The 49,977-nt window shown below is 32.6% G+C and carries 46 protein-coding genes, 1 other RNA gene and 1 pseudogene (1 of these 48 only partly in view); 23 read left to right on the top strand and 25 right to left on the bottom strand.

Annotated elements, in window-relative coordinates:
* Nucleotides 1-257: 257 nt before the first annotated feature.
* Entirely contained in the window at nt 258-845 is a 588-nt protein-coding gene (locus tag RT99_RS02520) for an RNA polymerase sigma factor (protein ID WP_042563152.1), read from the bottom strand.
* Between the two features lie 399 nt (nt 846-1,244).
* Between RT99_RS02520 and RT99_RS02515 the strand changes: the two genes are divergently transcribed.
* Nucleotides 1,245-2,717, top strand: a complete 1,473-nt coding sequence (locus RT99_RS02515) for a M28 family metallopeptidase (RefSeq protein ID WP_042563151.1) — start codon at nt 1,245-1,247, stop codon at nt 2,715-2,717.
* A gap of 50 nt (nt 2,718-2,767) precedes the next feature.
* Here the strand turns inward: RT99_RS02515 and RT99_RS02510 are convergent, their stop codons facing one another.
* Genes RT99_RS02510 through RT99_RS02495 form a run of 4 tightly spaced genes read right to left on the bottom strand, consistent with a single transcriptional unit; the run spans nt 2,768 to nt 4,812 of the window.
* Complete coding sequence (locus RT99_RS02510; protein ID WP_042563150.1) at nt 2,768-3,379, bottom strand: hypothetical protein; 612 nt, start codon at nt 3,377-3,379, stop codon at nt 2,768-2,770.
* Between the two features lie 18 nt (nt 3,380-3,397).
* The gene (locus RT99_RS02505; protein ID WP_042563149.1) at nt 3,398-3,913 is read right to left on the bottom strand and encodes a hypothetical protein; all 516 of its coding nucleotides are present in this window, start codon (nt 3,911-3,913) and stop codon (nt 3,398-3,400) included.
* Nucleotides 3,897-4,355 carry a hypothetical protein gene (locus RT99_RS02500; protein WP_042563148.1) on the bottom strand — a complete coding sequence of 153 codons (459 nt, stop codon included), beginning with the start codon at nt 4,353-4,355 and terminating at the stop codon, nt 3,897-3,899. The genes RT99_RS02505 and RT99_RS02500 overlap by 17 nt, the downstream gene beginning before the upstream one ends.
* A gap of 4 nt (nt 4,356-4,359) precedes the next feature.
* Nucleotides 4,360-4,812 carry a hypothetical protein gene (locus tag RT99_RS02495; protein ID WP_042563147.1) on the bottom strand — a complete coding sequence of 151 codons (453 nt, stop codon included), beginning with the start codon at nt 4,810-4,812 and terminating at the stop codon, nt 4,360-4,362.
* A 247-nt stretch (nt 4,813-5,059) separates the two neighbouring features.
* Between RT99_RS02495 and RT99_RS02485 the strand changes: the two genes are divergently transcribed.
* From RT99_RS02485 to katG, 8 genes are all read left to right on the top strand, one after another.
* The gene (locus RT99_RS02485; RefSeq protein ID WP_042563145.1) at nt 5,060-7,084 is read left to right on the top strand and encodes a sensor histidine kinase; all 2,025 of its coding nucleotides are present in this window, start codon (nt 5,060-5,062) and stop codon (nt 7,082-7,084) included.
* Entirely contained in the window at nt 7,081-7,824 is a 744-nt protein-coding gene (locus RT99_RS02480) for a LytTR family DNA-binding domain-containing protein (protein ID WP_207384877.1), read from the top strand. Before RT99_RS02485 ends, RT99_RS02480 begins: the two co-directional genes overlap by 4 nt.
* A 128-nt stretch (nt 7,825-7,952) precedes the next feature.
* Entirely contained in the window at nt 7,953-8,282 is a 330-nt protein-coding gene (locus RT99_RS02475) for a DUF4870 domain-containing protein (protein WP_042563144.1), read from the top strand.
* A gap of 505 nt (nt 8,283-8,787) precedes the next feature.
* Nucleotides 8,788-9,108 (top strand): hypothetical protein, encoded by a 321-nt coding sequence (locus RT99_RS02470; protein WP_242607162.1) that lies wholly within the window; start codon nt 8,788-8,790, stop codon nt 9,106-9,108.
* Nucleotides 9,109-9,208: 100 nt separating this feature from the next.
* The gene (locus tag RT99_RS02465; RefSeq protein ID WP_042563142.1) at nt 9,209-10,864 is read left to right on the top strand and encodes a peptidase domain-containing ABC transporter; all 1,656 of its coding nucleotides are present in this window, start codon (nt 9,209-9,211) and stop codon (nt 10,862-10,864) included.
* 2 nt (nt 10,865-10,866) lie between these two features.
* Nucleotides 10,867-12,219, top strand: a complete 1,353-nt coding sequence (locus RT99_RS02460; protein ID WP_042563141.1) for an HlyD family secretion protein — start codon at nt 10,867-10,869, stop codon at nt 12,217-12,219.
* Nucleotides 12,200-13,609, top strand: a complete 1,410-nt coding sequence (locus RT99_RS02455) for a TolC family protein (RefSeq protein ID WP_042563167.1) — start codon at nt 12,200-12,202, stop codon at nt 13,607-13,609. The genes RT99_RS02460 and RT99_RS02455 overlap by 20 nt, the downstream gene beginning before the upstream one ends.
* Before the next feature lie 244 nt (nt 13,610-13,853).
* The gene (katG, locus tag RT99_RS02450; protein WP_042563140.1) at nt 13,854-16,118 is read left to right on the top strand and encodes a catalase/peroxidase HPI; all 2,265 of its coding nucleotides are present in this window, start codon (nt 13,854-13,856) and stop codon (nt 16,116-16,118) included.
* Nucleotides 16,119-16,174: 56 nt separating this feature from the next.
* On the opposite strand, the gene RT99_RS02445 is transcribed toward katG, so the two are convergent.
* The 3 genes from RT99_RS02445 to RT99_RS02435 form a co-directional block, all read right to left on the bottom strand.
* Entirely contained in the window at nt 16,175-18,148 is a 1,974-nt protein-coding gene (locus RT99_RS02445; protein ID WP_052483512.1) for a sensor histidine kinase, read from the bottom strand.
* A 112-nt stretch (nt 18,149-18,260) separates the two neighbouring features.
* Nucleotides 18,261-18,464: a hypothetical protein gene (locus tag RT99_RS02440; protein WP_042563139.1), complete on the bottom strand. Its 204-nt coding sequence runs from the start codon at nt 18,462-18,464 to the stop codon at nt 18,261-18,263.
* 325 nt (nt 18,465-18,789) lie between these two features.
* Nucleotides 18,790-19,503 carry a LytTR family DNA-binding domain-containing protein gene (locus RT99_RS02435; protein WP_042563138.1) on the bottom strand — a complete coding sequence of 238 codons (714 nt, stop codon included), beginning with the start codon at nt 19,501-19,503 and terminating at the stop codon, nt 18,790-18,792.
* 96 nt (nt 19,504-19,599) lie between these two features.
* Here RT99_RS02435 and RT99_RS02430 point away from each other — a divergent pair, with 96 nt between their 5' ends.
* The 3 genes and pseudogenes from RT99_RS02430 to RT99_RS25895 all read left to right on the top strand — a co-directional run.
* Complete coding sequence (locus tag RT99_RS02430) at nt 19,600-20,256, top strand: response regulator transcription factor (RefSeq protein WP_042563137.1); 657 nt, start codon at nt 19,600-19,602, stop codon at nt 20,254-20,256.
* A gap of 203 nt (nt 20,257-20,459) precedes the next feature.
* Nucleotides 20,460-20,606 (top strand): TIGR04149 family rSAM-modified RiPP, encoded by a 147-nt coding sequence (locus RT99_RS24920; protein ID WP_082036907.1) that lies wholly within the window; start codon nt 20,460-20,462, stop codon nt 20,604-20,606.
* Between the two features lie 124 nt (nt 20,607-20,730).
* Nucleotides 20,731-20,863, top strand: a pseudogene (locus RT99_RS25895) (HlyD family secretion protein); the annotation flags it as partial.
* Nucleotides 20,864-20,979: 116 nt separating this feature from the next.
* Here RT99_RS25895 and RT99_RS02425 read toward each other — a convergent pair.
* From RT99_RS02425 to RT99_RS02420, 3 genes are all read right to left on the bottom strand, one after another.
* Nucleotides 20,980-21,597, bottom strand: a complete 618-nt coding sequence (locus RT99_RS02425; protein ID WP_042563136.1) for a hypothetical protein — start codon at nt 21,595-21,597, stop codon at nt 20,980-20,982.
* A gap of 248 nt (nt 21,598-21,845) precedes the next feature.
* Nucleotides 21,846-22,241: a transfer-messenger RNA gene (ssrA, locus tag RT99_RS24910) on the bottom strand.
* Nucleotides 22,242-22,307: 66 nt separating this feature from the next.
* Nucleotides 22,308-23,510 carry a serine hydrolase gene (locus tag RT99_RS02420; protein ID WP_042563135.1) on the bottom strand — a complete coding sequence of 401 codons (1,203 nt, stop codon included), beginning with the start codon at nt 23,508-23,510 and terminating at the stop codon, nt 22,308-22,310.
* 239 nt (nt 23,511-23,749) lie between these two features.
* On the opposite strand from RT99_RS02420, the gene RT99_RS02415 reads away from it, so the two are divergent.
* Entirely contained in the window at nt 23,750-24,952 is a 1,203-nt protein-coding gene (locus RT99_RS02415; protein ID WP_042563134.1) for an NAD(P)-dependent oxidoreductase, read from the top strand.
* A 148-nt stretch (nt 24,953-25,100) separates the two neighbouring features.
* On the opposite strand, the gene fumC is transcribed toward RT99_RS02415, so the two are convergent.
* The 3 genes from fumC to RT99_RS02395 form a co-directional block, all read right to left on the bottom strand.
* Complete coding sequence (fumC, locus tag RT99_RS02410) at nt 25,101-26,486, bottom strand: class II fumarate hydratase (protein WP_042563133.1); 1,386 nt, start codon at nt 26,484-26,486, stop codon at nt 25,101-25,103.
* A gap of 766 nt (nt 26,487-27,252) precedes the next feature.
* Nucleotides 27,253-29,706: an outer membrane beta-barrel family protein gene (locus RT99_RS02400; RefSeq protein ID WP_042563131.1), complete on the bottom strand. Its 2,454-nt coding sequence runs from the start codon at nt 29,704-29,706 to the stop codon at nt 27,253-27,255.
* A 95-nt stretch (nt 29,707-29,801) separates the two neighbouring features.
* Entirely contained in the window at nt 29,802-30,146 is a 345-nt protein-coding gene (locus tag RT99_RS02395; protein WP_042563130.1) for an arsenate reductase family protein, read from the bottom strand.
* Nucleotides 30,147-30,305: 159 nt separating this feature from the next.
* Between RT99_RS02395 and RT99_RS02390 the strand changes: the two genes are divergently transcribed.
* On the top strand, nt 30,306-31,238 hold the full coding sequence (locus tag RT99_RS02390) for a CPBP family intramembrane glutamic endopeptidase (protein ID WP_042563129.1): 933 nt from the start codon (nt 30,306-30,308) through the stop codon (nt 31,236-31,238).
* 7 nt (nt 31,239-31,245) lie between these two features.
* The gene (locus RT99_RS02385) at nt 31,246-32,286 is read left to right on the top strand and encodes an AMP-binding protein (RefSeq protein WP_042563128.1); all 1,041 of its coding nucleotides are present in this window, start codon (nt 31,246-31,248) and stop codon (nt 32,284-32,286) included.
* A gap of 448 nt (nt 32,287-32,734) precedes the next feature.
* On the opposite strand, the gene RT99_RS02380 is transcribed toward RT99_RS02385, so the two are convergent.
* The 3 genes from RT99_RS02380 to RT99_RS02370 form a co-directional block, all read right to left on the bottom strand.
* The gene (locus RT99_RS02380; RefSeq protein ID WP_042563127.1) at nt 32,735-33,949 is read right to left on the bottom strand and encodes an RsmB/NOP family class I SAM-dependent RNA methyltransferase; all 1,215 of its coding nucleotides are present in this window, start codon (nt 33,947-33,949) and stop codon (nt 32,735-32,737) included.
* A gap of 147 nt (nt 33,950-34,096) precedes the next feature.
* Nucleotides 34,097-36,061 (bottom strand): KUP/HAK/KT family potassium transporter, encoded by a 1,965-nt coding sequence (locus RT99_RS02375; protein WP_042563126.1) that lies wholly within the window; start codon nt 36,059-36,061, stop codon nt 34,097-34,099.
* Nucleotides 36,062-36,192: 131 nt separating this feature from the next.
* Nucleotides 36,193-37,479, bottom strand: a complete 1,287-nt coding sequence (locus RT99_RS02370) for a hypothetical protein (RefSeq protein WP_042563125.1) — start codon at nt 37,477-37,479, stop codon at nt 36,193-36,195.
* Nucleotides 37,480-37,600: 121 nt separating this feature from the next.
* Between RT99_RS02370 and RT99_RS02365 the strand changes: the two genes are divergently transcribed.
* A complete protein-coding gene (locus RT99_RS02365; RefSeq protein ID WP_042563124.1) occupies nt 37,601-38,662 on the top strand; it encodes an oxidoreductase in 1,062 nt (353 codons plus the stop codon).
* Between the two features lie 244 nt (nt 38,663-38,906).
* Here RT99_RS02365 and RT99_RS02360 read toward each other — a convergent pair whose 3' ends face one another.
* The 5 genes from RT99_RS02360 to RT99_RS25645 form a co-directional block, all read right to left on the bottom strand.
* A complete protein-coding gene (locus tag RT99_RS02360; protein WP_042563123.1) occupies nt 38,907-39,362 on the bottom strand; it encodes a hypothetical protein in 456 nt (151 codons plus the stop codon).
* 12 nt (nt 39,363-39,374) lie between these two features.
* Entirely contained in the window at nt 39,375-39,791 is a 417-nt protein-coding gene (locus tag RT99_RS02355; protein ID WP_042563122.1) for a hypothetical protein, read from the bottom strand.
* Nucleotides 39,792-39,824: 33 nt separating this feature from the next.
* Complete coding sequence (locus RT99_RS02350) at nt 39,825-40,367, bottom strand: RNA polymerase sigma factor (RefSeq protein WP_042563121.1); 543 nt, start codon at nt 40,365-40,367, stop codon at nt 39,825-39,827.
* A gap of 63 nt (nt 40,368-40,430) precedes the next feature.
* Nucleotides 40,431-41,582 carry an SRPBCC family protein gene (locus RT99_RS02345; protein ID WP_042563120.1) on the bottom strand — a complete coding sequence of 384 codons (1,152 nt, stop codon included), beginning with the start codon at nt 41,580-41,582 and terminating at the stop codon, nt 40,431-40,433.
* Nucleotides 41,583-41,773: 191 nt separating this feature from the next.
* Nucleotides 41,774-41,962: a hypothetical protein gene (locus tag RT99_RS25645; protein ID WP_042563119.1), complete on the bottom strand. Its 189-nt coding sequence runs from the start codon at nt 41,960-41,962 to the stop codon at nt 41,774-41,776.
* 82 nt (nt 41,963-42,044) lie between these two features.
* On the opposite strand from RT99_RS25645, the gene RT99_RS02335 reads away from it, so the two are divergent.
* Nucleotides 42,045-42,425: a nucleoside triphosphate pyrophosphohydrolase family protein gene (locus RT99_RS02335; RefSeq protein ID WP_042563118.1), complete on the top strand. Its 381-nt coding sequence runs from the start codon at nt 42,045-42,047 to the stop codon at nt 42,423-42,425.
* Nucleotides 42,426-42,740: 315 nt separating this feature from the next.
* Here the strand turns inward: RT99_RS02335 and RT99_RS02330 are convergent, their stop codons facing one another.
* Nucleotides 42,741-43,811: a branched-chain amino acid aminotransferase gene (locus RT99_RS02330; RefSeq protein WP_042563117.1), complete on the bottom strand. Its 1,071-nt coding sequence runs from the start codon at nt 43,809-43,811 to the stop codon at nt 42,741-42,743.
* Nucleotides 43,812-44,118: 307 nt separating this feature from the next.
* Here RT99_RS02330 and mnmD point away from each other — a divergent pair, with 307 nt between their 5' ends.
* Together mnmD and RT99_RS25640 are read left to right on the top strand one after the other, a co-directional pair.
* Nucleotides 44,119-44,784 (top strand): tRNA (5-methylaminomethyl-2-thiouridine)(34)-methyltransferase MnmD, encoded by a 666-nt coding sequence (gene mnmD, locus RT99_RS02325; RefSeq protein WP_042563116.1) that lies wholly within the window; start codon nt 44,119-44,121, stop codon nt 44,782-44,784.
* A 165-nt stretch (nt 44,785-44,949) separates the two neighbouring features.
* The gene (locus RT99_RS25640) at nt 44,950-45,147 is read left to right on the top strand and encodes a hypothetical protein (protein WP_042563115.1); all 198 of its coding nucleotides are present in this window, start codon (nt 44,950-44,952) and stop codon (nt 45,145-45,147) included.
* A gap of 32 nt (nt 45,148-45,179) precedes the next feature.
* Here the strand turns inward: RT99_RS25640 and RT99_RS02315 are convergent, their stop codons facing one another.
* Complete coding sequence (locus RT99_RS02315) at nt 45,180-46,124, bottom strand: LysR substrate-binding domain-containing protein (protein WP_042563114.1); 945 nt, start codon at nt 46,122-46,124, stop codon at nt 45,180-45,182.
* 109 nt (nt 46,125-46,233) lie between these two features.
* On the opposite strand from RT99_RS02315, the gene RT99_RS02310 reads away from it, so the two are divergent.
* From RT99_RS02310 to can, 4 genes are all read left to right on the top strand, one after another.
* Nucleotides 46,234-46,713: a Dps family protein gene (locus RT99_RS02310; RefSeq protein WP_042563113.1), complete on the top strand. Its 480-nt coding sequence runs from the start codon at nt 46,234-46,236 to the stop codon at nt 46,711-46,713.
* 239 nt (nt 46,714-46,952) lie between these two features.
* Complete coding sequence (locus RT99_RS02305) at nt 46,953-47,165, top strand: hypothetical protein (protein ID WP_242607161.1); 213 nt, start codon at nt 46,953-46,955, stop codon at nt 47,163-47,165.
* Between the two features lie 78 nt (nt 47,166-47,243).
* The gene (locus tag RT99_RS02300; RefSeq protein WP_042563111.1) at nt 47,244-48,893 is read left to right on the top strand and encodes a SulP family inorganic anion transporter; all 1,650 of its coding nucleotides are present in this window, start codon (nt 47,244-47,246) and stop codon (nt 48,891-48,893) included.
* Between the two features lie 126 nt (nt 48,894-49,019).
* The gene (gene can / locus RT99_RS02295) at nt 49,020-49,658 is read left to right on the top strand and encodes a carbonate dehydratase (protein WP_042563110.1); all 639 of its coding nucleotides are present in this window, start codon (nt 49,020-49,022) and stop codon (nt 49,656-49,658) included.
* A gap of 34 nt (nt 49,659-49,692) precedes the next feature.
* On the opposite strand, the gene RT99_RS02290 is transcribed toward can, so the two are convergent.
* Nucleotides 49,693-49,977, bottom strand: partial view of an LETM1-related biofilm-associated protein gene (locus RT99_RS02290; RefSeq protein WP_042563109.1) — the 3' end only. The gene runs 918 nt beyond the window's last position; the window shows 285 of its 1,203 coding nt (coding positions 919-1,203); its start codon lies beyond the right edge, outside the window; the stop codon is at nt 49,693-49,695.

Below are 49,977 nucleotides of genomic sequence, written 5' to 3'. Positions count from 1 at the left end.
AAAAAAAAAGGAAATTCCAATATTTAAATTCCAAAAAATGGAATCTTTAAATTTATAATCCCAATATTGAAATTTCGTTTCAGTGATAGGAAACTCTAAAAACTAACCCCTAAACATTGGAATTTTTCCCTTAAATTCTTGTTCTTTATTATAAAGACGATTGAAAAAGAGGGAGGGAGTAGTCGAAAGTGAAAAAAATGTAAAAAAATCGTAAAAAAATAATTTGCGAGTGTTTAAAGGTATTTTCCGAAGTAAATTCAGATACTTGAAAACAAAAATAAAGACATAAAAAGATTCATGTAAGGCGAAATTTTAAAACGGACAAATTTCAAAGCCTGAGACATGTGTTTTTTAACGGTTTCTGTAGAAATGCCTAAATTCTCTCCAATTTTCTGATGACTTAAACCTTCCATCTTCGCCATTTTGTAGATTTTTTGCTGCTGTGGCGGAAGCTGTTCAATAATCTGGTTTAAAATAACATTGTACTGGTCGTCTTTAATTGCCGTATCAGTATCATCAGCAGCAATATTTTTATAAGTTATATCAGAAGCCAGATTCGTTTCGCGGGCTATTTTTTTGATCATATCAAAAATATGATTGCGGGAAATAATGAAAAGATAATTTTCAAAATTCGTTATTTCGGCTGCCTTTTCCTGATTCTGCCAAATTTTTAAAAATACATCCTGAACAGCTTCTTCAGCCAGAACTTTTGATTTTGTTATTTTTAAAGCCGTACCGTAAACCAAATTTTTATAACGATTGTATAATTCCGTAAAAGCCAGTTCGCTTCCCTGAGATAACTCATGAAGAAGTTTATTTTCGTCAAAACTGGAATTTAAAGACATAATCAGAATGATTTATTCACTTTAGCAATATTATTAATTTTTTGGATACTCAAATATTCTTTATTTCCAATCCCCTCTATAAATGCTGAATTGTTAATTTATAAGCAAGAAATCTTTAATTTTTTTAAAAAACAGAATATTCTTTTGCATAAGATTCAAATATTTGTAAATCGCTGCTTGATGAATTGTAGGTTAAGTCTTGTTTTAATTGAGGATTAGCAAAGATTTAAATTGAAAATAAGTCATTTTTTGAAGAATCTTTAGAAATTAATTATAGAATTGATTTAATTGAAGGTGAAGGAATTGTAAACGATATTTTATCATTTTAAAAAGGGCTTAAAATCAAAAAAAATATTTTGTTATCATTTAATTACTAAGTTTGGATTTAAATTAAAACCCATGAGAAACAAAATTATACTACTTTTTATAGCTTACAGCGGAGTTGTTTTTGCACAGGCAATTAAAAAACCTCTGGTAAGTGCGATAACCATAAAGGATTTAAAAACAGATATGTACGAAATGGCCGGCGATCATTTTAACGGTCGTGAAGCCGGAACTTTAGACGAATTAAAAGTGTCGATGTGGCTGGCCAATAAAGCCAAAGAAGCCGGAATGTTACCAGCCGGAGATGACGGAACTTTTTTTCAGTTTTTTGATTTATACAGACATCAGGTTACCGCAAATACAACATTTAAAATAGGGCAAAAACAGTTCAAATTGTGGAGCGAAGTTTTAATAGCCGAAACTACCAATATCAAAGTCAATGCTCCCTTAATTTATTTAGGAACTTCATCAACTCAGGAAATTGACAAAATTGATATTAAAGGAAAAGCCGTTGTTTTATTAGCTTCGAAAGAAGGAATTCTAGATGAGATTTCGCTTTTTGACAGACGTTATCCCGGACTTGTAAAACAAAAATATTATGAATTTTTAATTCAGAAAGGAGCCGTTGCACTTATTATTGTAGCCGATGAATTGGGAGAAAAAAGCTGGTCGCAGGTTGAGCCGCAAATGACAAGAGGCGTTTACGGAATTCAGGGTTTTAGAGATAAAATTCCGGTGCCGCCAAGAATGCCTGTTTTTTGGCTGCACAATGATCAGTTAGATTTTCTAAAAAACTCAAAAGATAATTTATCTGCCGAAGTAGTTTCAGAAACCTACAAATATCCCTCTGTAAATGTGGTTGGAAAAATTGAAGGGACTGATGCTAAATTGAAAAATGAATATGTACTTTTTAGCGGTCATCAGGATCATGATGGCGTAAGACAAAAATACGGTCAGGATTCTATTTACAACGGTGCAGATGATAATGCAAGTACGTGTGTAGCGATGCTGGCAATGGCAAGAGCCTACAAAAAGCAACCCGCAAAAAGAACAGCTTTATTTGTTTTTCACGGAGCCGAAGAGCGTGGTTTATTAGGATCAAGCTGGTATGCAGAACATCCTACAGTTCCTGAAAAAGATATTGTTGCGGTTTTAAACGGAGACATGATTGGTCGAAATAATGTGAATCAGGCAGCGCTTTTAGGTTCAACTCCGCCACACGAAAATTCCTCAGATCTGGTTGCGATTGCGAAAAAAGCCAATGACGAAGGTCCGAAATTTGAATTGGATAAATTGTGGGACAAACCAGAACATCCGGAGTATTTTTTCTTCCGTTCAGACCATTTGCCATATGTACGCAAGGGAATTCCGGCTGTGTTTTTTACCAGTGTTTTGCACAGTCAATACCACACACCAATGGATGAATCTGAAAACATTGACTATACAAAACTCCACAAAATGACAGAATGGATGTACCGCACCGGATGGATTTTATCGAATGATGCAAACAGACCCAAACTTTTACCAAAGGCGGATTTGGAGCGATAATATATTTAGAAAAAAGGAGACTTTCTTAAATTAGAAAAGTCTCCTTTTTTTTATTTCTGATTTGAAATCTCCACTAAATATTCAAACTCCCTTTTTATTTCTTTTTCTGCTTCAAGCAAATAATCAGTCGAAAATGGCGCGCCGCAATCTTCGCTATCGAGTTGGTAAATCAATTTCTGATCTAAAAAATAATATCTGTTTACTGTTATTTCTGCTTTATTAAAGTCGAATACTTCGGTATCGTTATTACTTTTCATGGCAATAGAATCATAATACATGGGGCGATTGTATTGGTAGTATTTGTCAAAAACAAAAGATAATTTTTGATTTTCTAAATGGTAAACCGTTAGTTTTTGAAAAGTTTCACTCAAATAATGCGTGGTGATTTTTTCCAGTTTTCCGTTTTTGTAATAAAATTTTGCTTCTCCGCCTTCTGCCGTTTCCCACAAACTTTTGGTTTTTATAGTCCAGTTTTTTATGGAATTAATCCGTTTAGAATTTTTTAAAACCGGACTTAATTGCTTTTTTAAATCTTCATTTAAATAAATAGTATCCCGTTTAGAATTTTCAACCGCTTGATTTTTGCTTCTAAAAACCGAATTACAGCTCAGATTATAAATAGTAAAAAGGCTAAAAATCAAATATAAAAATAAGTTTTTCATTTGCTGTAAATATCAATATTATGCCAAAGGCTGAACGGCGTCGATTAGTTTGTGAATTTTAATCAAAATTTGTTCTTCATATTCCAGCTGTTTTTGTTCGCTTTTTTTTCCGGAACTAAAATTTTCGCTAATAAAATAACTCTTTACAAAATGACTTTTTTTGGCGCCTAAACTATAATGCCAGCTTCCCATGTACGAACTTACAAAAATTACAGCTTCTTCGAGTTTCATTATCTTTTTTTCTGAAAAAAACGGAATCGTTCTGTAAACAGCATTGCTTCGTATATCAAAAGTATAACGAATTTTGGCTCTTATTATAATATCATATAAACTGTGCAATACGCCATAAATCAATAATACAGCAATAGAATATCGCATTACTTCGCTTAGTATTTCACCCAATAATGCCAAAAGAATTCCCGCTGCAAAAATTCCTGCCAAAAACCACTGTGATACATTTTGTAGCGGTTTTACAGGCTGAAGAGAAAACCAGTTTAGATTTTCTTCAATTCCGTATTTATCTCGAATGTTCATTGAGCCTCATTATTTCGTCAATTTCATTTACCAGATTTTGCATCGATCTTTTTGTAAATCCTTGTGCAATCATGGCTGCTTTTTCTTCTCCGTTTTTTAAATAATAGACATTCAAACAGGTATTTGTCGTAATTAAATATTGTGTAATGCGCACCAATTCAAAGTTTAAAAAGTCTTTTAGCGGAATACGAACAACAGGATTTATTAATCCCACTTTTACCGTAATCTCATTTTTGTCCAAATCGATGACAACATGTTTCATCCAGATCGAAATAAAACAAAGAACCGCCAAAATGCCAAAAATCCAGACCATGATGATTTCATTTATCCAAATACCCACAATGGCAAAAGCCGCCATACCAAAACTCACAATCAATCCAAAAATGTATTGCTTTTTCATGATATACTGATTGCCGTTTTTTGTAAAATGTTGAAGTTCCATAACTTTATTCTATGTTGATGCCATCTATTACAAGTCCGCTGCAATTAAGAGATAAATAGGCACTCGAATAATCATTTGTAAACTGGTCTGTTAATGCATCTAAAGTTGCCTTTTTAAATTCAATTTTTCGCGCAGGCGTTTTTCCGTTAGTATCAGTCATCATAATTTGTCCGTCAAGCCCTTTTTTGTTTTTCGCAAAAGCAGTTAATAAATTAATATCATGGCGTTCTAAATCTATCGCGATATAATAATTTTTCTGAATAGAATCTTTGGCTGTAAGATTGGCCGATTTGCTAAAAGAAATACTGGAAGATCGAACCTGCACCGTGATCGGTTTATTTCCGTCTTTAACCATGATTTCAATTTTTACATGTTTATCATCAAGTTGTTGCCCATATGCAATTCCCGTTAAAAAACAGAAGAAGAGTAGCAGTAAAGAAAGTTTTTTCTTATTCATAATAGAATTCATTTTAAAATAATTAATTAGAACAAGATTACGCTATACACGAGCCATTAACAATTGGGAATTGGTAAATGGATGGTTTTGGTTTTTGTTTGGTTCATTCTGAAATATATTGCGAATCCTGTAGGTTTTTTATTTCTTTTAAGATGTTCTCATTTAGAGTTTTATGAATTTAAAATCGATACCGAAATGTTTGGTAAATCAAACACAATTTGTATTTTGCCGGTATTAATGATTATTTATGTATCAAATTTTTACTAGTATTTTAGATAAAAACAGCAAATTAAAGTTCCTTTTATACCTTTTGGTTTCGTTTTTATTTGCAATATCAATTCAGGCACAAAATATTTCTGCAGTTGAAAAAATGGCTGCAAAAGGATATGCCAAACGTTTTTCTGATACTGTTGCCTGTCTTAAAATTCAGCAGCAGGCGCTTCAATTGGCTATAAAAAATAAAAGCAAAGAAGATGAAATAATTTCATACGCCTACATGGCCATGACACAAAGGCGATTGCTGCATCTTAAAGAATTTTTGCACTATGCAGATACCGCTTATTTTTTGGCACAAAAAGTTAAAAACATAAGGGCTAAGGCACAAGCAGCTGCCGCAATGGGATCTTTAAAATCTTATATTGATGATAAACCTCAGGCACTGAATTATTTGTTAGATTCTTATAAATTATTTTCGAAGATAAATGCACACGATCAATGTGCAAAAATTGCTTCGGATATCTCTTATCTTTTTTCGCCTGCATCGCCAACAAAAGTCGAAAAGTATGCACGTGAAGCCATGAAACATGCCGAAAAATCTGGTGATCCCGAAAGCCAAATGTATGCGAGACTGGCTTTTGGAAGTTTTTTAACCGATAATATTGAAACCGAAGGAATAAAAGACTGGGAATCGACTTTAAATTTTTTTCAGGAAACGGTTTCCTTTGCTGAAAAAAATGAAGCTAAAATAGTCAGCAAAAGTAATATTGGCATAGCGTATATAAATCTGGCTGATCTGTATACAAAAGGGCCTCAGCCTATTAATGAAAAAGCTTTTTTGCAGAATCTGGAAAAAGCAACCGTTATTGCTAAAAAATATAATATCAAAATTATATACCGAAGCGCGATAGGTTTAAAGGGATTTTATTTTACGCAAAAAGGCGATTATATTAAAGCCGAACTTTTATTTATTGACGGTATCAAGTATCAAAAAAGTCTTCCTTATACGGATAATTATCTTTTGGCCACTTTTTATGATTGCTTAAAAGAAGTTTCGGTTAAGCGAAGAGATTTTGAAGCCTATTATGGTTACGATACGTTATTTACAAAATACAACCAGTTAAAGTACAAAGAATCAACGCAGTCAATTCTTCAAAATGCAGATGCGAGATATGAATCTGCAAAAAAAATAGAACGTATCAAACAGCTTGAACTTGAAAATGAACTCGAGCAGCAAAATAAATTATTAGGTTACGGAATTGCCGGCGTTTTGTTAATTGGACTCGTTTTTATGTTTCGTTCGTATCATTATCGTCAGCGGTATTATCAAAATCGGGAAGAATTTTTGCAGCAGGAACAAGCCAACAGCGAATTGAAAATGCAGTTAATGGAAAAAGAAACAATCGAAAATTTGTCGGCAAGATTATTTCTTGAACGACGATTGCTTCGCTCGCAAATGGATCCGCATTTTATTTTTAATGCTTTGGGAAATATCCAAAGTATGATCCTTCAAAAAGATACCGTTCCCGCCGTTTCGTATCTCAATAAATTTGCTAAACTTACCAGACAGGTTTTGGAGCAATCCAGAAAAGAAACCATATCGCTGAAAGAAGAAATAAATACCTTAAAAAATTATATCGAATTACAGCAGCTCCGTTTAAATAATGGGTTTGATTATGTAATTGAATGTGCCAATGAAGTAGAAAAGGACATTCTGATACCGCCATTATTGATTCAGCCTTTTATAGAAAATGCAGTCGAACACGGTTTAAAACCACAGGCAAATCATATAAGAGGACTGATCGAAATTTATTTTGCACTGGATGAAAACGGAAGCAATTTAATTTGCACTATTAAAGATAACGGAATAGGATTGGCGGCATCCAGGAAACTGAAAATTAATGATACGCACGAATCTCTTTCGACCACAATTACAGACGAAAGACTGGCAAAAATGAAAAAAGAAAACCCAAATGCCGGTTTTAAAGTTATAGAACGTGATAATGTTACAGACGGGCAGGGTTGTATCGTAATTTTAAATATTCCGACATTATGATTTATAAAGCGATAATTATTGAAGACGAAAACAGGCTGAGAGAAGCCTTATCGATTATGCTCGAAATGGTGGCCGGAGATTTGGTTCAGATAATTGGTTATGCAGAAAGTGTTGACGAGGCAAAAAAAATGATCGACAGACTAAAACCTGATCTCGTTTTTATGGATATTATGCTGAAGGACGGAACTGGTTTTGAGGTACTTCAGCAACTTACTTTTCAATCTTTTCATCTCATTTTTACAACCGCTTATGAGCAGCATGCCGTAAATGCTTTTAAGTATAGCGCCATAGATTATTTGCTCAAGCCCATTGATCCGCAGGAATTAAAAATGGCAATCGACCGAATTGCAGTTTTAAAAGAAAGAGTTCTTGAAAACCAGCAAATTAATGAGCTTCAAACTAATCTCTCTAAAACACCGGACAGGATTGTATTGCCCACGCAGGAAGCGATGTATGTGGTAAAATTAGATCACATTATCAGATGCGAAACTTCGGGTTCTTATACCACATTTTTTCTTGTAGATGGCAGAAAAATAATGGTTTCCAAACCGTTAAAGAATTACGAAGACATTCTGGTTCCGCCCTTGTTTTTTCGCGTTCATCAGTCGCATCTCATCAATATAAACGCCATTTTAAGTTATTCGCGAGAAGGAATGATACACATGAATGACAAATCTGCCGTGCCTGTTTCGAGAGGAAAAAAAGAGCAGTTTTTTAAATTAATGAAAGATGAATTATAATGATATAGCTCTTGACGGATTATACATTCAAGTGCTACAAATACCAATTAAAAGCTACCAGTAACAAAGTGTTTGCTTGAAGTTTCCGGTGTTGTATTTATTTTTGAACCATACAAATAAATAGAACAATGGATAAAAAAACATTATCAATCCTGAGCTACATCACCATTATTGGTTGGATTATAGCCTACGTAAAAAGCAAAGATTTAACGCCAAAAAGTGATTTGGTAACCTATCACCTTAAACAAGGCTTCGGAATTTTTCTGGTATCATTTGCTGTAAATATTGTGCTTTCTGTAATCGTATTTTCGATTACTTCACTTTATTTTCTGAATTATATTGGTTACGCTATTTTCATTTTATGGATTTTCGGAATCATAAATGCAGCCAACGAGCAAAAGAAACCTATTCCGGTTATCGGGAAAATTTTTGAGGATAAATTTGGTTTTATCAACTAAATCTAATCTCCCTTTTTAATTTTGGTTTTTGAATATTAAAACCAAATTCTGCTTCTTTTTTAACTTGTAGTTTTTATATGAAGTAAAGTTTTTTTGAAGGCAAAATCGCTGGAAATAAATTCGGAATTTAATTTGGAAAATCAAAAGAGAGATAATTTATAATTGTCTCTTTTTTTTTATAAATATGCTAATTAATAAAAAAATAACATAAAAAAAAGAATGTTTATATTGTTTAAGTATTTGTTAATCAGTTTATTGTTTGGATTTAATCAAATTCTAATGTTATTCTAATGTTGCGCTTTCAATTTAGTTTTAAATTGCGCACCCACGAAAAAATGGTAGGAAAATCAGCTTAAGATTGGTTTTTATACAAAATGAGAGCTGTTTTTTTGGGTTAAAAAGTAAATTTAGAAACGATAGAATGCTGAACAAAATTAAAAATAGTCTTTTATGCAAATGCCTTCAGGTGTTGCTAATTGGGTACTTTTTAATGAGCAGTATGAACATGTCTAATAGTCTGAGCCAAATCATTAAAGAAAATACAGAACAGGATTCTATTAAAGGAATGACCTGTAATTTTCTAAAAAAGATTTTTAAATGTGACGGTATTACCGAAGAAAAAAATGATTTTGAATCTAAAGATGCAAAGACTGCTAAAGTTGCAAAAGGTATTCCTTCATTAGATTATTTAATTCCTTTAAGTGCTTCATTGCCTGATTTATATATTAAAACAGGGGCCAAAGGAAAAAATTATATTAATAACCCGATTTTTACTTTCGGTTTTCATGGCAAAATTCATTTGCCTCCTCCTCAATTCACAGTATAAATACTCTCTTTTTTAAGGTTAGAAGCAATTCTAAAACCCTTTTTATGGCATTTGCCGTATATATTATCTATCTATTAATCTTGTATTTATATATAAATTCATGACACCATTTAAACGTTTTATTAATTTACTCAAACTAGATAAACGCGACGTATATCAAATTATTTTTTACGCTGCTTTTGCCGGTTTGGTCAACCTTTCGCTGCCGTTGGGAATTCAGGCTATTATAAATTTTATACAAAGCGGCCAGCTTAGTGTTTCCTGGATTGTACTTGTGTTTCTGGTTACTATCGGAGTTGGCTTTGGCGGAGTTCTCATTATTTTGCAGCTTCGAATTGTGGAGAATTTGCAACAGCGAATTTTTGTGCGATCCTCATTTGAATTTGCTTACAGAATGCCTTTAATCAAATTTAAGGAAATGTATTCTGAATATGCACCCGAAAAAGCAAACCGCTTTTTTGATACTTTAATGGTACAAAAAGGAACCGCAAAACTTTTATTAGACTTTTGTACCGCTTTTTTGCAGGTAGGTCTTGGGATTATATTATTGGTTTTATACCATTCTTTCTTTACCGTAATTGGGCTTTTCTTTATTGCCATTTTATATATCATTTTTAAATTTTCATACAGAGACGGTCTTGAAACCAGTCTTAACGAATCGAAGTTTAAATACAAAGTCGCGGCCTGGCTTCAGGAAATTGCGCGCAACCGTGAAAGCTTCCGCAAAAAAGGAAGTTTCGAATATGCTCTCGAAAGAAATGACAGTTACGTAAGTCAATACGTCAATTACCGCGAAAAGCATTTTCAGGTAATGAAAAAACAATACATTCAGCTTACTATTTTTAAAGTAATAGTTACGGCTGCCCTGTTGTCGATTGGTGGTTTTCTGGTAATTCACCATCAAATGAACATTGGGCAGTTTGTAGCTGCTGAAATTGTTATTGTGTTGCTAATCAATTCTGTAGAAAAAATAATCTTCGGTCTGGAATCTTTTTATGATGTGCTGACTTCTGTAGAGAAAATTGGTCAGGTAACAGATATGGAAATATCCTGTATTCCGAAAACAGCAACAGTAACCGAAACCGGAATTACAATCGAAACCGAAAGTATTGCCTATAATTATCCGGGTTATAATAAAAAATCACTCAAAAATATTAATCTGAAAATCGCTCAGGGCGAAAAAATAGTATTACGAGGAACAAACGGAGCCGGAAAAAGTACCTTATTACGTTTGCTTTCCGGTTTACTTGAACCAGAAAGCGGTGCTATGTATGTGACAGATAATTACATGAACCGTCTTGACGAAGATGCATACAGAGCGCAGGCCGGAACTTTCCTGCAGGGTGATACGCTTTTTGCCGGAACCATTAGAGAAAATATTCTTTTTGGAAATAAAACCATTAATAATGATGATTTAAAATGGGCTTTAGATAACGTTTGCCTTACTCCGTATATCAAAACTTTTCCAAACGGACTCGAAAATCAGATTCATCCGGGTGGGGGAGAACTTTCGGCGTCCGATATTCAAAAAATATTGTTGGCACGAAGCATTGTTCATAAACCAAATATATTGTTTCTCGAAGATCCTGTTGATAAAATGGACGAATTGACTTCGGGTAAAATCATTGATTTTTTACTTTCTGAAGAAAATAACTGGACGGTAATTGTGACTTCTAAAAATGATATTTGGATGGACAAATGCGACCGTATGATCACGATTGATGACGGAAAAATTATTAACGACATAAAGCTTTAATCATGCTCAATATATCTAAAGATAATAATATACTTATAACTCCGGGACAATACGCTTCTATTACCAGCGTTGCCCGCAGGCCACATTATAAAATTTTAAACAGAGTAATAGTTGGTTTTTTACTATTTGCTGTTGCCTGTCTTTTTCTACCTTGGACTCAGAACATTTCAGGGAGTGGTTCTGTTACAACTTTAAAACCGGATCAAAGACCTCAGACTGTACATAATGCCATTGCCGGAAGAATCGAAAAATGGTACGTTCAGGAAGGTGATTATGTAAAAAAAGGAGATACGATTTTGTTTATTTCTGAAACAAAAGAAGATTATTTAGATCCGAACTTGGTTGGAAATACAAAAGATCAGGTTGATGCCAAAAAAATGGCAGTAGAATCATATGGAGATAAAGTAAACTCACTTGATGTTCAGGCACAGTCGCTTAATACAGAAAGAGAATTAAAACTACAACAGGCTCAGAATAAAATAAAACAGGCACACTTAAAAATTAAAAGCGACAGTATGGATCTTGAGGCTGTAAAAACGCAATTAAGAATCGCTACTACTCAATTTAATCGTTCAACAGCACTTAACAAAGAAGGTTTAAAACCGCTTACTGATGTCGAACAAAAAAGATTGAAACTGCAGGAATCTGAAGCGTATATTATTACACAGCAAAACAAACTTTTGAGCAGTAAAAACGAACTGATCAATGCAAAAGTCGAAATAAATAGAATTACAGCCGAATATGCTGAAAAAATTTCAAAATCAAAAAGCGATAAGTTTACTGCTTTAAGTACGCAATATGATACTAAAGCTCAGGTCAATAAACTGCAAAATCAATATGTAAACTATAGTTTAAGAAACGGCATGTATTATATTACGGCTCCTCAAAGCGGTTATGTAAATCGTGCATTATTGGCCGGTCTTGGGGAAACAATTAAAGAGGGAACTCCGGTTGTAAGTATTATGCCGTCAAGCTATGATATTGCGGTAGAAACTTATGTAGATCCTATCGATCTTCCGTTGGTGCATCGTGGTGCAAAAGTTAGAGTTTGGTTTGATGGATGGCCAAGAATTGTATTTTCGGGCTGGCCTGGATTGTCTTATGGAACTTTTGGCGGAAGAATTGTAGCGATTGAAAACTTTATAAGTGCCAACGGAAAATACAGAGTGCTTATTTCGCCGGATGGTAAAGATCAAAAATGGCCAAAAGAATTGAGTATTGGTGCCGGGGCACAAAGTATCGCCTTATTAGAAACAGTTTCTGTATGGTATGAAATATGGCGTAACCTAAATGGTTTTCCGCCAAATTATTATAAGTCAGATGAAAAAGCAGCAAATGGAAAAGAGAAAAAATAAAATAAGATACGTTGTGTTTTCTTTTTTGTTTTTCCTTGGTTTTCATTCATACAGTCAGGATTTTAACAAAGAAGAACTAAGCTACAGCGAATTTTTAGGATACGTAAAAAAATACCACCCGCTGGTAAAACAAGCCAATCTTGAAGTAAGTAATGCACAGGCAAAACTTATGGTGGCGCGTGGTGGTTTTGATCCAAAGATTGAAGTAGATTACAATAAGAAAGAATTTAAAGGAACAGAATATTATTCGCTGTTAAACAGCAGTTTCAAAATTCCAACTTGGTACGGAATTGAAGTTAAAGCCGGATTTGATGATACAGACGGGCAATATTACAATCCGCAAAATCGTACACCGGATGCCGGATTAACTTCTCTTGGAATTAGTGTGGCTCTAGGGCAGGGAATGTTCATCAACCAGCGTATGGCCGATGTAAGAGAAGGTAAACTACAGATAAAATTAAGCGATGCCGAACGAAAATTAAAAGCGATAGCTGTTTTATACAAAGCAAGTGAGGCTTATTTTGAATGGAGGAAAAGCTTTAACGAAGCCGAGCTTTATAAAAATTATCTGGGCTTTGCAAGTACCCGTTTTGAAGGCGTAAAAAAACTGATCGAACTTGGTGATTCTCCCGCAATTGATAGTGTCGAAGCTAAAATTACTGTACGAAACAGGCAATTGAATGTTGAAAACGGAAACTTGAAATTGGCAAAAGCCAGACTTAATCTTTCAAATTATTTATGGATTGAAAATGTTCCGGTAGAATTGGAAGATCATGTAAAACCGGAACAAAACTTAATTGAAACTGTTGAAGAAACGCTAAAAACAGATGCAATGATGGTAAATGTTGAAACATTGGAATCACATCCTAAAATACAAGCTTTAGAGACTAAATTATCCATATTGGAAATCAACAGAAAATTGAAAGCAAATTCGCTTTTGCCAAAGGTCAATGTTGGTTACAATTATATTTCAGAACCCGTTTATTTTGATTCTTTTAATGCCGATGATTACAAATTTAATATCGATTTCAGCATTCCGATTTTTTTGAGAAAAGAACGCGGAAGCTTAAAACTGGCTAAATTAAAAATACAGGATCTAAAGTTTGATATTGATCAGCAAAGACTAGAACTTAAAAACAAAATAAAAGCACAGCAAACTGAAATTACATCTTTAAAAAAGCAAAAAGAAGTTATTGACAGTCTGGTAAAAGATTATTTGACAATGCTAAACTCTGAAGAGAAATTGTTTTCATTTGGCGAAAGTTCCATTTTCCTGATCAATTCGAGAGAGAATAATCTGGTAAGTGCAAAACTATCCCAAATTGGTATTGAAAACCAGTTTTATATTTCAAATGCCGAGTTGTATAAGATACTGGCAAATCCGGATTGATTTTATTTTTTTAATAGTTAATTGTTTAAAGAGAAACATGTGAATTTTTATTTACAGGTTTTTTTATATAGTTCATTTATAGGTAAAAATCTTAAATAACAAACTAATTAAAATCAAAACAATAGATTTTATCTATTAAAGTAGATTGATATAATATTCATAACGCATACATCCTTTTTATTTTGTTTGTAAATTAGTAGTATCGAAAATAATACAAAAAACAAAAAAATAAAATTTGTAAATCATGGAAAATCAATCAAATGACATCAGCAAGTGCCCTTTTCACAATGGCAGTATGGATAATGCAGCTGCAACAGGCACAAAAAACCGTGACTGGTGGCCCAATCAGTTAAAGGTAAGTATCCTGCGACAGCATTCGCCACTTTCAGATCCTATGAATAAAGACTTCAATTATACAGAAGCATTTAAAAGTCTTGATCTTGAAGCAGTAAAAAAAGATTTGCACGCACTTATGACAGATTCACAAGATTGGTGGCCGGCAGACTTTGGTCATTACGGAGGTTTATTCATTCGAATGGCATGGCATAGCGCAGGAACATATCGAGTACAGGATGGTCGCGGTGGTGCAGGTGCAGGGCAACAACGTTTTGCTCCTCTAAATAGTTGGCCGGATAACGTAAGTCTTGATAAAGCAAGAAGACTTTTATGGCCTATTAAACAGAAATACGGACAAAAAATTTCATGGGCAGATTTAATGATATTAACCGGAAATGTAGCTTTAGAATCTATGGGCTTTAAAACTTTCGGTTTTGCGGGAGGACGCGCTGATGTATGGGAACCGGATGAAGCTGTTTATTGGGGTTCAGAAACTACGTGGCTAGGCGGTGATGAGCGTTATAGTGATGGTTCTGAAGGAGTACCAAAGGAGCATGGTGTTGTATCTTCTGATGATGATGCAGATGGTCATGTTCACTCCAGAAATTTAGAAAATCCTCTTGCTGCTGTTCAAATGGGACTTATATATGTAAACCCAGAAGGTCCTGACGGAAATCCTGATCCAATTGCTGCAGCTAAAGATATTAGAGACACTTTTAGTCGTATGGCGATGGATGATGAAGAAACGGTAGCATTAATTGCCGGAGGACATACATTTGGAAAAACCCACGGTGCAGCTTCTTCTGATCACGTAGGTAAAGAGCCAGAAGCATCAGGACTTGAATTACAAGGATTTGGCTGGCAAAATAGTTTTGGTTCAGGAAAAGGTGCAGATGCAATTACAAGCGGATTAGAAGTTACATGGACAAAAACGCCAACGCAATGGAGTAATAATTTCTTCGAAAATTTATTTGGTTTTGAATGGGAGCTTTCTAAAAGCCCTGCCGGAGCGCACCAATGGGTAGCAAAAAATGCCGAAGCGATTATTCCGGATGCTTTTGACAGTAGTAAAAAACATTTGCCAACAATGCTTACTACAGATTTATCATTAAGATTAGATCCTACTTATGAAAAAATATCACGTCGTTTTCTTGAAAATCCTGATGAGTTTGCAGACGCTTTTGCCCGTGCATGGTTTAAGCTAACACACAGAGATATGGGACCTCGCGAGCGTTATTTAGGACCAGAAGTTCCGCAGGAAGAATTGTTATGGCAAGATCCTATTCCGGAAGTAAACCATACATTAGTAGATGAAAATGATGTAGCTCAATTAAAAGATAAAATACTAAATGCAGGATTGAGTACCTCTCAATTAATAGCAACGGCATGGGCTTCGGCTTCTACATTTAGAGGTTCAGATAAACGTGGAGGTGCAAACGGTGGGCGTATAAGACTGGCTCCGCAAAAAGACTGGCAAGTAAATAATCCTGCACAACTTAAACAGGTTTTGGACAAACTTGAAGTTATTAAAGCAGAATTTGATGCAGCGCAAGTAAACAAAAAAGTTTCACTAGCCGATTTAATCGTTTTGGCAGGTTGCGCCGGTGTAGAAAAAGCAACAGGAAATACAGTTAGAGTGCCTTTTACACCAGGTCGTATGGATGCATCTCAGGAACAAACAGATGTTGAATCATTTGGATATTTAGAACCTAAAGCAGACGGTTTTAGAAATTACAGAAAAACAAGATCAACAGTTTCTACAGAAGAGCTTCTTATTGATAAAGCAAATTTATTAACACTTACTCCACCAGAATTGACTGTACTTTTAGGAGGATTACGTGTGTTGGATATTAATACAGATGGAAGTAAGAATGGAGTTTTTACACATCGTCCGGGTCAGTTAACTAATGATTTCTTTATAAACTTGCTTGATATGAATACCCAATGGAAAGCAGTATCAAATGATAAAGAACTTTATGCCGGAAACGATCGTAATACAGGTCAGCCAAAATGGATTGGAACTCGTGCAGATCTTGTTTTTGGATCTAATTCAGAATTAAGAGCAATAGCAGAAGTATATGCAAGTGCTGATGCACAAGCAAAATTTGTAAATGACTTTGTTGGAATATGGAACAAAGTGATGAATTTAGACAGGTTTGATTTAGCAAAATAAAAGTTGTTAAACATCAAAAAAAGAGGAGATTCATATCTCCTCTTTTTGTTTTTATCTTAAAAAACGACTTCTATAGTAGTTCCTTTTCCTATATCAGATATTATTTTTAATTTTCCTTCTAATGCAGTGGTTCTGTCCTCAATATTTTTTAATCCAATACCATATTTTACTTTTTCAATATTAAATCCATTTCCATTATCCCAAATCCGAATCGTAATTTTATCTCCGGTTTTTAATAGCATTATATAACATCTTTCGGCATTCGAATATTTATTGATGTTTTGCAATGCCTCCTGAATAATGCGATAAATATGTATTTTGTTTATACTTGATACAGAAAACCAATCAATATATTTATCTACCGATACATCAAACTTTGTGTTAAACTGATTTTTTTGAGATTCAACAAGGTTTGTCACTATTTCAGGAAAACTCTTATCTTCAAAAAGCAGGTTTTGCGTTAAATTATGCGAAACTCGCCTTATTTCATTCTCTGTTTTTTCAAGTTCCTTAACCAATAACTCTTTTTTATCTGTTTGAATCGAATCTAGTTGAATAAGATTGAATCGGGTAGTAAAAACACTATTCACAATGCCATCATGTAATTCCATTGCAATACGATTTCGTTCCTCATTGCGGGCCAATTCTGTTTCAGATTGCTGCTGTAACATCAACTGGTATATCTTTTCATTTGCTTCCTGTTGTTCTTTAATATAAAACAGTTCTTTATTTTTTGATTTCAAGCGATATATTATAAAAAACACAAATGAAAAAAGAATTACAATGCCAAAGCCAATAATAATATAACTGTTTCTTTTAGATAAAATTTCATTTTTTTCTTCAACCTGATCTGTTTCAAAAGCAATTCTTGCAAATTGATTTTTTGTTATTCTTTCTACTTTTTGCAGGCTGTCATCAATTTTTAAATACTGATTTGTATAAAAGGTCTTGTTTTTGAAGTCATTCTCCATCAACAATTTTAAAGATTGAATAGTTAATTCATTAGATTTTATTTTTTGGGATAATTCAAATCCTTCCTTAATATAATTTAATGCTTTTACAGTATCTTTTTTAAATAGAAAATATTGCCCAATATTAATTTTATTAGATATCATAATGGGTTTTATGTCAAGACTATCGCTTACTCTCAACGATTCGCTCAACAGTTGATATACATTCGTATAATTTCCTGTTTTCATTTGAGAATGCCCAAGATTATCCAGCAACATTGCATACGATTTTGGATAATTTTGTTTTAAATCCTTGATTTGTAAAGCAGTATTATATAATTGTATTGCTTTTTTATGATTATTTAGTTTTTCATAAATCCGACCCATATTATTGCAGCAGGAAATTCTCGATTTAATAATTTTTTCCTTTGGATAATTTTCTTTTTCAAGCTGATTTAATTGCTTTAAAGCGAGGTTGAAATACCTTAATGAATTAGAGCAGTCATTAACTTCATTCAATGAAATAGCCAACAAAACATAAGATTCATAGATTAATCGTGTATTGGTAGTTTTCGAAAGAAGCCTTAAAGCGCTGATAGCTTCAATTTCACTTTCAGAAAAAATTCCGGCATCAAATAAAATTCCGGCTTTGTATAATTGTGTTCTTCCTGAATTTAACGTATCATTTTTTATTTTGTAAAGTCTTTCAGACTGCGAATAATAACTAAAAGCACTGTCTAATTGCGATTTCTGTTCATAATAATCACCAAAAAAATAGAGTGCTTTTGCAATATGAGTAGTATCATCCTGTTTTAGTCCAAGATTGTAAACTTTTTTAACAGCAGTTAGAAATTTTTCATATTGGCCAATATTGTAATACTTGCTGGCAACTTTAAAATACAAATTTCTGGTAACAGAATCATTTTCATATTTTGATAAATAATTATAAATAGTATCTACTATTTTTTCTTTACTATCATTTTTAAATGTTTCTGAATCAGTATTTTTTAAAGCTTCAATTACTGCTTTTTTAAATTTGCTGGAATGATTTTTTTTGTGGCATGCTATAATTAAAAACAACAACAACAAGAATATTTTAGATTTTATCTTCAATGTCTTCGGAAAAAGTTTACCCAAAAATAGATATTAATAACCAGATAATTAGAAACATTATCTGGTTATTATAAAAATATTACCCTTGATTTTTATCTTTATCAGATATCTCAAGTAGATTTTGAGGAGTTGTACTATTTAAACTGTCAGTAGTTACCGATGGCAAAATTTGGTTCTTGTTTATTAAATTTTCTGTTTTCCCCTCTTCCAAATTGTCAGTAGAGCAAGAAGAAATGACAATCATAGCCGCAATAGAGCCAATAGCAAATAATAGCTTTTTCATAAAAAGTAATGAATTAAATAATTAGTAAATAATATCTGGGGCAGTCTTCCTTTCGGAATTACCTTTTTGAAAAGCCGGGAAGTGACAATTCTAATTATTGAAAATGACATTACTTAAAAGCAACATTTTCCCCACTTTCAATAATTATTTTGGTTGATTATAATGGCAAATAAACAGGAAAAAAGAGGTTTGATATTTAGTTTTTGCCTTGCTTATAGTGACCCTGTTGATTACAATAGTTTAAGGCATAATCGAAGTGGTGAAAGGGATCATTTAAAATAAAAGGACTATTTTATTCGTTTTTAGACAGATGAAATCGGTATCTTTAAATGTTTATCTTTCTGATAATAGAATCGACATTATCTTTGTAAGTAAGTGAAAAAGGGAGTATTTCGTTGTAATTTAGGTAGCATTTTGATTTGCTGAAATGTATTCTGGAAACATGATTTATGTTTACGATATAGCTTTTATGAATTCGTAGAAAGTAAAAGGGCAATGTACTTTCAAAATGTTTTAAAGTTTTATATGCATTAACCGTTTTTCCGTTATCCATTTGAATATCAGTTGTGTTATTGTCTGCTTTTAAATAAGTTACATTTTGCAGCGCCACAAAATGATAATCACTATAAGATTTAATGCAAATACTTGTTGCAAGGTGTACAGGGGTTTTCTTTTCAAATTTAAACAACAATTTTCCTAAGTCATGCAACTGTAATGACTCTACGATATAATCAGAAAATCCGGATTGTATTGCTTCAAACGCGTAATTTGATGATTCTGCCAAAGCAACAAAATAAGGTAGGGATTCTACATATTGAAATAATTCTGTAATGGTTTTAAAAAGTACAGTTCGGTCTTCAGCTTTTGCAGGAATCTGTACAATTACCAATTGTGGTTTTAGTTTTATGATTTGGTTTATTGCCATTTGATTATCTTTGGCTACACCGGCACAAAAATAATTAGGAAAATTCTCGAAAAGTTCTAAGGTTTTTTTAGCATTGGAGGCATTGTCATCAATAATAAGAAAGGAAAACCGCATAAATTATACTAATAATAAGAAAGCGCAATCTAGAAAAGTTTAAATTTTCACTGTTGCAGAAAAACTGCCTATTTTGTTAAAGTTAAATTTTAATTAATGAATATACTTGTAGTAGATGATCATCCGATGACTGTAGAGGGCTATATTAATGCACTTTCAGGGGATTCTTTTGCCTCAAATAAACCACATTTCACAAAAGCTCATAATTGTGAAGAAGCTTATTTTTCCATTACCAAAAATATCGCTGCAAAACAATCTTTTGACATCGCCATAGTTGATAAAGGATTACCTGCTTATGAGGAAAAATCTATTTTTTCGGGCAGTAATTTAGTTTTGTACATTAAAGAAGTTATGCCAAACTGCAAAACTATTATGATTACGGCACATACCGAGATAATTATCGTTTATGATATTGCAAAAAAAGTCCGCCCGGAAGGTTTAATTATAAAAAATGATATCACTCCAGAGAAATTGCAGGAGGCAGTTTCAGACGTAATGCAAGGCAAACAATATCAAAGCCCGACCGCAAAAAAATGCATCAATGAAATTTGGAAAAAAGAATTGATGGTTGAAGATTACAACCGTCAGATTATATTTTATTTATCCAAAGGCTTTAAAATAAAAGAACTTGATGGTGTTATTTGTTTGACAACAAGCGCTATTCAAAAACGTATTCTCCGCATGAAAAAAGTCTTTGACGTAACTGATGATTCTGGTTTAGTGAAAGAAGCAATAAAGCAGGGGTTTATTTAAAGTGCACTTCATGATTTTAACATATTTTACTTATAAATAACCTTCTTTGTTAAAGGTTGTTTGCGATATGTCAGCATTCCATTTCTTCTTTATAAGTTTGGTAAGAGTTATTTAAAATTAACGAAAGCAATGTGCATTTTGGATTTAATTTCTGAGATTTGAGATAGTTTTTAACTATTTATTAATCATCAAAAAAACCTTAGATGAAAAAAATAAGTCTAAAAGACGTTAAAAATGCATTGAACAGAGACGAAATGAGAATAATTTCCGGGGGGTCATTTTCTTGTTATTGTAACGGATCTTACAACGGTCAATCTGGATCAGTTTCAGATTTCGTTGGTAGATGCTAATCTGCTAAAATGCAATATTTGATGATTAAGGCTGATTTATTTCAGCCTTAATCTATTAGAATCATATTCTAATTTAGAAAATAGAATGAAAAAATAATTGTGGATGATGTAGTTTTGCCAAAAAAAGCTTGAAACCTCATATCATAAAGCCATTCCGTTTCAGCAGGAAATGTCAGGAACCGCAGAGATTATTACCGAAGATTTAAGATTAGCAGAAAGATTGGTTATATCAGTTTCGTGATATTTTTAGAACATAAGTATGCAATATTGCTAAACTTTAAAACTTATTTAAAAACAAAAAGTTTGTAAACATTGAGTTTACAGGTTTTTTTGTGTAAAAATTTAGTTTATTCACGATATTGTAAAATTATATCTATTCTTCCGAAGCGAACGGATTAATATCACTATCATTTTTTCTTTTGGTCAAAATACCAGAAACATATCTTTGGAGATATTCTTCTAATCTATTTTCTAGATTTTCATTATATTTTTCAATAATAAGTCTAATTTCTTCTACTAATTTCTCAAGGTTATCAAAAAACTCAAGAAATATCTTAGCGATTTCCTTTTTATTTCCATCATTGTTGGTTAGAATATTAAAGGATGTCAACTCAACAATTATGGTTCCTTTCCTAAACTCAAAATCATAAATATTTGGCTTATTTAGCCTAACCTCATAATATTTATCCTCTCCTGAGTAAGGAATTGTATATTTTGCAAGTTCGACAACTATAGAATTTCCTCTTGAGTCATAACTTGCCCCGCCAGGTATACGTGATCTAGGTATACTGCGAGAAATTATCTCGGACGTTATTTTGGATTTATCATTGTCTAGCGCAACAGGTATAATTTGATATTTAGTTGATAAAGCCTTTGAATAGATTTTAATATCCTTTGTAATTATTTGAGACTCGTCTATTCTATTAATTTCATTTAAAATTGAATTGTCTAAAATTAGAAAAGGATTTTTAGTATTTACATTTCTTTCCATTTTTATTTTTTATTTATAATAAAATTAATATTAAAAAACAGCCATATTACATCTGATTCAAATTAATTATTAACTAGTTTACAACATTAAAAATGCATAAAGGCTATTTGCAAATTTGTTTGAATAACTTTGTTATACAATATTGTGTATTTGACTCCAGTTAAAAAGTAGTTATCAACAATAAAAATATCAGCTAAATTATCAACTAAAAAACAAAAAGCCTGTAAATAGTGAGTTTACAGGCTTTTTTGTGGAGTCGCCGGGAATCGAACCCGGGTCCAAACAAGCAACTAAAGAGCTTTCTACACGTTTATTTCCTGATTGGATTTTCGATGTTAAGCTAGGTCAGGAACAACCACTCAACACTTATCTTCTTAATTTCGATATCCACCCGAAGCTCATGGAAATCTAGGTTTATTTTTACGGTTCCCCTGTACTGACCGCCACAAACCAAGGCTTTCAAGGAGAATCCAGCTTCCCTATCTGATAGGGACGTGGCTAATCTTACTATAATTCAGATTATGCAGCTAAAGCGTAGTTATTTTCGCCGTGTAAAAGTGTAAGATCTTATATTTACGAGCAAGGTCTCAATGCTCGACGTGCTTACTTTCCAATTCGACTTGCTGTCAAAACCAGTCGACCCCAAAAATGAGTTTGCAAATTTATACTTTTTGACGTTAGATAAATAATAAATTTCACTTAAAATTTAATTATTCTTCATCTTTAAAAACAAACGGATAATCGCCAAAAATTGGAGCCAGTTTACGAACTGCATACGTCTTTCTTGTCATTTTGTTTGAAAGCGCAATAATGGTTACATTTTCTTTCATCAACGGAACATAAGATGAGGTATTTCCGTGCCACCAGCCATTATGGAAGTAATAATTTTGCCCCGAATCCCAATTGATCATTCGGATGCCAAGACCGTAATTTTTTGTTCCTTTGCGTTCATTGCTGTAACCTGTATAAACTTCTTTTAGTAATTCAGGTTTTAAAAAACCAGGTGCATTTCTTGCTCTGTCAAATTTTAAAAGATCTCTTACAGTAGAAAATATATTTTTATCTCCATATACATTATCCAGATAATCAAAACCAATTTCTACGCCATTCCCTTTATAAGAAGGTACAATGTTTTTTCGATCCTTGTCATCATCAAAAACATAAGTATGTGTCATTCCCAATGGTTTAAAAATCATTTCAGACATTGCTTCTTTATATTTTAAACCTGTAACTTTTTCAATAATAAGAGCCAGCATGGCATAATTAGTATTGCAATAGCTAAAACGAGTTCCCGTTGGTGCTTCCAGACCAATGTTTTTAGTTGCCAAGATATCAAGAATATCCTGATTAGTTAATTGATTATGTCTGTCCCAAACTGATTTATCATGATCTGTAAAATACGCATAGTTTCGCATTCCGGTTCTATGAGACAGTAACATTCGAATAGTACAATTTTCGTAGGGAAATGTTTTTAAAATTGTATTTACTTTTTGGTCCAAATCAATTTTACCTGCATTTACAAGTTTTAGAACAGCCGTAGCAGTCAATACTTTACTTACAGAAGCAATCTGTACAGATGTTTCTGCTGTAATTTTTGTCCCTTCGTTTTTATTGGCAAATCCATTATATCTTTCAAAAATAATATGACCATTTCTAGCTACCAAAAAACTTCCGTTCATGCTATTATTAGGCCAGTTTTTATTGTAAAAATGATTTATTCTTCCTGTAACTGAGTTTACGTAATTTGCCGGAAGTCTTTTTTCAGGACCGGCCGGTTTCATTTTAGGTAATGTATCTTCTACTGTGACAGTTGGTTTTTGTGTCGTGGCTTTTTCTTTTCCGCATGAAGTAAAAACTAAAATTAGGAAAAGTATTTGTGGTATATTTGTTTTTTTAAGGAGGCTCATTTTCATCATTCTTTAAAACAAATATATAGAATTCAATAATTATGTTTTGTTTTTTTCATCCTCTGGCCAAACTTTTTTTAACATTATCTTAACTTCTTTTTTTGTTAGTCGATTGTGCATCAGCGGTTAGCGTTATAAAAATGTTTGAAATCAGAAAAAATCAACAAAATTTTAACTTATTTTGTTATATTTGAAACAAATTGAATCTAAAAAGTTATATTAATACTTATCTTAATCTTATATAAATGAAATTTGGAATTATAAAAGAAAGAAAAAACCCACCAGACAGACGTGTCGTATTTGCTCCGGGTGAACTTGCAAAATTAAAACAGCTTTATCACAACGCTACAGTTGAGGTAGAAAGCTCAGATATTAGAATTTTTTCCGACATTCAGTATAAAAGTTTAGGGATTACTATTACAGATGATGTATCAAATTGTGATGTTTTATTTGGTGTCAAAGAAGTCCCGGTTGAAAATTTAATTCCAAATAAAGCATACTTCTTTTTTTCGCACACAATTAAGAAACAACCTTATAATCAGAAACTACTAAAAGCAATTTTAGAAAAAAACATCGATTTGTATGATCATGAAACTATAGTTGATGAGCATAATCGCCGTTTAATAGGTTTTGGAAAGTATGCCGGAATGGTTGGTGTTTATAACGGAATTCGTGCTTTTGGAATAAAATTTGAATTGTTTAAACTTCCAAAAGCTGAAACTCTTGCCGGAAAAGAGGCGCTAATTATGCATTTAAAACGCATTACATTACCGCCTTTAAAATTTGTAGTTACAGGAACGGGGAAAGTAGGTTCTGGGGTAAAAGAAATTCTGGATGCGATTAAGGTAAAAGAAATTACAATCGAAAATTATCTGACGAAAAATTATACACAAGCGGTATATGTGCAGTTGGATGTTTTAGAATATAACAAACGAATTGACGGTCAAGCTCTTGATTTTAATGATTTTGTAGAGCATCCTGAAGCTTATGTTTCTGATTTTGAAAAATTCACTAAAGTTTCAGATATTTATTTTGCGGGTCATTTTCACGCAAGTGGCGCTCCGATGATTTTAACCAAAGAAATGCTCAATGCCAGCGATTGTAAAGTAAAAGTAGTGGCAGATATTTCTTGTGACGTAAACGGACCAATTGCCAGTACGCTGCGTTCTTCGACCATTGAAGAACCTATATATGGTTATTTTCCTTTAGAAAATAAAGAAGTTGATGTTTTTCATCCTGCCGCTGTTGTAGTTATGGCTGTTGATAATTTGCCATGTGAAATTCCAAAAGATGCGAGCGAAGGTTTTGGTGAACAATTTATGGAACACGTTATTCCTGCCTTTTTCAACGGAGACAAAGACGGAATTCTTAAACGTGCCAAAATCACCGAAAAAGGTAAGTTAACACCAAGATTTGCGTATTTACAAGACTACGTTGACGGGAAGTAAAAAAAGTTTCAAGTTTCAGGTTTCAAGTTAAAAAGCGGTATAAAACTTTTAAAGTTTTATACCGCTTTTTGTTATTCAAATAGTTTGTAGTTAGTTCTGCGATCCAGAACGTGAAACCTGAAACTTGAAACTTTTTTAAATAAAAAATCTAAACCATCTCCTCCGGTTTCACCCAGGCGTCAAAATCGTCTGGAGTTACATAACCCAAACGAACGGCTTCGTCTTTTAGAGTAGTTCCGTTTTTGTGTGCGGTTTGAGCGATTTCTGCCGCTTTATAATAACCAATTTTAGTATTTAAAGCCGTAACGAGCATTAATGAATTATCGACTAATTCTTTGATGCGTTTATAGTTAGGTTCAATTCCCTGAGCGCAATGTTCGTCGAATGAAATACAAGCGTCTCCTAATAATCTGGCAGATTGAAGGAAATTAGCAGCCATAACGGGTTTAAAAACATTCAGTTCATAATGTCCCTGCATTCCGCCAACAGCAATTGCCATATCATTTCCAATAACCTGAGCACAAACCATAGTTAAAGCTTCACATTGTGTTGGATTCACTTTTCCGGGCATGATAGAAGATCCTGGTTCGTTTTCTGGAATATGAATTTCGCCAATTCCGGAACGTGGGCCAGAAGCCAGCATTCTAACATCATTAGCAATTTTGTTTAAAGAAACGGCCAATTGTTTTAACGCACCATGCGTTTCAACAATGGCATCGTGGGCAGCCAATGCTTCAAATTTATTCTCTGCAGTTACAAAAGGGTGATTGGTAAATTGTGCAATATATTCGGCCACTTTTACGTCGTAACCTTTTGGAGTATTAAGTCCGGTTCCAACGGCGGTTCCGCCTAAAGCAATTTCAGATAAATGGGCTAAAGTATTTTTTAAAGCTTTTAATCCGAATGCCAATTGAGCAGCATATCCTGAAATCTCCTGACCCAATGTTAACGGTGTTGCGTCCATAAGATGCGTACGTCCAATCTTTACAACATCCTTAAATTCTTTCGCTTTCGCGGATAAAGTAGCGTGTAATTTTTCGACCCCGGGAATTGTAGTTTCTACAATCATTTTGTAAGCAGCGATATGCATTCCGGTTGGGAAAGTATCGTTGGATGACTGCGATTTATTAACATCATCGTTTGCTTTTATAAATTGTTCGCCTTCGCCAATTTCAAAGCCTTTAAGTACCTGAGCACGGTTTGCAATAACTTCATTTACGTTCATATTACTTTGCGTACCTGAACCGGTCTGCCAAATTACAAGTGGAAACTGATCATCTAATTTTCCTTCTAAAATTTCATCGCAAACAGCAGCAATTGCATCACGTTTTTCGATTGGTAAAACACCTAAATCATGATTGGCATAAGCGGCCGCTTTTTTTAGATAAGCAAAACCTTCTATAATTTCTTGTGGCATAGATGCCGATGGACCAATTTTGAAATTATTTCTGGAACGTTCTGTTTGTGCACCCCAATATTTATCGGCTGGGACCTGAACTTCGCCCATGGTGTCTTTTTCTATTCTGTATTTCATTTTGTTGTAATGTATGGTTATTGTTTGTTGTTGTGTATTGAACGCGGATGACGCTGATTTACTTCGTAAAAACGCTGATTAAAACGGATTTTTTATTTTCATGTTTAAATTTCTTTTGAAAACGATTGCCCTAGCCCTGATGGGAACGGCATCCTTTTGTGGCGGGGTTCGCCACAAAAGATAGAGTGGACAGCAGGAAACAGCTCCTGAAAACACTCATATTCTTCTTATTTAGATAGTTAAAAGTTTATATGAAAAAATCCTTATTTAAAATGAGTTTAAATATACGGATAATTGTGATTTTACGAAAATTGATTTGGATTTTATTGCTAAGGAAAAATATAAAACTTACATTTGTCATTACATTCAAAAATTCCGGAAAACATGTTTGAATTTTCACAGTACTTAGGTTTTTTACTTTTCTTGACCATACTAACTATAGGGTTTTGGTTGATGTTTTTCTTAGTTGGTTTCGTATCTTATTGGGTTACGGGTGCTAGCTGGGAAATGTTCAAAGAGAAAAGAGCAAAGAAAAGACAAGAACAATCGATTTAATTTTAAATTGATTTCAATAAAAAAGGACCCGTTTTACGAGTCCTTTTTTTATGCTAAAAAAATAAATAAATTCCAATTTTTTTTAAATTCCAAATTCCAATAAGAAAATCAAAATAGCAATTAAAAAATTCCAAATTCCAATTTGCGAGACTTAATAATTAAGTTTAGAAAATTGGAATTTGGAATTTATTTTTTTTTGGAATTTTATATACTATCCCGGAAATTCTCCGCCGCCTTCGCCGCCGCCATCATTTTTAGGTGCTGCATTTTTATCTCTTTCGTTTTTAGCTTTGTTAAAACGATAGGTAAACGATAAGTTGAATTGACGTTTACGGAATTGCATTTCGCTGTATGATGTTTGATTTTCAAGATAAGTATATGATTTCATGATTCTTGAGTTGAAAATATCACTAATATTGAAAGCAATTGTAGCTTTGTCTTTTAATACATCTTTACTAAAAGCAGTATTTATACCCAACTGACCTAAGTTTTTACCTTGTGCAGTTTTTTGCTCTCCATTGTACATTCCTGTTAATTGCCAATCGATTTTGTACGGCAAAGTAACTTTAGAATTAATTCTTGCAAACCATGAATTTGCTTGGTTGTCAAGGTTTTGTACTACTGTTTCTCCGGTTACAACATCTACATAGCTGTTTTCTCCCGTTGTTTTTACATTGTAAAAGTTGAAGTTACTGTTTACTTTCCACCATTTGAAAGGTGTGTAATTGAAAGTAAATTCAAAACCAAATTTTTGCTCCTGACCTAAGTTAATAGGTTTACTTAAAATAACAGGAATTCCATTTACTAATTCGCCGGTAGGAGATCTCACAAAACTGAAAACGTCTTTCGTATCTTCAAAATAAGCCGAAGTATTGAAAGTTACTTTGTCCCAACGCTTGATAAAGCCAATATCGTATTTGTCTGTTAATGATGGGTCTAAATCTGGATTTCCCTGAAAAATATTAATATTACTTGAGTAATTTGTTGCAGGGTTCATAAAACGTCCTCTTGGTCTTGATAAACGCTTGCTGTAACTTGCTGTAAAATTACTTTGATTTGAGATTTCGTAGCTAATAAACGCACTTGGAAATAAGTTGTTGTATTTTTTAGTATTGAAATCGTTATTGTCTAATAAGTTAACCTGGATATTAGTGTCTTCCCAGCGCAAACCAAATAAATAAGAAAATTTGTTTACTTTGAAACCATATTGGGTATAAAGTGCATTGATGTTTTCTTTATATTCCAATGTATTTGATAAATTTGGATCTGGTTGATTTAGATCGTCTGTTATTACATATTGGTTGTTCAGGTCGCCAAAACTTCCTTTATATCCGGCTTCAAACTGACCTCCTTTGCCTAATGGCAAAACGTAATCGGCCTGTAATAAAACTTGTTTTTGAACCTGATCGTTTAAAGTAGTATTGAAATTTGGCGATGCGGTAATAATACTGTTGCTGTCATCTGTATTTCTTGAAATAGATAAATCAGCAGTAAGTTTATGACCTTTGTCGTTGAAGTTTTTGATTAAATTAGAAGTAAACTCTACGTTTTCACTTCCGGTATCGGCATTGTTTAATCGGGATGAAGCTCCGGTAAAAGTACGGGCAGCATCGTAATTATTGTAGTTGATTATATCTACGTCTTCTCCGGTATTTTTTTGGTAGTTAATGGCGTTTGTCCAAAAAGTAGTTGGTGTTAATGTCCATTCTATACCCGCTCTTCCGTTAAATCCGTCTCTGGTTCTTTTAGTATCACGATCTTCGTCTAAATAACTTTTAGTTGTACCGTCTTCGTTAAAATATTCAGAATTAGTTTTTCCGCCACCTTCGTTTGTTCTGTAGTTGTAACCTCCGGTGGTAAAGTAGTTTAATTTTTCTGTTTTATAGTTTAAATTGGCGCTTAAGCCATACGTTTCAGGAAGTCCTGTCGAAGCAATAAAAGTTCCGTTGAAACCTTGATTTTTTCCTTTTTTCAAAATAATATTGATCAAACCCGAACCACCTTCTGCATCATAACGGGCCGATGGGTTGGTAATAACTTCAACTTTGTCAATAGCATCTGCCGGAAGCTGACGTAAAGCTTCGGCAACATTAATAGCATTTGATGGTCTTCCGTCAATTAAAATACGGATATTATCGCTTCCTCTTAAGCTTACATTTCCTTCTGTATCAACAGAAACCGAAGGAACGTTATCAAGAACATCACTTACAGTTCCGCCCTTAACGATCATATCCTGACCAACGTTGTAAACTTTTTTATCAAGTTTTATTTCTACTGTCGATTTTTCGGCACGAACTACAACTTCATTCAATTGAGCAGCATCTTCAGACAGGTTTATTACACCTAAATTAGTATCATCCTCAATGCTTTTTTGTTTAATTTCTGTTGATTTAAACGAGATAAACTCAATTTTTATATCGTAAGTTCCAGGTGCAACAGCAACTTCAAATTCACCTTTTGGGTTCGTTATTCCTCCGGCAATAACTTTGGTGTCATTAGGTGCCATTATCGAAATTGTTGCATATTCAAGTGGTTGTTTACTCACTTTTTCGAAAACTTTTCCGGTAACTTTTACCTTGTTTCTTCCTGCAGGTGGTTGTTGCGCATAATTGTAAAAACTTGTAAAAAGCAATACAAGTAATACAGCAAATTTGATTTGTTTCATTGTTTTTTCTGGTTTCTTTTTCTTTTTAGACCGCAAATGTAGCTTTTGGTTTAAAGAGAGAAATCACAAAAAAATGTTAATGCGCTTCTTTATAATCAATCTAAAAAGGCAGCAACCAAATCAGGATCTCTTCCTATAATGGCTTTCCCGTCTTTTACAACAATTGGGCGCTCAATCAAAATAGGATTGTCAATCATGGACTGAATAATTTCATCATCATCCATCGTTTTTCCTTTATAATTTTCGATCCAAATTTTTTCTTTAGTTCTCACTAATTGAATAGGTTGAAGATCTAATTTTTGTAATAAAGATTTTAATTCGTCAAAAGAAGGCGTTTCTGTTAAGTACGGAATAATTTCATATTCCTGATTTGACTGATCAATAAATGCAAGACAAGTTCTTGATTTTCCACAACGGGGATTATGATAAATTTGTATCATTTTGTTAATTTTAATATGTTGTAAGGCAGTTAAAGTAAAATTTAGGTATTTTAGCTACACCAAAAGTAAGATTTACTTATTTATCATATATCTTTTAAAAGCAATAAATATATCATAACTTTAAAAGATATTATTTCTCATTTTTTAAATTTTTAATATATGTTTTTAGAACAAGGAATTAAGCCCGAAAATAAATTTTGGAAATACCTTATTGGATCAGTCATTATTATTACAGCATCATTTGTTGGTCAAATTCCTTTTTCTGTCGCAGTTCTGTATAAAAGTTTTAAAGATAAAGCTGTTTTTCCTACGGATAATGCTGAAGTAATGAAAATGTTTGAGCCTAATCTGACATTGTTTTTGGTCATGATATCTTTTGCTTTTGCCTTTGCCGGAATTTATTTCGTAGTAAAGTATCTGCACAATCAAACTCTTTTATCAATTACAACATCACGTCAAAAAATAGATTGGGGGAGGGTTTTCTTTTCCTTTATTTTATGGGCGGTTTTTTCAATAATTAGCTTTTTTATAATTTATTTCAGAGCTCCTGAAAATTTTGTGTGGAATTTTAAATTAGTTCCGTTTTTAATTTTGGTAGCTGTTGGTTCTATTTTAATTCCGATACAAACCAGTACAGAGGAATATGTTTTTAGAGGATATTTAATGCAGGGATTTGCTAATTTGTCTCTAAATAAATGGTTTCCACTATTGATGACTTCATTAATTTTTGGATCTATGCATGTTTTTAATCCTGAAGTAACAAAAATGGGTTACATTATTATGATTTATTACATTGGCACAGGCCTGTTTTTAGGAGTAATTACCCTTATGGATGAAGGAATGGAATTGTCTTTAGGTTTTCATGCTGCTAATAATTTGGTAGGTGCTTTATTGGTAACTTCGGATTGGACGGTTTTTCAAACACATTCTGTTTTTATAGATTTATCAGAACCTTCTGCGGGTCTGGATGTTATCCTGCCTGTGGTAGTGGTTTATCCTATTTTGCTTTTTATTTTTACTAAAAAATACAATTGGAGCAACTGGAAAGAAAAATTAACTGGAAAAATAAACGTAGTAGAATCATCAAATTAAATAATATATGTTACAGTTAACGCATAAAAATGTTCACAATTATTTTAAGATAAACGGATATCATTTAACTGCAGATGAATTGCGTCGCGTGGGATATGATTATATAAAAGAAGGCGATGCAAATGATAGAGCGATAGGAGAGTTTTTATTGGATTGGTTCGATGATAAAGATTATATCGAAATGAGAACTTCGGGAACAACAGGATTGCCAAAAGTGGTAAAACTGCAAAAACAAGCCATGATTCAATCTGCATTGGCTACCGGAGATTTTTTCGAATTAGAACCTCGTAACAAAGCTTTACTTTGTTTACCGGTAAAATTTATTGCCGGTAAAATGATGCTGGTTCGCAGTTTTATTTTAGGTCTTGATTTAGATATTGTTGAACCAAGTACACATCCATTAGCTTTAAACACAACTAAATATGATTTTGTTGCAATGGTACCTTTACAGGTTCAAAATTCAATTGAAGTTTTGCAAAATGTTAAAAAACTGATTGTCGGCGGAGCCAAGATGGATTCATCTCTTGAGGAAAAAGTTTTACCGTTAAAAACAGAAGTTTATGAAACTTATGGCATGACGGAAACCATTACTCATATCGCTGCAAGAAGGGTAGGGGAAAATGTTTTTACCGTTTTGCCAAATGTAAAAATTGTTCAGGATGATCGAGGTTGTCTTGTTATTACTGTTGATACGATTTCTGAAGAACCAATAGTAACAAACGATTTGGTAGAAATAATAAGAGAAGATCAGTTTATTTTTTTAGGAAGAATTGATAATGTTGTCAATAGTGGAGGAGTAAAATTGATTCCAGAGCAAATAGAAGCAAAACTGATTGATAAAATTAATTCCAGATTTTTTGTTACCGGAATCCCGGATACTGTTTTGGGCGAAAAATTAATTTTGGTTATCGAAGGTGAAAAACAAGATTTTGCAACTGATTTTTTTGATGTTCTGGACAAATATGAAAAACCAAAAGAAATTGTTTTTGTTCCGAAATTCAAAGAAAATGAAAACGGGAAATTATTGCGTAAACCGAGCTTAGTGTGAAATTTCAATAAATAAAAATCCCAAATGCCAACCGTAAAATTGGGGTTTGGGATTTTTTATTTGAAAATTTTTATAATGAAGTGTAGTTCCTACGGGCAATGTCGTTAAGTTAAGAGTAAGTCTATAAAATTACCTAACAATTTAATCAAGAAAGTAATTAGAAAAATCCGTTTTTATCAGCGTTTTCGCTTTAGCGAATCAGTAAAATCAGCGTCTAATTTTGACGCGGATAAAACAGAGTTACTTCGTAAAAACGCGGATAAAAACAGATTTGATTTGCAATAATTTTATTTTTTAAAAAGCTTAACTTAACGACATTGCCCGTAGGGACTAAACATTCTAAGCGATAAATTAAAAAAAATAAAAGCAAACAAAAATCCCAAATTCCAATTTTACGGTTGGAATTTGGGATTTTTTTATTGGAATTTAATCTTATTTGGAATTTAATTTATTCCTTACGTTCTAAAAGTGCCATATAAAAACCATCAAACCCAGATTCTGAGGCCAAAATTTTACGGTCTTTTATAAAATTAAATTGTTTTCCTATTTCAGTTTTCAGGAATTTTTCAACTTGCTCCTGATTTTCCGATGGTAAAACAGAACATGTTGCATAAACTAATTTCCCACCTGGCTTTACAATTTTAGAATAGCTTTCTAAAACTTCAGACTGAACTTTACGAATGTTGTCAATAAATTCAGGCTGTAATTTCCATTTTGCATCAGGATTTCTTTTTAGCACTCCTAAACCACTACAAGGCGCATCAATTAAAACACGATCTGCTTTTTCGTGCAGTTTTTTGATCACTTTTGTAGTGTCAATAATGCGATATTCAATATTAAAAGCACCATTTCTTTTGGCTCTTAATTTCAATTGTTTCAATTTACTTTCGTACAAATCCATTGCAATCAATTGTCCTTTGTTTTCCATCAAAGACGCAATATGTAATGTTTTTCCACCAGCTCCGGCGCAAGTATCTACAACACGCATTCCGGGTTTTACATCCAGAAAACCAGCCACTAATTGTGAGTTGGCATCCTGAACCTCAAAAAGACCTTGTTTAAAAGCGTCTGTTAAAAATACATTGGCTCTTTCTTTTAAAACTAAAGCTTCCGGCTGATCTTTTAAATATTCTGTTTCAATATTTAAATCCATCAACGTGTTTCTCAGGTTTTCTTTTGTTCCTTTAAGTGTATTTGTTCTTAAAATAACTTTTGCAGGCTGGTTTTGAGCAGCAATTTCTTTAGACCAAACTTTTTCGCCTAATTCTTTTACACCCAATTCATCCATCCAGTCCGGAATAGATTCTTTGAATGCTCTAACTTTTGAAAGTTCGTCAAAACGTCCTTTTATTTTTCTTTCAGGTGTTCCTTCTAATTGTTTCCAATCCGGAATTGGATATCCTCTTAAAACAGCCCAAACAGCAAACATTCTCCATAAATTGTCTCTGTCAAATGGTTCTTTAACTTCGGCAATTTCAGCATATAATCTTTTCCAACGAACAATTTCGTATATCGTTTCAGCAACAAACTTCCTGTCAGAACTTCCCCAACGTTTGTCTTTTTTTAAGGCTCTTGCTACCACTTTGTCTGCATATTCTCCTTCATTGAAAATTGCATTTAAAGAATCGATGGTAGTATAAACTAAATTTCTGTGTAATCTCATTTTTATTATTTGAGTTGCAAAGGTACTATTAATTGATTGAAAGTTAAATTTTTAATTCTAATTGTGGTTTCAACTTTTATTAAAAAGAAAAAAAACACTCTAATAAAGCTTAAAAGAGTGTTTTCTGAATTTATTTTGGAATAACTTTTATTTTATAATTCTCGTTAATCCAATATTTTCCGGAGCATGAAGCACCATTGGGAATTTCTCTATTTTTACAGAACTACTATCTAAACCGAAAGCTCTTTCTTCAGACAAACTTAATTTTTTGATGAAGAAATAAGAGTTCATGATAATATTCTCGTGCCATCTTAAATCATTGTCGTTTGATAAAAACTTCTCAGACAATACAAATTTAAAGTCACCAATAATATTGTTTTTATTTAATGATTCGTAACGACTTGTAATATCTACTTCGCCATTTTTTACCATATCTCTGATTACTTCACGAAACATCAAATTGATTTTTGTTGGCTCTCTAAAACCTAAATTAAAATCGACTCTGTAAATATCGTCTTTTGCAATTTCAGTTACTTTGTATTGTGTTTTGTATGGTTCAGTTAAAATGTTTACGTGTACAAACCAGTAAATGTCAGCTCTTTTAGGGCGTTTTTGTAATATAGAATACATTACTTTTTGTTCTAATTCGTCAACACGATTGGCATTGGTCATGTAAACTAAATGCGTAGCATATTTTGGTATCGATAAATCTTTGCTTAGCTCAACTAATACTTTTTTGTAATCGTCAATCTTAACGATTTTGGTGTAGTTTTTATTGATTTTCTTAGCCAGATACCAAATGGTCATAATCGAAATTAAAACTGCAGCGATAATTAAAGTTACATAACCACCTTCGGCAAATTTGGTAACATTGGCAATTAAAAAGCTAAATTCGATCAATAAATAAATAGTGATTAACGGAACCATGAAATATAATTTTATTCTTTTCATGATTAAGTAATAGTTCAGTAAAATAGTAGTCATGATCATACATAACACGATCGCTAAACCGTAGGCATGCTCCATATTACTAGATTTTTCGAAGTGAAGAACGATTCCAACACAACCAAAAAACAATAACCAGTTAATCGACGGAATATACAATTGTCCTTTTACTTCAGTAGGATATTTGATTTTTACTTTAGGCCAGAAATTCAATCGCATCGCCTCGTTAATCAAAGTAAACGATCCGCTAATTAAAGCTTGAGATGCAATTACAGCCGCCAAAGTTGCTATAATAATCCCTACAGGCTGAAACCAGTCCGGCATAATTAAGTAAAATGGATTTCCGTTTTCTCCGCCCAAAGTCTGTAAAGTTTGACCTTCATGGTGAATTAAATAAGCTGCCTGACCAAAGTAGTTTAATACTAAAGTTAGTTTTACAAAAATCCAGCTTATTCTAATGTTTTTTCTTCCGCAGTGTCCCATGTCTGAGTACAAAGCTTCGGCTCCGGTTGTACATAAAAATACTAGCCCAAGAACGAAAAATCCTTCTGGGTGTACTTGCAGTAAATGATAAGCATAATACGGGTTAATGGCTTTTATAACTTCGACATGTTGCGCAATTTGAATAACTCCTAAAGTTCCCAGCATGGTAAACCAAATTAACATCATTGGTGCGAAAAATTTACCAACTAGTTTAGTTCCAAATTGTTGAATTGTAAATAAAACAAATAAAATCCCGATAACGATTGGAATAGTATTTATTTCAGGATAGTATGTTTTTATTCCCTCTATAGCAGATGATACTGAGATGGGCGGTGTAATAATTCCGTCTGCCAGCAAGGCGCTACCACCAATAATTGCAGGAACAATAAGCCACTGTATTTTTGTTTTTTTGACTAATGCATATAAAGCAAAAATACCACCTTCGCCATGATTGTCAGCGCTTAAGGTAATAAGTACATATTTTATAGTAGTTTGTAATGTTAATGTCCAAAAAACACATGAAATACCTCCTAAAACGATATCCGCAGTAATAGCATGCTCGCCAAGGATGGCTTTCATTACATACAATGGAGAGGTACCAATATCTCCATAAATAATTCCTAGTGTGATTAATAAACCCCCAATAGACAACTTACTGTGTAAGTTTTTATGTGCTGCGCTCATGTATATTTTTATAAAAGACGGTTGCAAATTTACTGTTTTAAAACAAATTAGCGGTAATTAAAATTAAAAAGATAAAAAAAAGCACAATCGTCAAATTGTGCTTTAATTTTTTATTAAGAAATAAGAATTTATTAACCTCTTCTTCCGCCACCTCTTGATGAGTTAGATCCGCTTTCTCTTTGCGGTTGGCTGCTGCTTCTTGATTCCTGACTTGCTCTAGGAGATTCAGAACGTTGCGTGTTTTGAGAGCTTTGTGCTCTTGATGAGTTATTATTAGAACTTGATCTGCTGCTTTCAGAATAGCTTCTGGTTGGTTGTGTCTGTTGAGACACAGAGGCTGGTCTGCTTGTGTTTGATCTGTTTTCAGAATAACTTCTTGTAGGCTGTGTTTGTTGTGAAGCTGTAGAAGTTCTGTTTGTATTTGATCTGTTTTCGCTTGAATATCCTCTTGATTCAGTTCTTTGTGTATTATTATCAACTCTTGCAGAATTATTTGGCGTAGCCGAATTATTTCTACTTGTATTACCTCTTTCAGAATTGTAACTTCTGTTTGTATTAGTTCTGTTTTCTGTGTAATTTCTGTTTGTTGTTGCTCTGTTATCAGAACCGGAAACTCTATTAGAATTAGATCTGTTTGTGTTATATGTGTTTGATCCTCTGCTTGCTTCTCTGCTTGCAACACGTCTTTGATCTAACTCATAACGGTTATTTACATTTGAATGTCTTTGAGAGAAACCGTAATTAGGGCGCATTGTTTCGTAACCATAACTACGTCTTGTTTGATAGATAACAGGAGCTCTGTAACTTCTACGTGTGTTTACATAGTTGTAATGGTTGTTTACGTTGATACAAACATTAATGTTGTTTCTATATCTGTAAATTGGGTAAGGTCTCCATGCAGAATAATATGTTGGGTAAACATTCCAACCCCAAGTTGAATAATATGGTCTGTAATTCGTTACCCAAAATGAAGTGTAAATTACTGGTGCTACACTATATACAGGCTCGTAAATGTAATTATCTCCATATAAATAACTGTTACCCACAACCTGAACAACAACTTTATTAGAATTGTCTCTTTCAATATCTATAGTTGCAATGTCCTGATACACATCACGATCAAGTACAGCCTGAATAATTACAACGTGAGTTCTGTCTTCTACAGATTCTATTACACGTAAATAATCAACCTGGTCATCACCATTTAAGTCAAGGTTTGAAATTTGATATTTAGGATCGTTCAGTCTTCTTTCAAAATCCTGAAGATTGTCTGAGTCCCCAAACATCGAGGCAACAGCTCTAAGATCTAGGTTATCACTTATATCTGAATTTTTTGCATATACAGTAGTTTGGCTTTGTGCTTTACAAGATCCAAAACCTATTGCTATTATCGCTATTAAAAGTAGTTTCGTTTTCATGATAAAATCATATTAAGTTTAATATTGTTGGATATCCAATTACTGTGCCAGAAAAAAATATCAAACCTCTTTTAAATGTTATAAATAATTGTATTTTAGCAATAAAAAAAATCTAATCTATATGAAAAAAGTACTTTTATTTTGCACTCTATTTGTTTTGATGGTGTCTTTTAAAACGCTGAACTTCAATGAGAAAAAAGCTTTGTTCGGTGGTTTTACTTCAGTACAAATAGATACTTTATTTAAGGATAAAATTAGTATTAGAGCAATATTAATTGATAAAAATAAAGTGTGGTACGGAGGAGATTATTCTCGCTTTGGCTATTATGATTTAGATAAAAACGAAAAATTTGAAGAACATATTTATCGTGACACTTTAAAATTAGAGTTTAGAAGTATCGCACAAACTTCACAAAATATATATTTATTAAGTGTTGCAAATCCTGCTTTGCTTTACCAGGTTTCTAAAAAAACACAAAAAGTAAAGTTAGTTTACAAAGAAATAAATCAAAAAGTGTTTTACGATAGTATGCAATTTTGGAATGATAAAGAAGGTATTGCAATTGGAGATCCAACAGAAGATACATTTTCTATAATTGTGACCCGCGACGGAGGTGAAACATGGACAAAATTATTATCAGATAAATTGCCAACAAACTCGCAAGGAGAGGCGGCTTTTGCAGCAAGCAACACGAATATTGTAATTAATGGAAATGATACATGGCTGGTTTCCGGAGGAAAAAAAGCACGTGTTTTTTACTCTGCCGATAAAGCAAAAACATGGAAAGTTATTGAAACTCCAATCGTACAGGGAAAGGCAATGACGGGTATTTTTACAGCCGATTTTTATGATTCTAAACACGGATTTATTGCCGGAGGAGATTATGATCTTCCAAACAAAAAATCAAATAATAAAGCTTTTACTGCTGATGGCGGAATGACATGGACATTAATAGGCCAGGATATGGGGTTTGGATACGCTTCTTGTATACAATATGTTCCGGGTGGAAATGGAAAAGAAATTATATGTGTTGGCTCAGAAGGGATACAATACTCTCAAAATGGAGGCGAAAACTGGATGCAGTTATCTACTGATTCCTCTCTGTTTACGATTCGTTTTGTCAATAGAAATACAGCTATTGCTGCAGGTTTTAATAAAGTAATCCGACTTCGATTTAAATAATAATTGTTATATTTTACCGCAAAGTGCGCTAAGATTTATTTAAGCATATGTTTAGAAAACGCGAAGTTCGCAAAGCTTTAACTAGAAAGCTTTGCGAACTTCGCGTTTTCTAACCCATATTAAAAAACTTTACGTGCCTTGCGGTTAAAATCGTACTTAGAATTTAGTACTTAAATAAAATAACAAGACCCCTAAATAATAAAGTAAGTATTATTATATAGGGGCCTTGTCGCTGTTGTTTCTGTTATTCTTTTTTGGCAGCTTTATCGCGATATTGTTTTAGCAATTTTCGGTTAAAATCGTCTTCAGATTTTTTAAGCTTTAGTATTTTTTTTGCCGAAAGGACTTTTTTAAGATTTGTCATATATTTTTCACGCAAAAGATATAATTCTTTATCAGTACTTTCTATTTGTGCTAAAAGTGTTGCTGCATCTTTTTCAGATAAAGAATTGATATTATCATCATCCAATTTTCGTAAATATGTTTTCATTTTATCATGACGCAATTCAAATTGTTTGTCATCATAAGTGTTGTAAATCGGCCAGAATTTTTCTGCTTCTGTTGAAGTAAGTTCCAGTTCTGTCGTTAAAAAAGAAACTTTATAAGCTTTTATTTTTTCGCGTTTTTCATCTTTATCACTTTGTGCATAAAATGAAAAACTTACTAAAAATAGCAGAATCGGTAGTATATTTTTTTTCATCTTTTAAGTTTTTTATTCTGAAATTAAATTTTCAATGTTTGGATTTGAAGATAAAATATCTTCTAGTGTTTCCTGCTCAAGGGCAACACTCTTATTAAGTTTATCAATGTCTTTTGTATCCAATTCTTTAATTAAATCATATTGATTCAAATTAGACTGATAGGTTAAATAGGTTTCTAAAGTAGCTTCGTCAAGTTCTTTTGATGTATTGTTGTAGTTGTTTACTATCGGAATCAATAATCCTATAAAAACAACAGCAGCGGCAAGCATTGAAAGAACATTTTTACGTTTGTAAATCGGAATTACTTTTGCCTCTTTCGTTTCGTTAATTTGCTGTAAAACTTTTGCTGAGAAATCATCAAAATAATTATCCGGAGTTTTAAATCCAGTTGTTATTTTCGGTTCGTTTTCTAATTTAAATGTTTTCATAATGTCTATAAGATATGTTTTATAACAAAAGGTTTAATTTGATGTAACATATAATTCGATTTTTTTTACTGCATGATGATAAGATGCTTTGAGTGCCCCAACCGAAGTTCCCAGAATTTCTCCGATTTCTTCGTATTTTAATTCCTGGAAATATTTCATTTTAAACACCAATTGCTGCTTTTCCGGCAATGTTACAATAGCTTTTTGAAGTTTAATCTGAATCTCATCACCATCAAAATAAGTGTCGGCTTTTAAATTATCGATTGTTTTATTTTGTAAAGCTTCAGATGTTATTCCGTTTAGTTTTGCTTTTTGGCTCAAAAAAGTCAGGGCTTCATTGGTTGCAATACGATACATCCAGGAAAAGAGCTTACTTTCTCCCTTAAAATTTTTTAAATACTGAAAGACCTTCACAAAGGTATTTTGCAAAACGTCATCGGCATCGTCATGGTTCAAAACAATGTTTCGAACATGAGAATACAGTGGTTTTTGATAATCAGACACGAGTTTTTGAAACGCAATGTTTTGCGTTTTAGGATCTAATAATTGTGCGATAAATTCCTTCTCGTTTGTCAAGCTTTATCATTTAACTTATTAGAATGAATTTAAAACAAAAGGTTTAATCTACCTTTTAATTTTTTAGAATTCAGATTGCTCTTCTTCTTTTGCAGGTGGAGGCGTAGTTGTTGTAGCAGCTGGTTTTTGTTGTGCCGGTGTCTGTGTTTGGGTTTGCGGTCTGTAAACCGGAGCTTCAACCGGAACCGGAACTACTTTTGGTTTTGTTGGAAAATAAATTTCAGTTACTAATTTCGACGGACTTTTTACATCCAATTTGCTAACCGTTAAAATTTCAAGATGCGACCATCCCAATTCAGGAACAATTTTTTCATTGTTTATAAAAGCTCTTGTTTTTACAATTGCCTCATTAGTATGCGAGTAATCGCCCGTTAAAGTGGTTTTTACAGCTTCGAAACTATTTAATTTTCCAGCTAAAATATCACTTCCTGCGCTAATCGAAATCTCTTTATTGATTGGCAAACAAATAGAAATTTTTGCCAAACCTGTTGTTATATCGTAAGTATGATATATAATAAATGGTTTTCCATTATTATGTAATCCGTTAGTCTGGCTAAAATGAATCAGTTTCGGAATTACGACTCTGGCATTTTTATTTACTTTGGAGATTTCACTTGTAAAAGTTTGTTTAATATAAGGAGTCTCTGTTTTTTTAACAACACCATTTACTTTTACAGTAAAAGTTTTAGTTTCGTAATCTAAGTTTTTGTCAATGTTAGCAAGACTTTTTTCATAAATAGTACCAATAACATTATCAGATCCGCCGTTTAAAGCGGTATAGATTTTAAATAAAAAACTCATTGTTCCTTTGGCTTTCCAGGTTACAACTGTCTTACCTGTCAAAGTGTCTTTAAAGGTCCAGTTTACATCAGCTTCTGTGCCATCAAATTTCATTTTTTGCTGAATACTTTCGCCGTCTTTTGTTTTAAGTGTAATCGCACTTCCTTTTCCTTCAACACCTTCCCATGAATATGAAGCTCCGTTTCCAATAGTTTTATTTGGAAAAGTCATTCTCATTGAAGGATCTTCCAGAGACCATGATTCAAAATCTTCATAATTTCTAAAATCATTTACATAGTTATAAACTGTAGCTCGGGGTGAATTAATCACCTTGCTTCTTTCAATAGAAAAAATTCCTTTTTGAGTAGCAACAAATACAGTTAGGGCAACTAGAGTTAGTAATAATAATAGAAATAGATATTTTAAAATCTTCATCGTGCAGGTTATTTGGTTCGTAAAGTTATAAATTTTATTACTAGTCTGGCGAATAGCGCAAAAATAAAACGGTACTTTTTAGTTATAATATGATCAATAAAAATATTTAGACAGAACGGTAATAATAAAAACTTAAGTATAAATCTCAGGCTTCTGTCTTTATATTTTAAATATAGAAATAAATTCCGGAATTACCTTTTAAAAAAGATTTTGATAACAAATAAAATCGCAATAAAAAGTAAGAAACCAATTAATACTTTGTAATTTCCTTTGTAAAAAATTTTGTGCAGTGCAAGATCTTTTCGGTAAGCAAAAATCATAACGATTACAAATGCGATAAAAAAACAGACTGCGAATATTAATTGTCCCTGACTAAACATAAGTTGAAATTATTTTTGACAAATTTAGAGAATTGTATATGAATAGTTGCTAATTTGGTACTCCATTTAACTAAATAAAATCATGAAGAAACAAATAGATGCTGTAAAAGAATTTCATACGGCTTTTAAAATAGGACACAGCGAAACTCCAATCGCAGATTTGGGTGAAACCAAAAAATACCTTCGTTATAATTTAATGAAAGAAGAAAATGAAGAATATCTTGATGCAGTGCAAAAAAATGATTTAGTCGAAATTGCTGATGCTCTTGGAGATATGATGTATATTTTATGCGGAACAATTATTGAACACGGTTTGCAGGATAAAATTGAAGCCGTTTTTGATGAAATTCAGCGTAGTAATATGAGTAAATTAGGCGAAGATGGACAGCCAATTTACAGAGAAGACGGAAAAGTAATGAAAGGCCCGAATTATTTTAAACCGGATTTTTCGAAACTGCTATAAAAAATCTTGTTGCCACAGATTAAAAGATTAAAAAGATTTTTTCACGCAGATTTGGCAGATTTAAACAGATTTTGTTAAGCTGAGTATAATTATCAGGAATAATATAAAATGAGAATAAAATCTGCTTTAATCTTTTTAAATCTGCGTGAAAAATATAGCACATAGCCTTATGTATTAGAATAAGTAAAATGCCTTTTTTTAAGCTTTAAAAATCTATTATTGTATTCAAATATTTTACAATTCAATATATATCATAAAACAGAAAACCCGACAAATTTTAAATCTGTCGGGTTTTTATTTTGAAATATCTTTCGATTATTGAACTTTTACTGTCCAGCCAAAAGTATCTTCAGATAATTTATTTTGAAGATTTGTTAGTTTCTCTTTTAATAAAGAAGCATATGAATTTTCAATAGGATCCATTTCATAATAAACATCCTGATAGGAGAATCCTTTAATTACACTAATTACGGCAGCAGTTCCAGCTCCAAAAATTTCTTTCAAAGATCCGTTTTTAGCAGCTTCTACCAATTCTGAAACAATAACCGGGCGAACTTCTACATTTAATCCTTCTTTTTCTGCCATTGCAATTAAACTTTTTCTGGTAACACCATCCAAAATTCTTTCACTTGTTGGAGCAGTCAATAAAGTATCATTAATTCTAAAGAAAACGTTCATTGTTCCCGCTTCTTCCAATTTAGTGTGCGTTGCGTCATCTGTCCAGATAACTTGTTGGAAACCATCTTTGTTTGCTAAATTAGTTGGGTAAAACTGTGCAGCATAGTTTCCGGCCGCTTTTGCAGCACCAATTCCGCCATTTGCAGCTCTACTATAATGTTCAGCAATAATTACTTTTACTTCTCCACCATAATATGATTTTGCAGGAGAAAGTAAAATCATGAATTTATATTCGTCAGACGGATTTGCAATAACACCAGGTCCTGTAGCAATCATAAAAGGACGGATATACATACTGCTTCCATTTCCTCTCTGAATCCATTCTTTATCGATTTTTAATAATTCATTTAAACCTTCCATGAAAATGTCTTCCGGAATTTCAGGCATTGCCATACGAACCGCAGAATTATTGAAACGTTTGTAGTTTTCATCAGGTCTGAACAACCAAACATCATTGTTTTCATCCTTATAAGCTTTCATTCCTTCAAAAATTGCTTGGCCGTAATGGAAGACTTTTGAAGAAGGATCCATTAAAATAGGAGCATAAGGCTTAATGACAGGATTTTGCCACTCTCCATTTTTAAAATCACATTCGAATAAATGGTCTGTAAAAACAGCACCAAAACTTAAGTTTTCAAAGTCTACTGCGCTTATTTTAGACGAAGTAGCTTTTCTGATTTCAATTTTGTTTGTTTGAGTTGTACTCATAGTAATGTATGTTTTTTATGTAATGTTCATCTCAATAAAATGAATCTAAAGTGATGATTTGGTGTTAAATAGGTTTTATTCAATGCAAAATTAAGTAAAATTATACAATTTGCTTGGTAAAACTGCATTAATTCCTGTGTTTAATTGAGATTTATTTATCTTATAATAAACGGAAATAAAATACTTAGTTTTATAAAGAATTTATGAAAAAACAATCGAATTTTAAGGCTTTACGCATTTGTTTTGAGTAATTTTGACTTGAAAAATGGGTTTTAAACGAATAAAATCCTGCTAGTAATCTCAAAAAGTGGAAAGAGAAATAATTAAAACGCTAGATGGCTCAACAACAATTCATTTGAAAGAATGGGATGAATGTTACCATTCTAAACATGGCGCAATTCAGGAAGCAAAACACGTATTTATAAAAAATGGACTTTCATTATTTGGTAATAAACCCGTTTCGATTCTTGAAATTGGTTTTGGAACCGGACTTAATGCTTTTATTACTTTTCTGGAAGCAAACCAAAAACAGCAAAATATAGATTATGTGGGGGTAGAAGCATATCCTGTAGATGCAAGTGAAGTTTTGGAAATGAATTATGTTACTGAACTCGGCGCATTGGAATTTGATAACATTTTTGAAAAAATGCATAAATGTGAATGGAATAATAAAACCGAAATTAGCACCTGCTTTTCGTTAACTAAAAGGAAACAATTTTTTGATGAAATAGACGATTATGAAATTTTTGATTTGATTTACTTTGATGCCTTCGGATATCGGGTTCAACCAGAGTTATGGAGTACAGAAATTTTTCAGAAAATGTATAATAGTTTAAAACCAAATGGTGTTTTGGTAACTTATGCTGCCCGAGGAGTTGTTAAAAGGAGCATGATTTCGGTAGGATTTACCGTAGAAAAGTTAGCGGGACCACCAGGAAAACGTGAGATGTTTAGAGCGACTAAAAGCACTTAAATCAGTTATTTAGAATAATTCTATATTGATTTATGTTTATTAAGAAAACGGTTTCGTTGCTAAAATTTTTAAAAAAATAAGTTAAAAAGCATCTTTATGTGTGATATTTGTTTACATTTGGTGCGAGTTTAGAAATATAAATAACCCCCATATTCATATTTTATTATGTCAAAAATGATGTTTGATTACACGAAATCAATACTTGAGAGAGTTAGTTTCGATCCGATACTTTTCTGTAAAGAACTGGAAAAAGCTATCAAAACGCTGTTACCATACGAAATGGAGCAATTACAAGAGTGGTTATTAAATTTTATTATTGAAAAACCAGAACTAAAACCAAGTTTACTACTCATCAAAGTATAAAAAAAAGGAGCCTAATCAGCTCCTTTTTTATTTTATTTCTTTTGATGCAGCGGACTAATGATTTGTACGTTTTGAAAAACAATTGCTCCTTTTACAACTCCGGCAATTGTAGATCTAAGAGCGTCAATGATTTGCATTTTTAATTCGCTCTTTGGGTAAATTAAACTTACCTCTCGGGCAGGTTTTGGTTCCTTAAAGTTTCGTAGTTTCAGTTTATCGGAATCTTTCAAATCTAAGGTGTGCAAGTACGGAAGTAACGTTGTGCCCAAACCTTCATCGGCTAATTTTATAAGGGTTTCAAAACTTCCGCTTTGAATCTGAAAATTATTTTGTTCGACATCAGTTCCGTTTTTGCATAAATTTAAAATTCCGTCTCTAAAGCAATGTCCATCCTGCAAAAGCAAAATTTCGTTGATGTTTAAATCGGCAACTTCAATTTCATCCTTTTGAAAATTAGCATGTTGTTCCGGAATATAAGCTACAAACGGTTCGAAATACAAAACGATTTCTTTAATTTTTTCATCTTCTAATGGAGTAGCGGCAATCGCAGCATCAAGATGTCCGTTTTTTAATTTTACAATAATTTCATCCGTATTTAATTCCTCAATTAATAATTTAACTTTTGGATATTTCTTGATAAAATTATTTAAAAACATAGGTAAAAGCGTTGGCATAATCGTCGGAATAATTCCTAAACGAAATTCTCCGCCAATAAAACCTTTTTGCTGTTCTACAATATCTTTAATTCTATCAGCTTCATTTACAATATTTTTGGCCTGATTTACAATCTTTTGACCTATATCTGTAAGTTGGATTGGTTTTTTTGTTCTGTCGAAAATTAAAATATTCAATTCTTCTTCAATTTTCTGAATCTGCATACTTAATGTGGGTTGCGTAACAAAACATTTTTCGGCAGCAAGGGTAAAATTTTTATGTTCGGCTACAGCTAATACATATTGTAATTGAGTTATCGTCATTTTGATAGTAATTTTTGATACAAAAATAAGAAAATATAATTTTTTTTTATACTTTTTTTAAAGAACTTCCTCTAAATTTGTAGTAAGTTACTGTAAAAACAATAAAAACATGAAAACAAATATTTTAGGATTGCCTGTAAAAGAATCAGAATTATTAGTAAAAGAGCTAAACGTTTTATTATCAAACTTTCAGGTTTATTATCAAAACTTAAGAGGAATTCACTGGAATATTAGAGGAAAACGTTTCTTTGATTTACACGTAAAATTCGAAGAATTATATACAGATTCACAATTGAAAATTGATATGATTGCCGAAAGAGTCCTGACCATAGGCGGAACTCCGTTGCATACATTTGAAGATTACATTCAAAATAACAAATTAACAGTTGGAAAAAACATTTCAAATGATGAGAAAGCAGTGCACTTAATTGTTAATTCCTTATCTGATTTATTAAAAATTGAAAGAGAAATTCTTAATAAAGCAGCAGAAATTAATGATGAAGGAACAAATTCTATGATGAGTGATTTCATTGCCGAACAGGAAAAAACAATTTGGATGATGAATGCCTGGCTTGAAGAAGAGTTGTAAAAAGCTCTTTATAAATAAATTAGAAAGAGTTGTAAAAAGCTCTTTATAAATAAATTAGAAACAGAATGGTTAATTAAACATCATTCTGTTTTTTATTTTTGTTAAATTTCTATAAAATTTTACGTTCTTCGCTTTGATTTTATTTGTTTAACGCTATTTTTGCCACAATGAAATTAGTTGCTCGCATATTATTATTCATATTTATTGCCTTCTTATCAACTCCTACAGTAGTAACGTTGATGAAGAAATGTAATAATACGTCTTTATCTTTCAGTTTTTCTGAAGAAGAGCATTCACATAAAGAACTTAAAGCAACTGTTCATCCGGCAATACTTCAACATGAAGTTTTATTGCCTGCTTATATTGAAAAAAGAACAATAGTTTCTGAAAATATTGCCAAACTTGATAATATTTCTCAGAGCATTTTTGCTCCACCTCCCAACTTGTCATAATACTTCCGATTATTTAAAAAACTGTATTCTATCATAAATACAGTAGATCTTTTATGTATCAATTATTAGTATTGTATTATGTCAAAAAAAATTAATCTTTTTGCCAACCTTAAATCTGATTTTGCTTCAGGTTTAGTGGTTTTTTTGGTGGCTCTTCCGTTGTGTTTAGGTATTGCAATGGCTTCTGGAGCGCCTTTATTTTCTGGAATTATCGCAGGTGTTATTGGTGGTATTGTGGTTGGGTTTTTAAGCCAGTCACATGTTAGTGTATCTGGTCCCGCAGCTGGTTTAACAGCTATAGTTTTAACCGCAATCACTGATTTTGGTGCCTTCGATGTATTTTTAATGTCTGTTTTTATTGCCGGGGCAATTCAGTTAGCATTAGGATTTTTAAAAGCCGGAAGTATTTCAAATTATTTTCCAACCAATGTTATCGAAGGAATGTTAGCAGGTATTGGTATCATTATCATCCTAAAACAAATTCCGCATGCTTTTGGTTACGATGCTGATTTTGAAGGCGATCAGGCATTTATTCAAAATGATGGAAGCAATTCATTTTCATTTTTATTCGATGTTATCAATCATATTCAGTTAGGAGCAGTGGTTATTTCATTAATTTCGCTGGCGATTTTAATTTCCTGGGATAAAGTTCCTTTTTTAAAGCGATTAAAATTAGTTCCGGGTGCGCTTATTGCTGTTATTTTAGGAGTAGTCTTAAATGAAATTTTTATTGCTACCGGAAGCTCTTTGGCAATTGCAAAAGAACATTTAGTTTCTTTACCGGTTCCAAAATCTTTTGATGAATTTAAATCTATTATCGTTACACCAAATTTTTCTGCAGTAACAAATCCACAGGTTTGGGTTGTAGGTGTTACCATTGCTATTGTTGCTTCTATCGAAACTTTGTTGTGTATTGAGGCTTCAGATAGAATGGACGTTCAAAAACGTTATACTGATACCAATGTTGAACTTAGAGCTCAGGGAATTGGTAATATAGTAAGTTCACTTTTAGGTGGTTTGCCAATGACATCTGTTGTGGTAAGATCTTCAGCAAATAACAATGCCGGGGCAAAATCTAAAATGTCGGCAATTATTCATGGTGTACTTTTATTAGTAAGTGTTTTGTCTATTCCGGCACTTTTAAACAAAATTCCGTTGGCTACTTTGGCAACTGTTTTGATTTTAGTTGGATATAAATTAGCAAAACCTGCAACGTTTTTCCATTTCTGGGAAAAAGGAAAATATCAGTTTGTGCCATTTATTGCCACTTTGGTATTTGTTGTAGCGACCGATTTATTAAAAGGTGTGGCATTAGGAATCATCATCAGTATTATTTTTGTATTGAGAGGAAACCTGAAAAGAGCCTACAGCTTTAAAAAGGAAGAATACGAAGACGGAGATGTTATTCATATCGATTTGGCGCAGGAAGTTTCATTTTTGAACAAAGCGGCAATTAAATTAACATTGAGTGAAATTCCTGAAAACTCAAAAGTAATCATCAATGCGCATGATACGGAATATATTGCTCATGATGTTCTTGATTTAATTCGCGAGTTTAAAGAAACACGTGCAATTGATGAAAATATTAAGGTGAAACTGAAAGGTTTCAAAAAAGCGTATGAATTAGAAAATACGCCTGATAATAACAATCACGTTTCGATAGAACATTATTATGATGTTGCAAAAAGAGCGCTGGTTAAGAAAGAAGTTACAAAAGAACAATTTTAAAACAATTAAATAAATTTTAGGTATTTCTAAAGTGAAGAAATATCAGAATTTAGGTAACTTTACAAAAAGTAGTCTTTATTGATATTTTTAGACACTATAAATGCCATTATAAAATAGTAATACATTATGAGAGAATTTTATCAAAAATTATTAGACAACAATAAAGAATGGGTTGAAAAATCATTAGCATTAGACCCAAATTATTTCGCAGATTTAGCAAAAGGACAAACACCGCCATTGTTATGGATTGGATGTTCTGACAGCCGTGTTCCTGCAAACGAAATTATTGGTGCTAAACCGGGTGAAGTTTTTGTACACAGAAATATTGCCAACATGGTCGTACACTCTGATATGAATATGTTAAGTGTTTTGGATTATGCAGTAAATGTTTTGAAAGTAAAACACGTTATTGTTTGCGGACATTACGGTTGTGGTGGTGTAAAAGCTGCAATGGGAAATATGTCTGTTGGAATTATTGATAACTGGATTCGTCATATTAAAGATGAATATCGTTTACATGATAAATATTTAAATTCAATTGAAGACGAAACAGAACGTTTTAATGCTTTTGTTGAAATTAATGCTAAAGAACAAGTTTACAACTTAGCCAAAACATCAATTGTACAAGGTGCGTGGAAAAATGGTCAGGATTTAATGCTTCACGGATGGGTTTACGGTTTAAATTCTGGTTTTGTAACCGATTTGAATGTAAATATTGCTTCGAATGATGAATTAGACGAAGTTTACCAGCTTAGTAATTTATAAGAAATAAAAAATCGCCTCAAAAGGGCGATTTTTTTTATTCGTTTTCGTCTAGATTTTCATTAAATGCCGATGGTAACATGGTTGGAATAAACTTGATTAAAATCGGTAACAACAAACTTCCTCCCGGAAGTAAAAATATAGTAAGCGACGGAATCGTTTTGCAGATATCCAAAAGCTGTTTTTTTACTTTTTTCTTTTCTTTCGCATCCAGATCCCTCGTTGTAGAATGAGCCAAAAGAACCATTAATTCTTTGCTTTGAACAATTTCCCTAACAAGTCTGTTTTTGTTTCTTATAATCAGTTTTACAACCGTATGCGT

Source organism: Flavobacterium sp. MEB061 (genome assembly GCF_000834715.1).
In the GTDB taxonomy this organism is placed as follows: domain Bacteria; phylum Bacteroidota; class Bacteroidia; order Flavobacteriales; family Flavobacteriaceae; genus Flavobacterium; species Flavobacterium pectinovorum.
The sequence above is the reverse complement of the archived record's forward strand: the minus strand, read 5'-3'. Positions and strand labels throughout refer to the sequence as shown.

Bases quoted from the DNA above. Each gene is read 5' to 3' on its own strand.
- RT99_RS02300 (WP_042563111.1), top strand. From the start codon at position 47,244: ATGTCAAAAAAAATTAATCTTTTTGCCAACCTTAAATCTGATTTTGCT.
- RT99_RS02315 (WP_042563114.1), bottom strand. From the start codon at position 46,124: ATGACGATAACTCAATTACAATATGTATTAGCTGTAGCCGAACATAAA.
- RT99_RS02360 (WP_042563123.1), bottom strand. From the start codon at position 39,362: ATGAAAAAAAATATACTACCGATTCTGCTATTTTTAGTAAGTTTTTCA.
- RT99_RS02505 (WP_042563149.1), bottom strand. From the start codon at position 3,913: ATGAACATTCGAGATAAATACGGAATTGAAGAAAATCTAAACTGGTTT.
- RT99_RS02520 (WP_042563152.1), bottom strand. From the start codon at position 845: ATGTCTTTAAATTCCAGTTTTGACGAAAATAAACTTCTTCATGAGTTA.
- RT99_RS25640 (WP_042563115.1), top strand. From the start codon at position 44,950: ATGTCAAAAATGATGTTTGATTACACGAAATCAATACTTGAGAGAGTT.
- RT99_RS02330 (WP_042563117.1), bottom strand. From the start codon at position 43,811: ATGAGTACAACTCAAACAAACAAAATTGAAATCAGAAAAGCTACTTCG.
- RT99_RS02375 (WP_042563126.1), bottom strand. From the start codon at position 36,061: ATGAGCGCAGCACATAAAAACTTACACAGTAAGTTGTCTATTGGGGGT.
- RT99_RS02355 (WP_042563122.1), bottom strand. From the start codon at position 39,791: ATGAAAACATTTAAATTAGAAAACGAACCGAAAATAACAACTGGATTT.
- RT99_RS02390 (WP_042563129.1), top strand. From the start codon at position 30,306: ATGTTTTTAGAACAAGGAATTAAGCCCGAAAATAAATTTTGGAAATAC.
- RT99_RS02380 (WP_042563127.1), bottom strand. From the start codon at position 33,949: ATGAGATTACACAGAAATTTAGTTTATACTACCATCGATTCTTTAAAT.
- RT99_RS02510 (WP_042563150.1), bottom strand. From the start codon at position 3,379: ATGAAAAACTTATTTTTATATTTGATTTTTAGCCTTTTTACTATTTAT.
- katG (WP_042563140.1), top strand. From the start codon at position 13,854: ATGGAAAATCAATCAAATGACATCAGCAAGTGCCCTTTTCACAATGGC.
- RT99_RS02480 (WP_207384877.1), top strand. From the start codon at position 7,081: ATGATTTATAAAGCGATAATTATTGAAGACGAAAACAGGCTGAGAGAA.
- RT99_RS02465 (WP_042563142.1), top strand. From the start codon at position 9,209: ATGACACCATTTAAACGTTTTATTAATTTACTCAAACTAGATAAACGC.
- RT99_RS02515 (WP_042563151.1), top strand. From the start codon at position 1,245: ATGAGAAACAAAATTATACTACTTTTTATAGCTTACAGCGGAGTTGTT.
- fumC (WP_042563133.1), bottom strand. From the start codon at position 26,486: ATGAAATACAGAATAGAAAAAGACACCATGGGCGAAGTTCAGGTCCCA.
- RT99_RS25645 (WP_042563119.1), bottom strand. From the start codon at position 41,962: ATGTTTAGTCAGGGACAATTAATATTCGCAGTCTGTTTTTTTATCGCA.
- RT99_RS02345 (WP_042563120.1), bottom strand. From the start codon at position 41,582: ATGAAGATTTTAAAATATCTATTTCTATTATTATTACTAACTCTAGTT.
- RT99_RS02425 (WP_042563136.1), bottom strand. From the start codon at position 21,597: ATGGAAAGAAATGTAAATACTAAAAATCCTTTTCTAATTTTAGACAAT.
- RT99_RS02485 (WP_042563145.1), top strand. From the start codon at position 5,060: ATGTATCAAATTTTTACTAGTATTTTAGATAAAAACAGCAAATTAAAG.
- RT99_RS02305 (WP_242607161.1), top strand. From the start codon at position 46,953: ATGAAGAAATGTAATAATACGTCTTTATCTTTCAGTTTTTCTGAAGAA.
- RT99_RS02495 (WP_042563147.1), bottom strand. From the start codon at position 4,812: ATGAATAAGAAAAAACTTTCTTTACTGCTACTCTTCTTCTGTTTTTTA.
- RT99_RS24920 (WP_082036907.1), top strand. From the start codon at position 20,460: ATGAAAAAAATAAGTCTAAAAGACGTTAAAAATGCATTGAACAGAGAC.
- RT99_RS02415 (WP_042563134.1), top strand. From the start codon at position 23,750: ATGAAATTTGGAATTATAAAAGAAAGAAAAAACCCACCAGACAGACGT.
- RT99_RS02435 (WP_042563138.1), bottom strand. From the start codon at position 19,503: ATGCGGTTTTCCTTTCTTATTATTGATGACAATGCCTCCAATGCTAAA.
- RT99_RS02440 (WP_042563139.1), bottom strand. From the start codon at position 18,464: ATGAAAAAGCTATTATTTGCTATTGGCTCTATTGCGGCTATGATTGTC.
- RT99_RS02470 (WP_242607162.1), top strand. From the start codon at position 8,788: ATGTCTAATAGTCTGAGCCAAATCATTAAAGAAAATACAGAACAGGAT.
- RT99_RS02400 (WP_042563131.1), bottom strand. From the start codon at position 29,706: ATGAAACAAATCAAATTTGCTGTATTACTTGTATTGCTTTTTACAAGT.
- RT99_RS02385 (WP_042563128.1), top strand. From the start codon at position 31,246: ATGTTACAGTTAACGCATAAAAATGTTCACAATTATTTTAAGATAAAC.
- RT99_RS02475 (WP_042563144.1), top strand. From the start codon at position 7,953: ATGGATAAAAAAACATTATCAATCCTGAGCTACATCACCATTATTGGT.
- RT99_RS02335 (WP_042563118.1), top strand. From the start codon at position 42,045: ATGAAGAAACAAATAGATGCTGTAAAAGAATTTCATACGGCTTTTAAA.
- RT99_RS02395 (WP_042563130.1), bottom strand. From the start codon at position 30,146: ATGATACAAATTTATCATAATCCCCGTTGTGGAAAATCAAGAACTTGT.
- RT99_RS02370 (WP_042563125.1), bottom strand. From the start codon at position 37,479: ATGAAAACGAAACTACTTTTAATAGCGATAATAGCAATAGGTTTTGGA.
- can (WP_042563110.1), top strand. From the start codon at position 49,020: ATGAGAGAATTTTATCAAAAATTATTAGACAACAATAAAGAATGGGTT.
- RT99_RS02460 (WP_042563141.1), top strand. From the start codon at position 10,867: ATGCTCAATATATCTAAAGATAATAATATACTTATAACTCCGGGACAA.
- RT99_RS02455 (WP_042563167.1), top strand. From the start codon at position 12,200: ATGGAAAAGAGAAAAAATAAAATAAGATACGTTGTGTTTTCTTTTTTG.
- RT99_RS02420 (WP_042563135.1), bottom strand. From the start codon at position 23,510: ATGAAAATGAGCCTCCTTAAAAAAACAAATATACCACAAATACTTTTC.
- RT99_RS02430 (WP_042563137.1), top strand. From the start codon at position 19,600: ATGAATATACTTGTAGTAGATGATCATCCGATGACTGTAGAGGGCTAT.
- RT99_RS02365 (WP_042563124.1), top strand. From the start codon at position 37,601: ATGAAAAAAGTACTTTTATTTTGCACTCTATTTGTTTTGATGGTGTCT.
- RT99_RS02500 (WP_042563148.1), bottom strand. From the start codon at position 4,355: ATGGAACTTCAACATTTTACAAAAAACGGCAATCAGTATATCATGAAA.
- RT99_RS02310 (WP_042563113.1), top strand. From the start codon at position 46,234: ATGAAAACAAATATTTTAGGATTGCCTGTAAAAGAATCAGAATTATTA.